At 44.1% G+C, this 42,033-nt stretch carries 30 protein-coding genes (1 of these 30 cut by a window edge); 8 read left to right on the forward strand and 22 right to left on the reverse strand.

The genetic code is table 11. The annotated features are described in order from the left end of the window. On the forward strand, positions 1 to 53 hold the 3' portion of the coding sequence (locus H4O21_RS07055; protein ID WP_182808131.1) for a phosphate/phosphite/phosphonate ABC transporter substrate-binding protein. The gene continues 760 nt to the left of window position 1, outside the view; the window shows 53 of its 813 coding nt (coding positions 761–813); the start codon falls outside the window, past its left edge; the stop codon is at positions 51 to 53. A 124-nt stretch (positions 54 to 177) separates the two neighbouring features. Beyond that, positions 178 to 1,809 carry a sensor histidine kinase gene (locus H4O21_RS07060; RefSeq protein ID WP_182808132.1) on the forward strand — a complete coding sequence of 544 codons (1,632 nt, stop codon included), beginning with the start codon at positions 178 to 180 and terminating at the stop codon, positions 1,807 to 1,809. Positions 1,810 to 2,068: 259 nt separating this feature from the next. Here the strand turns inward: H4O21_RS07060 and H4O21_RS07065 are convergent, their stop codons facing one another. Then, a complete protein-coding gene (locus H4O21_RS07065) occupies positions 2,069 to 2,536 on the reverse strand; it encodes an acyl-CoA thioesterase (RefSeq protein ID WP_182808133.1) in 468 nt (155 codons plus the stop codon). A 134-nt stretch (positions 2,537 to 2,670) separates the two neighbouring features. On the opposite strand from H4O21_RS07065, the gene H4O21_RS07070 reads away from it, so the two are divergent. After that, entirely contained in the window at positions 2,671 to 3,615 is a 945-nt protein-coding gene (locus H4O21_RS07070) for a LysR family transcriptional regulator (protein WP_182808134.1), read from the forward strand. Here the strand turns inward: H4O21_RS07070 and H4O21_RS07075 are convergent. Continuing rightward, positions 3,591 to 4,472 carry a LysR family transcriptional regulator gene (locus H4O21_RS07075; RefSeq protein WP_182808135.1) on the reverse strand — a complete coding sequence of 294 codons (882 nt, stop codon included), beginning with the start codon at positions 4,470 to 4,472 and terminating at the stop codon, positions 3,591 to 3,593. The two genes, H4O21_RS07070 and H4O21_RS07075, sit on opposite strands and share 25 nt — an antisense overlap. 275 nt (positions 4,473 to 4,747) lie before the next feature. Here H4O21_RS07075 and hppD point away from each other — a divergent pair, with 275 nt between their 5' ends. Next, positions 4,748 to 5,782, forward strand: a complete 1,035-nt coding sequence (gene hppD / locus H4O21_RS07080) for a 4-hydroxyphenylpyruvate dioxygenase (protein ID WP_182808136.1) — start codon at positions 4,748 to 4,750, stop codon at positions 5,780 to 5,782. Between the two features lie 177 nt (positions 5,783 to 5,959). On the opposite strand, the gene H4O21_RS07085 is transcribed toward hppD, so the two are convergent. The 11 genes from H4O21_RS07085 to H4O21_RS07135 all read right to left on the reverse strand — a co-directional run bounded on the left by H4O21_RS07085 (position 5,960) and on the right by H4O21_RS07135 (position 28,140). Further along, on the reverse strand, positions 5,960 to 6,946 hold the full coding sequence (locus H4O21_RS07085; RefSeq protein WP_182808137.1) for a diguanylate cyclase: 987 nt from the start codon (positions 6,944 to 6,946) through the stop codon (positions 5,960 to 5,962). Beyond that, positions 6,946 to 10,350 (reverse strand): response regulator, encoded by a 3,405-nt coding sequence (locus tag H4O21_RS07090; protein ID WP_182808138.1) that lies wholly within the window; start codon positions 10,348 to 10,350, stop codon positions 6,946 to 6,948. The genes H4O21_RS07085 and H4O21_RS07090 overlap by 1 nt, the downstream gene beginning before the upstream one ends. A 166-nt stretch (positions 10,351 to 10,516) precedes the next feature. Then, on the reverse strand, positions 10,517 to 11,272 hold the full coding sequence (locus tag H4O21_RS07095) for a substrate-binding periplasmic protein (RefSeq protein ID WP_182808139.1): 756 nt from the start codon (positions 11,270 to 11,272) through the stop codon (positions 10,517 to 10,519). A 471-nt stretch (positions 11,273 to 11,743) separates the two neighbouring features. Next, complete coding sequence (locus H4O21_RS07100; RefSeq protein ID WP_182808140.1) at positions 11,744 to 12,706, reverse strand: FHA domain-containing protein; 963 nt, start codon at positions 12,704 to 12,706, stop codon at positions 11,744 to 11,746. A gap of 206 nt (positions 12,707 to 12,912) precedes the next feature. Beyond that, positions 12,913 to 13,833 (reverse strand): GGDEF domain-containing protein, encoded by a 921-nt coding sequence (locus H4O21_RS26155; RefSeq protein WP_182808141.1) that lies wholly within the window; start codon positions 13,831 to 13,833, stop codon positions 12,913 to 12,915. A gap of 428 nt (positions 13,834 to 14,261) precedes the next feature. Then, on the reverse strand, positions 14,262 to 16,262 hold the full coding sequence (locus H4O21_RS07110; protein ID WP_182808142.1) for a YcaO-like family protein: 2,001 nt from the start codon (positions 16,260 to 16,262) through the stop codon (positions 14,262 to 14,264). Positions 16,263 to 16,346: 84 nt separating this feature from the next. Next, positions 16,347 to 17,099, reverse strand: coding sequence for a hypothetical protein (locus tag H4O21_RS07115; protein ID WP_182808143.1), 753 nt, complete (start codon positions 17,097 to 17,099; stop codon positions 16,347 to 16,349). A gap of 2 nt (positions 17,100 to 17,101) precedes the next feature. Beyond that, positions 17,102 to 21,223 carry a TOMM system kinase/cyclase fusion protein gene (locus H4O21_RS07120; RefSeq protein ID WP_182808144.1) on the reverse strand — a complete coding sequence of 1,374 codons (4,122 nt, stop codon included), beginning with the start codon at positions 21,221 to 21,223 and terminating at the stop codon, positions 17,102 to 17,104. A gap of 464 nt (positions 21,224 to 21,687) precedes the next feature. Then, entirely contained in the window at positions 21,688 to 24,837 is a 3,150-nt protein-coding gene (locus H4O21_RS07125) for a hybrid sensor histidine kinase/response regulator (protein ID WP_182808145.1), read from the reverse strand. Positions 24,838 to 25,032: 195 nt separating this feature from the next. Beyond that, positions 25,033 to 26,163, reverse strand: a complete 1,131-nt coding sequence (locus tag H4O21_RS07130; RefSeq protein WP_182808146.1) for a GGDEF domain-containing protein — start codon at positions 26,161 to 26,163, stop codon at positions 25,033 to 25,035. Positions 26,164 to 26,673: 510 nt separating this feature from the next. Then, the gene (locus H4O21_RS07135) at positions 26,674 to 28,140 is read right to left on the reverse strand and encodes a DUF3360 family protein (RefSeq protein ID WP_182808147.1); all 1,467 of its coding nucleotides are present in this window, start codon (positions 28,138 to 28,140) and stop codon (positions 26,674 to 26,676) included. 301 nt (positions 28,141 to 28,441) lie between these two features. Between H4O21_RS07135 and H4O21_RS07140 the strand changes: the two genes are divergently transcribed. Further along, positions 28,442 to 29,020, forward strand: a complete 579-nt coding sequence (locus tag H4O21_RS07140; RefSeq protein WP_182808148.1) for a Crp/Fnr family transcriptional regulator — start codon at positions 28,442 to 28,444, stop codon at positions 29,018 to 29,020. Positions 29,021 to 29,226: 206 nt separating this feature from the next. Here H4O21_RS07140 and H4O21_RS07145 read toward each other — a convergent pair whose 3' ends face one another. The 5 genes from H4O21_RS07145 to H4O21_RS07165 form a co-directional block, all read right to left on the reverse strand. Further along, on the reverse strand, positions 29,227 to 29,925 hold the full coding sequence (locus H4O21_RS07145) for an ABC transporter ATP-binding protein (RefSeq protein WP_182808149.1): 699 nt from the start codon (positions 29,923 to 29,925) through the stop codon (positions 29,227 to 29,229). Then, the gene (gene livG, locus H4O21_RS07150; protein WP_255487188.1) at positions 29,925 to 30,656 is read right to left on the reverse strand and encodes a high-affinity branched-chain amino acid ABC transporter ATP-binding protein LivG; all 732 of its coding nucleotides are present in this window, start codon (positions 30,654 to 30,656) and stop codon (positions 29,925 to 29,927) included. The genes H4O21_RS07145 and livG overlap by 1 nt, the downstream gene beginning before the upstream one ends. A 25-nt stretch (positions 30,657 to 30,681) precedes the next feature. Beyond that, a complete protein-coding gene (locus H4O21_RS07155) occupies positions 30,682 to 31,941 on the reverse strand; it encodes a high-affinity branched-chain amino acid ABC transporter permease LivM (RefSeq protein ID WP_182808150.1) in 1,260 nt (419 codons plus the stop codon). Continuing rightward, positions 31,941 to 32,867, reverse strand: a complete 927-nt coding sequence (gene livH, locus H4O21_RS07160) for a high-affinity branched-chain amino acid ABC transporter permease LivH (RefSeq protein ID WP_182808151.1) — start codon at positions 32,865 to 32,867, stop codon at positions 31,941 to 31,943. The genes H4O21_RS07155 and livH overlap by 1 nt, the downstream gene beginning before the upstream one ends. A 122-nt stretch (positions 32,868 to 32,989) precedes the next feature. Beyond that, positions 32,990 to 34,105, reverse strand: coding sequence for a branched-chain amino acid ABC transporter substrate-binding protein (locus tag H4O21_RS07165; RefSeq protein WP_182808152.1), 1,116 nt, complete (start codon positions 34,103 to 34,105; stop codon positions 32,990 to 32,992). 460 nt (positions 34,106 to 34,565) lie between these two features. Here H4O21_RS07165 and H4O21_RS07170 point away from each other — a divergent pair, with 460 nt between their 5' ends. Together H4O21_RS07170 and H4O21_RS07175 are read left to right on the forward strand one after the other, a co-directional pair. Further along, positions 34,566 to 34,934, forward strand: coding sequence for a DUF3135 domain-containing protein (locus H4O21_RS07170; protein ID WP_182808153.1), 369 nt, complete (start codon positions 34,566 to 34,568; stop codon positions 34,932 to 34,934). A gap of 299 nt (positions 34,935 to 35,233) precedes the next feature. Continuing rightward, positions 35,234 to 36,445, forward strand: coding sequence for an ammonium transporter (locus H4O21_RS07175; RefSeq protein WP_182808154.1), 1,212 nt, complete (start codon positions 35,234 to 35,236; stop codon positions 36,443 to 36,445). A gap of 180 nt (positions 36,446 to 36,625) precedes the next feature. Here the strand turns inward: H4O21_RS07175 and H4O21_RS07180 are convergent, their stop codons facing one another. Then, on the reverse strand, positions 36,626 to 37,249 hold the full coding sequence (locus H4O21_RS07180) for a TetR/AcrR family transcriptional regulator (RefSeq protein WP_182808155.1): 624 nt from the start codon (positions 37,247 to 37,249) through the stop codon (positions 36,626 to 36,628). Between the two features lie 201 nt (positions 37,250 to 37,450). On the opposite strand from H4O21_RS07180, the gene H4O21_RS07185 reads away from it, so the two are divergent. Continuing rightward, positions 37,451 to 38,482: an MBL fold metallo-hydrolase gene (locus tag H4O21_RS07185; RefSeq protein ID WP_220495548.1), complete on the forward strand. Its 1,032-nt coding sequence runs from the start codon at positions 37,451 to 37,453 to the stop codon at positions 38,480 to 38,482. A 184-nt stretch (positions 38,483 to 38,666) separates the two neighbouring features. On the opposite strand, the gene ggt is transcribed toward H4O21_RS07185, so the two are convergent. The 3 genes from ggt to H4O21_RS07200 form a co-directional block, all read right to left on the reverse strand. Continuing rightward, positions 38,667 to 40,421, reverse strand: coding sequence for a gamma-glutamyltransferase (ggt, locus tag H4O21_RS07190; protein WP_182808157.1), 1,755 nt, complete (start codon positions 40,419 to 40,421; stop codon positions 38,667 to 38,669). 356 nt (positions 40,422 to 40,777) lie between these two features. After that, positions 40,778 to 41,431 (reverse strand): transglutaminase-like domain-containing protein, encoded by a 654-nt coding sequence (locus H4O21_RS07195; RefSeq protein ID WP_182808158.1) that lies wholly within the window; start codon positions 41,429 to 41,431, stop codon positions 40,778 to 40,780. After that, positions 41,428 to 41,952, reverse strand: coding sequence for an aminotransferase class III-fold pyridoxal phosphate-dependent enzyme (locus H4O21_RS07200; protein ID WP_368737529.1), 525 nt, complete (start codon positions 41,950 to 41,952; stop codon positions 41,428 to 41,430). Before H4O21_RS07200 ends, H4O21_RS07195 begins: the two co-directional genes overlap by 4 nt. Positions 41,953 to 42,033: the final 81 nt, after the last annotated feature.

Raw genomic sequence — 42,033 nt, forward strand, 5'->3', positions numbered from 1 at the left:
GGAATGACGTTCGTGAGCTGGATATTCGCTTGCTGGATCACATGCTGCAATGACTTATCTGTTTTCATATCCGGGAGTAACCTGTATGAGCCTGACGTTACCTGTTGTCTGCCTGATATATGATGGTATGGGAGTTCTGATGATCTCTCTGCATACAGCAATTACAGACGGAATTGTATGTCATTAAAGCTGAAAACTATTCTTGGGGTTGCTCTGATTGAAGCTTTGTTACTGGCTGTATTGATAGGTCTCACGATGGATTATCTGAGATCGACTAACTATGACGGTCTCTATAAACGGGCTTCTACTACTGCCACCCTGTTTGCTTCGACAACCAAAGATGCTGTGTTGTCTTTTGATCTGGCGTCACTGGAATCTTTTACTTCTGAATTGATACAGAGCCCGGATATTCTTTATGTCAGAATTCTTTCTGCTGAAGGCGATATGTTTGCTCAGGCGGGTGAACAGGCGTATCTGGAGAGAATTTTCTCAGAAGATAAAGATGTCTCCCTTGTGGAAGATGGTGTATTTGATATTCAGGCCAGTATCCGTGAAGGAGGGGAATTGTATGGGATCGTTCAGCTTGGGCTGGATACTGCCGGTTTGAACAGACAGATTGACCAGGCCTGGCAATGGAGTGCAGTTATTGCTATGGGTGAGATGGTACTGGTTGCATTGTTTTCCTTCATTCTGGGATCGTATCTTACCAGCCAGCTGGGCAAGCTTCATCAGGCCGTCAATGAGATTTCAAAAGGTAAAACCGGAGTTGAAGTGAAAGTGTCCGGCAATGATGAGATTGCTGATGTTGCGAAAGCCTTCAATAAGATGTCAGATCGGTTAAAACAGGCGTCTGACCACAGAGATCAATATGAACAGGAGCTGCACAGACTTAATCATTCACTTGAAGAAAAAGTGCATGACAGAACAAGGCAGTTAAGCCTGAATCTTCAGCAATTAAAACAAACCAATGCCGAGCTTAAACAAACTCAGACACATCTGGTGCAATCAGAAAAAATGGCATCTATAGGTACTCTGGCTGCTGGCGTTGCCCATGAAATTAATAATCCGGTTGGTTTTGTCATGAGTAATGTGAGTACGCTGGTGCAATATATTGATGTTTATGATGGTGCTGTGGATCGTCTGGAAAAGATACAACAGGCAGAGGATCTGTCTGCTAAAGAGGCTTTGCTACAGGAACTGGAAATCTGGTTAACGCAACAGGATATTAGGTTTATCAGGGAAGATACTGCCAGCTTACTGGCTGATACGCAGGAAGGTACAGAAAGGATTAAAGATATTGTGGCAGGTCTTAAAGAGTTTTCTCATGTGGATCAGGATAAAACGTTTAAACCTGCGAATTTGAACGCTGCAATAGAACAGACTCTGAAAGTGGCTGTGAAATACAGTGCAGAAGTTATCACCAAACTGGAATCAATCCCTGACGTTTTATGTGATATTGGTCAGATCAGGCAGGTATTACTGAATCTGATTATTAATGCAGGTCATGCCGTAGGTGACGATGGCAAAATTCTGATACGTACCGGTGTACAAGAGAATATGGTATTTGTTTCTATCACGGATAATGGTTGTGGCATTAAACCATCCTTGCAGAAAAAAATTTTTGATCCTTTTTTTACGACGAAGGAACCAGGTAAGGGAACAGGGCTAGGGCTGGCAATTGCTTACGGTATTATGGAAGAACATAAAGGAACGATTGAATTACAGAGTCAGCCTGGCAAAGGAACCCGCTTTATATTGAGGCTCCCCAAGTCTGAAGTCTCTGATAAGACAATCCCATCAGAAGATTAAGGACTACTCTGTTGTATTGGTTCAGAGGCCGTTTGGGGACTATTCATAACTCTGAGTAAGAAACGGTAGATAAAACTGTGTAACTGCCATTTTTTATCAATCGGTTCTGTGTATTATGATCAATCAAACGGCATAAAAAAACCCTGTTCGAAAACCGAGCAGGGTAAACAACAACAATTGCCGGGGTTGCTGTCTTAACAGAACGCATTGGCGATCTGTGGACCAGAAACTGAACAGGTTCCTGCAATAAACATGATATTTAACGGATTACAGTCCGGGGCTGTTCAAAATCCAGTAAACAGACCTGACGAATTTTTTCAGGAAGTGTTACGACTCTCCGCTCTTTACTGTCAAACCAGCCGAAAACGGCACGGTGTGTTGCTGCCAGGTCGCCATTCTGGCGGTAAATACGATTAACTACCTGAATCGATTTTTCAGATCCGGTAGGATCACCAGGCTCAACAGTGACAATCACCTCTTCCCCCATGAAAAGCTCGCGGAAGTACTCTGTTTCTTCTTTAAACAGCACCGGACCCAGTCCTTGTTCTTCCAGCCACTTCTGGTCCATACCAATTTGCTGCATAAACCCGACGCGGGCATGGGCACAAAAATCAGCATAAGCACTGTGACGCATATGCTTATTCGCATCGCAGTCAGACCAGCGAACCTCAAAAGTCTTCTGAAAAAGCGCATTATCAAATGGCTGAGCCGTTTTTTGCTGAGACATATCTCTCTCCACTTGTTGCAGTTCCTGTATTTTGCTTAATTTTTAACCATAAGTTAAATTCATTATATAAATTAACCCTATGACTCAGAGTCATTCTTAAACTTCAGGCTCTTTATGTCTGAAAAGAGAGACGTATGGATATCACCCATCTGAAACAATCTGACCTGAATGCTCTGGTGACACTGAAAGTTCTGCTGGATGAAAAACATGTTACGCATACTGCAGATAAACTCAATCTGACTCAGTCAGCTGTCAGCCGGACTCTGGCTCGACTCAGAACAATGTTTGATGACCCTTTGCTGGTTAAGTCTGGTAAACATCTGGCTCTGACCACGAAGGCTGAACGCATTCAGCCACAGTTGAATCAGATACTGGAAAACATCAGTGAATTGTTATTGCCAGAAGCATTCAGCGCTTCAACCCATAAAGGCAACATACGTATAGCAACGACAGATTATGGCAGCCACAGTATCCTGCCTCGTCTGGTTCCACTGTTGAATGATGCCGCTCCCGGGATTACGCTGACAGCAGTAGACTGGCGTTCAAATCTGCTGACTGAACTGGAAGAAAATAAAGTTGATCTAATTATTGGCGGTGCCGCAGAACCTCCTGCTGATATCTATCAGCGAGTTGTCGCACATGATCATTTTCTGGCTCTGGTCAGACTGGGTCATCCTTGTGACAGAGTACTGACACTGGATGATTATCTGCAGCTGAACCACGTTATGATCAGCCCGACAGGTAGTGGCAACAGTGAAATCGATACTGTTCTTGCCCGGCAGGGATTAACCCGTAATGTCGCTGTCAGAGTGCCTCACTTTTTTGCTGCTCTGGAAATTATTGCCCGTACTGATTTTATGATTCTGCTGCCAGCTAATTTTATTCGTCGCTATGTTGATCCGGAAAAGTTTGCCATTCTGGAGGTGCCTTTTTCCTTACCTGATTTTGAAATTGCTATGTTCTGGCATGCAAGAATGCACCATGATCCCCTGCATAAATGGTTTCGGGATTTTGTTTATCAGAGTATTTACAGTCACCCCAGGTTTCTGGAGCGTCAGCCAAAACGCTCTAATAACTGATCGGATAACCACTGACCGGCGCGTCCCAGAGGCCGGTCCCTTCTGCGAACCAGAACCGGCGTATATAAATGACGGGAACCTCCCTGATAATCCAGTTCCTTCAGTTGTCCCCCGTTCAATTGCTGGCATATTTTATCCAGTGGCATCCAGCCATAACCCAGGCCTATAGCGATGGCTTCCAGTTTAGCCCTGAAATCACTCAGATAAAAAACTCTTTCGCCACCAAAAGTTTGCCAGCCACCATAAGCCTTGTTATAGCTGGAATCATGGACCGTCAGTTCTACATGCTGCTGTAGCGTGTCCAGAGTGATATTACGCATGTCCGCCAGTTCATGTTCTGCCGATACCACAAGAACGGTTTCAACCGGGTGCAGGGCATGGACCAGCAGCTGGTTATCAGGTTCATATTCCAGTGCCAGCATTAACTCTGCATTATCCTGCTCAAAACGCTGCTGTACACCTCCCAGATATTCAACTCTTAACTGGATATGGGTTGGAATATTCAGCTCAACCATCTCTTTTAACACCCCAAGCATCTCTTCTCCGGGCATCATGCCATCAACGACTAATTCCAGTCGTGGCTCCCAGCCTGCTGAAAACTGGTCTACCAGAGCAGATACATGCCGGGCCTGATGGAGTAAACGTTCACCCTCTGCCAGAATACGTTCACCAACAGGAGTCAGCTCTGCCCGGTAAGCTGAACGATCAAATAAATCAGTCCCTAATCGCTGTTCCAGTTTCTGAATCTGATAACTGACAGCAGACTGAGTTTTATTCAGCTTTTCAGCCGCTTTTGCAAAACTACCCTCAGCAACGACAGCTGACAGTACCCGCAAGCTTTCAAGATCAATGGCCATCTGTTTCTCCTGTCACTTATCTTTTACGTGTCAGTGCTTATTGCACAGCTGAATCTCATATTGTATCAGTCTAATCATAATCTCTATCTAAAATATTGATCATGTTAATCACTTTATTCCGCTTTTTTTTGATCATTAAAGATCTTAACTTTAATAGCACATTGATCTGAATCATCAGATACAGATAGTCAGTTAAGACATAAGTAATAAGTGCAGTTTTAAAGCCCGCTGAGTGGCTTTGCTAAGCTTAAATAAAAAGAACAGAGGAGCTTGTTATGAGTCAGAATCCATTAGGCCTGCGTGGCATTGAGTTTACCGAGTTTGCCAGCCCGGATACGGATTTCATGCATGATGTTTTCGGTGCATTCGGCTTTTCAAAGCTCAAGCGTCATGCTGATAAAGATATTCTCTACTATAATCAGCGTGATATTCATTTCTTATTGAACAGAGAGAAGAAAGGCTTCTCAGCTGAGTTTGCTAAATCTCACGGACCGGCGATCTGCTCTATGGGCTGGCGCGTTGATAATGCAGAAGAGGCTCAGGCAGAAGCAGTACGTCGTGGGGCAACAGCTGCGGCTCCGGAAGATACAGATCTGCCTTATCCTGCTATTTACGGCATTGGTGACAGTCTGATTTATCTGATTGACCATTTTGGTGAGAAGGGAAGCATCTACGATAAAGATTTTATCGATCTGGAAGAGAAAAATATCGTTCCGGATCTGGGCTTTATCGAGATCGACCATCTGACTAATAATGTTTATAAGGGTACGATGCAGAAATGGGCCGACTTCTATAAAGACGTATTTGGCTTTGAGGAAGTGCGCTATTTTGATATTAAGGGTCAGAAAACAGCGTTACTGTCTTATGCCCTGCGTTCTCCGGATGGTAGCTTCTGCATCCCTATCAATGAAGGTAAAGACGACAATAATAATCAGATTGATGAATATCTGAATGAGTACAATGGTCCGGGTGTTCAGCATATCGCTTTCCGTAGCGATGATTTGCTGGAGTCTCTGGATAAACTGGACCGCTCAGTAATTGATACTCTTGATATTCATGATGATTACTATGAATCAGTCTTTGAGCGCGTACCGGGAGTGACTGAAGACCCGGCTCGAATCAAGGATCATCAGGTGCTGGTCGATGGTGATGAGCAGGGGTACTTATTGCAAATTTTCACTAAAAACCTGTTTGGCCCTATTTTCATCGAACTGATTCAGCGTAAAGAGAATCTGGGTTTCGGAGAAGGTAATTTCCAGGCTTTGTTTGAGTCCATTGAGCGAGATCAGGAGCGCCGCGGAGTCATCTGATCCGTCAATTATGGCTTGATAGCCAGAAATACTCTCTTCAGGTCTTTGCTTCCCCCTGGCAAAGGCCTGTTTTATTGATGAAAAAGAATATACTGTATTCTGCCAGCCAAAAAATACCGCTGACTTTCCTTTGAATGTCAGCGGTATTTTTATATATAAGTTCCTGCTATGGGTTCTTTATGCCGAGCCAGACGCAATCTGTTGTTTAATGGATTCTCTGAGTACTGGCACTACGCACCGGCAGAAGCCATTACGTCCTTCTTTCTTCACTTTATACAGCATCTCATCAGCCGCTTTCATTAATACTGACGAATCCAGATCAGTCTCAACATTTTTATCTACGGCATCCTGATGAACCAGGGTGGCAGCTCCAATACTGAGAGTAACCTGCTCTGCAACAGTGGAATGCATATGCTCAAGACAGAGGTATTCCACATTTCTCAGAATCCGACGGATAACAGACACCGTGTTCTGAGCATCACTGTCAAATAACACAACAACAAATTCATCTCCGCCATATCTGGCAACAAAATCACCAGGGCGAGTCAGAGCATCACTAATACCTGAAGCGACTGCGGTCAGACACTTATCGCCTGCCGTATGACCATAATTATCGTTATATTCTTTAAAATGATCGACATCCAGCATAATCAGGGAAAGAGGCTTTTCTATTGCCAGCGACTGGCTCCACTCTTTTTCCAGCACTTCATCCAGTTTCTTTCTGTTTGCTACACGGGTCAACGGATCCTGAGCAACCAGCTGTTCCAGGATATCTGTTTTTCGTTTCAGCTCAACGTGGGTATTAACCCGTGCTTTTACAACTCTGGCGTTAAAAGGCTTAGTAATATAGTCTACTGCTCCAAGACGAAATGCCCTGGTTTCATCCAGAGGGCTGCTGAGAGCAGAGACAAAAATCACCGGAATACCTGATGTCTCTTCTTCACTTTTCAGATGCTTACAGACGGTATAACCACTGACATCCGGCATAACAACATCCAGCAGAATCAGATCAGGTTTAATTTTTCTCGCCATTCTCAGAGCCTGAGCTCCATAGCGAGTAGCAGCAACCTGATAATCCTGTTCAAGTAAAGATACCAGAATATCAATATTCTCCGGGGCATCATCTACTATGAGAATACGTGGTTTTTTTTCATTCAGAGTCATCAGATAACATCCCTATGGGATTCTGAGCATTTCTTTCGGAGCTGATTCAATACAACTTGTGCCTGCTCAGCATCATATTCCACAATAGCCTTTTTAAGTGCAAAGACCAGAGCATTCTGAGGTATAGCGGCTTCTAATTTTCCTGCCAGTTCCCGACTGGCAGTAATATCAGATTCCAGTACAATCTCCAGTTCATCTAGCAAAATATATGCCGATTCAGGCGGGAGTGCTTCATTTTCAATATTACCAGATGGTGGTGGATACATATCGGATAGTTCAGAAATAGAACTCAGAACCTGAGTTAACGCTGAATTCAACGAATCAGATAATGCTTTGTACGCCGCTATATCTCCATGATTCAGATACTGCTCGCTTTCATCTGCTTTCTTATACAGATCAGCAGCACCAATGTTCCCAGCCCCGCCTTTCAAACTATGCAGCAGATAACGCAGTTGCCCTGCGTCCTTGTTCTGTATTGCCTCTTCAGCCTTTTCAGCAAATGTTTTATGGTGGCTATAAAAAGTCATTAACACTTTCAGGTAAACATCAGAGTTATTTGCCACCCGGTCCAGCCCTTCAGATAACGTCAGGCCTGGCATACTTTCAGGTAAAGCTGATGGTACTTGTTTTCTACTTCCGCCTTGTGTCAGATCTGGCCTATCTTCCATTTTTTTCACCGCTGAATCCTTCTGATCTGCATCTGATTGCCGCTTGAGTCCCAGGCAATCAGCCATTGTCCGGTATAATATTGCCGGTTCTATCGGTTTACCGACATGACCGTTCATCCCCTCTTGTAAACACCGCTCTTTTTCCCCATCAAGTACATGAGCTGTCATCGCAATAACGGGAATATTCTGCCCATAGTGACCTGAGGCTCTGATATTACGAATAGCGGTATAACCGTCCATAACAGGCATCTGTAAATCCAGTAGTAAAATATCAAACTGGCAGTCGTCTTTGCCGGAGTCCGAGCACAGGTTAATAGCCTCCACGGCTTCCTGGCCATTGATGGCTTCAATAACCGTCGCTCCCTGAGCCTGAAGCAGTTCGCAAACAATCTGTCGATTAACCGGATTGTCTTCCGCCAGTAATACTCTGAGCCCCGGTAAAAATTCAGCTCCCGGATCTGTCTGAATGACAGACTGGCGAGTGCCAGAAGTCCAGGTATTATAATCAGGACGCGGTGAGGGTTTTCTGCTTTCTACGGCTGCAGGTGGCACCGCATTATTGCTACCTGAAACACGTTCTTCGTTAGAAGATAAAATGCTTCCAGCTTGAGCCGGGTCTCTGTTATGTCCCAGCTCAGAGTACAAGCTGGCTTCGTATTCGAGACTGGACAGATCGGTTTCTTTTGCTGGTTTGACAGACAGCATACCGGGAGACGTTTGCTGAGTGACTGATAGAATGGTATTAATTAGTACCGAAGGTGTAACCGGCTTAATAAGAAAGCCATCAATTCCTGATTGTAACGCTTTTTCTCTGACTTCTTCACGACCATATGCCGTTACAATAAAAATAGCAGGGCGAGCCCAGTCTGGATACGTATCCCGAATGCGTGCCGCAGTAGTGATACCATCCAGGCCTGGCATTTTCCAATCCATCAGAACCAGTTCATAAGGATCAGCATTCATGGAGTATCCCACTTTTTCTATTGCTTCATAGCCATCTCTTGCAATATCAACGATAGCACCGGCAGCCGCTAAGTGGTTGCGTAAAATGTTACGGGTCGTATTGTGATCATCAACCAGAAGAACTTTCATCGCATCCAGTTCATTATTTGAGAGTACATTCTGGTTCTCAATTTCGTCAGGCAAACCGAATGGCAACGTAAAGCTGAAGATGCTTCCCGCTCCCGGAGCACTGCTGACCTCAATATCCCCTCCCATCAGGTCAACCAGGTGTTTGCAGATAACCAGCCCCAATCCGGTCCCACCGTAACGGCGTGTAATAGAATCATCCGCTTGAGAAAATGGCTGAAACAATCTGGCTCTTTGCTCTGATGACATCCCTATACCGGTATCTTCTACGTAGAAACGAAGCAGAATAATCTGATCTTCTTCACTACGTTCAATCTGCTCAACTCCGGCTAAGACATGGCCTGTTTCAGTAAATTTGACAGCGTTAGAACACAGATTCAGCAGTATCTGTCCCAGGCGCAAAGGATCTCCAATAAGGCTGACGGGCACTTCCGTAGATACACTGAAGACAAATTCCAGTCCTTTCTCATCACAGCTACCGGATACCAGTACCGCAATATTATCCAGTACTTCATTCATATCGAATGATGTATGCTCAATCGTCATATGCCCGGATTCCATTTTTGAGAAATCAAGTACATCATTAATAATTCTGAGCAATGCACTGGCCGATTGATCAATTTTTTGCAAGTAATCCTGCTGTCTTTCTGTCAGTTCTGTCCTTAAAGCCAGTCCCGTTAAACCAATAATGGCGTTCATTGGTGTGCGTATTTCATGACTCATAGCAGCGACAAACTGAGTCTTGGCTTTTTGAGCCGCTTCACTGATCTCTTTTTCTCTGAGTTCTAACTCTTTTCTTCTGAGATCATTCAATAAGGAACGATCTCTCTTTACCATACGGTTGAAAGCCTGCTCCAGAGTTCTGAGTTCATTATCAGCATGCTCACATACGGTCAGAGTCTGGCTTTCTGACGTATCAAGTCGTACATGTTCAACTTCCTCTGTCAGGCGAGAGAGCGGTCTTTCCAGAATTTTGCGAATGAAATATAAAAATACCAGCCATAGAGCAGCGGTTTTAATAATGGAGTTAACCAGGATAAGAAAAAAGCCATACTGAACCCGCTCAAAAACCACAGCATCACTGGAATAGATAATGACTGACCCGAGAGGAACCAGACGACTGTCTCCCGGTGACAGATAAGAAACAGGAAAGCTATACCAGAAAGTATCAGAGATGAGACGACTCGTCCCTCCATCAGCATATCCCCACTTACCATCAAGGGCATTATTATCGGAAACTAAGTAATCGGACAGAGGAGTCGTATGGGAAGTGATTCTCCGCTCTGAAACATCTGAAGCATCAGTGCCTTTATCGGGAGCACGATAGGTTGTGATACCTTCTTCACGAACGATATTACCGGAATCGTCCACAATCTGGATGCCCACAACAGTGCTCACCTGCATAATGCCATGAGTAATAGATTGCAATAAAGGAATGTTATAGGACCAGAGCGCCCGTTCCAGGCCGGGTCTGAACGTTTCACTGACAGAAGCAACGTCTCTCTTTACATCTTCTTTTGCTCTTTGATATTCAAAGCTCAGTTGCACAATCGTAACGACCAGAGTAATCAGGAAATAAAACCCGAAAACATGCCGGAAGAGTGAGCTGGCAAGACTTTTCCGGTGCAGCAGATCTTTCCATCCCATTGCTTATCCTATCCTGATTCAGCAGAGGCTCAAATACATATTAAAAGGCAGTGAGGTTATGATTCAGAGTCTGCCTGTTTCCTGTTATTTTCTCCATCTCTGAACAGAAAACATTCTGTTACAGAAAAAATATATTTTTCTATGGCGGAGGTTGTGACAAAAGTAATTATCTCAATCCATTTAACGGATACCTCATATGGTATCTGTCATATATTGGTTTTAAATCTCCACTCTGATGTAATTTAATAATTCCCCGATTGTATGCAGACATAATTTTTAACCCCCTCTTCCCCGGCGGGGACACCATAAAGTACTGGCTATAACCCACATTTCTGACAACATAATCATTATAGACATCAGGTCTGGATTGAAGTGTTGTATTCAGAACCTTCTCATCGTCGATAAAGTAGCTGACACGTCCGGATAACAGCATATTAAGAGCCTGCTCCCGGCTATCAACAATTTCCACCAGATTACTTTCACTATTCAGGCCAATTTGTTCTGGCTGATAAGAACTTGCTACCACGATCCCGGACTTGAGTGAATCAATTCCTTTCCAGTCTGGCAATTTTTCACGGTGAAACAAAGCCTGAATTCTGGTTGTCGCAATGGGGTAATCAGAACGAAGATAGCCTTTTCGTATAGCAACACCAGCCGACACACCACCTGCAAAATCTGCTCTTCTGGTATCAATCAAATACAAACTTCTTGCAAATGGCATATATTCCTGCTGTACATCAAGGCCCTGTTGAGCAAATGCCATACGGACAACCGTATTATAAATGCCTGATCCATCAAAATCCGTAAACCCCTTCCACTCTTCTGTTACCCATAGTACAGATGAGTCACCTCTGGCAATGGCACTGAAGAAACTAATACAGAAAAAAAAGATGATTTTTTTTACAGGAACTTCTGCGTTCATTCACAGCCTCATGATGGAGAACCAGATGCCAGAATATCGGCACAACTCAGAAGCACGACAAGTGGCAAAACAGATAAAGAAATTTACTTGAAAAGCTGCCTTTATTCTCTCTCTGGACAGGACAGCATTAAAATTTTGTGTTCAGGTAAACAAAACCTGGCAATAAATATGTGCAACTATACGATATTAAGTAAAATAAAAGTCGGAAAGCCGACTTTTATTTTACTTGATATATTATGGTTTTTAGATGTAAATAAATCAGAAGTTAGTCCGGTAAAATGCCTGAGCAATGTCTTTGTGTAAGTACTTCAACGTAAATACTTATTTCCTCTACGGCCAGCGCCTGGGAGGCAAGGGCATAAATATCGGAAACTTTTTTGTGCAGGTGCTTAATTAAAGAACCGTATTCATCCGTTAAAGACTTATGACTATCGAGACACTTTGTTCAGGCATAATCCTCTGCATAGTCAATCACGCTTTTGCCTGATCTTCACTATTCACAGTGATGCGGGACCCTCCGATAATCTCAATATCGCAGTAAGCGAATCGCATTTCACGGGTTCTTCGTTCAATAGGTTGGGGTAACGCCATAGCTTTAGGTAATACACTGACCAGCTGTTTTCTGAAGCGATAAACCTGAATATTGATATGATTTTCGCTTTGACCCAGCATACGACTCAGATCTTCCTTGTCAATCCAGCCCTGTTCTGCTTCTGATACACCTGCTGTTTTGTCTTCAAGACGTTTACGGGCCAGCAGCAATAGCAGGTAGTGGTGATTGCGTTGTCCCAAATCATACTCTGCATCTCCCATCCGGAATTTCATCGAAACATGTTCTTCATTCTGACTGACATCAAAGAAAATGCCTAAAGGATGTGAGCTAGGTAGCTCTATGGCTTCCAGATGCTGGGTTTCTTCTGTCGCACGAGCTTCAATAAAACGCCATGTCTGCTCATTCGTTCCAACCAGGTCGCCTGATTTAAGAACAGAGATACCAACTGAGCTTTCACATACCCAATGACCATTCGGCGACATATAAAGAGTTACTTCCGGATTCTCTTCATCAGGCAGCACAGCCAGACTTTCCAGTTCAATCGTCTTAAGTCCTGGTGTTACAGGCACCAGTAAACTTTTTGGTGGACTGATATCATCCAGACACCAGTTATCACCATGAATATTGCCAAAACAAATCAGATCACCTTTATGTAATCGATGTTTGCTGCCTTTCAGAACCAGCTGACCATTCACAAAGGTCCCGTTACTACTGGAATCTTGCAGCAACCATTCTTCGCCATCCCAGAAAATGGTTGCATGCATACGAGAAGCATCCGCATTAATCAACACCGTATGTGATGAACTCGGATGACGACCAAATATATGCTGGATGAGTAAGGTGACTTGCTCATCCGTTGCTTTATTAATTAATTTACCCATAATCAATCCATCTGAAAACTTGTTGACAGCGAAATCGTATTAAATATGCAATTGCTAATGAATTACGAACAATTACGAAAGCATTTAATTTATTCTTATCCTGCCATTTATCATAACTCAGAACAGGCGCGTAAAAAGTTCATTTGAGCGATATTTTACACGCTTACCATCTGGATTACCTGCTTTTACAGCTAATCCGGATTCTGTTATCTGCCTTCTCTGATTTGCAGTAACGCATTGTCCGCCCTTTCAAATAGAGAGTACAGGCTATCTCCAGGCTGGTAACTGCTATAACCGATACTACAGTTAATGCCATACTGGACAAGGGAGCTATTGTTAGCCACAGCTAATCTTATTCTGGAAGACAAAAGGTGAGGCAGATCTTCTCCTTCTGCATGCACTAAAACTGTAAACTCATCACCACCAAAACGAAATGCCTCTGCGGTTTTATTACAACAACTGCGTAACACATCCGCAAAGCAGCTCAACACCAAATCACCAGTCTGATGACCGTGTTTGTCATTAATTCGCTTGAAATCATCCAGGTCCAGTATCAACAAAGAAAATCTTTTGCCTATACCTTTGCTTTGATATCTTGCCATCAGCTGCTGAAAGGCGTTTTCAAAACTATTTCGATTGGGTAACCCGGTCAGACTATCTGTCAGTGCCAATTGTTTCATCTCCTGGAATGCAACAGCATTTTTAAGAGGAAAAGTAAGCATCTGAGTAAGTTGATTCACCAGGCGTTTTTTAACCGGAGATAAAACCCATTCAAATTCCAGCATCAGGCAGCCATAAATATGCTCATCGTCTATTAATTCAATCTCCATGCTGAATATGCCCGGTACTCCTCGCTGATTTGTAAGTATATGCTTACTATTGCGAAAGCTTACATTACAGATGGGGAAATGCCTTTTCATTTCCAGTTCAAACTGAACCAGCACCGATTCAGGAGACAATGTCGTGCTCAAGCAGCGCATCATATTCAGGCAAGCAGCCTCAGAAGATTCTTTCCGATAGCCGGTATTCGGAAGAAGATCGGCATCATTTTTATCTGCGCATCTGCTCAGACTTACTACCCTATCATGGCATAGCAGACTATTTTCCATATCAGAGTTCTCTTTCACGTGCAGGCCTGGATAAGCTCTTTTCAAAACTGAAAGTGCTCCAGACAAATTTTTATATGTTTTATATGTTGATACCCCGGTCCCCGGCAAACTAGCCAAAGCAGACATGAGATAGTTCGCAACCACGGGAAAAGTCTAGGCAGGCAAAAGAGGTAATGATATTACTCTATATTACATAATCTAACATGGTATACACCACTGACTCTGCAATTACATGGGGTTATGAAAACACTGAGTGGATAACAATATCATTACAACTATTCAGAAATCATCCATAAAAATGAGACTGTTTCTCATTTCTATGGATGCCAGTATAAAGAGTGCAGGCAAAGCTTATTTTATAAGCAGATCAACATGAGTGCTTATTTCCTACCAGACCTGTGACCGTAGAAAAAAATGTATAAATCTCAAATTTTTTTATAAAGTTATTAAATTGTAATACTAAAAGGATTCAGTTCATTCTCTAAAAGTCTGGACTTTTTCCAGTTAAGTTTGACGGGAACATCATAAAGTCGCCCTGGCGCAGTTCTTCTCCAGAAATGCCTCAGGCCTGGCGCGATCATCTTGACTACAGGAAATTTTATGTCCTGAGGAGTCAAATCACAGGCTATCAATTCAACGCCACATAATTTCAGAGATTCGACAATGTATTGAACTATATTATCCTCACTATTCTGCAAAACATCGCTATATATTTTTTCTGCGTTAATTTGCTGGTCTTCGACCCCGAATAAATAGGCATGCTTGTCAATGCTTTCATTATCCAACCATTCATAGAACTTCTGATCACTTGTCTTTGAGCGTGCAGTGCTGACGATTGGGAGTAACTGGTTAAGCTCTATAATACTTCTCTCTATGGCTGTTTTATAATCAATATGAGCGCCAAAGCCATATAATATTTCTTTGCCTGTGCTTAAATTATAAGAAACGGAAACAAATACAGGTATTCCGATGTCTGTCGTAATATCTATTGTATAAATGGCTCGCTCTTGTTCAGTATAATAATTTACTATCTTATTGATGTAATCATTGTTTAGCAGACTTAAATTTACGCGAGGCCTGATAAGCATATTATACCACCAGATTGCAGCTGCATCTCGCTCAATAAGCTCTAAAGTACCTTGAATAACTGCTTCAGAGTAACTGTTGCCAGCAGAACAACCATTTGAGTCTGGATAAGCGTATGGATATGCATCTGATTCATATTGATATCTTGCATATACAACTTGTCCTGGCGCAAGACATATTTCTCTATGTGTCAAAGAGTATACTTCATGCCAGCAATACTCTGATTTATCATTAAAAGCTGCTGGTATAAGCTGATGGAAAGCAATACCTGAAATATCTTGCCCATTTCCTTTTTTATACTGGCTTTCGCTAAATAGTAAACATTGATCGGGACGAATACACCTGATGTCTGAATTTTCAAGACTGCCTTTATAGTGGTACATCTGTCCTTGATGAACCATTGAGTACCTCTCTACAGCCTCTGCTAAAGCTCCTGTTATTGCTTGCTCTTTACTTTTGCCTTTTCCGCCATTAGAAGAACGCAAATAGTTCTTTAACCAGAACCGGTCTCCTCCTGAAAAGGCGAGGTTTCTTCCAGAGGAGTAATTATGGACCAGGTCGCTATCTAATTTTTTATATGGCAGAACTTTAGGTATTATTCCCGCATAAGGATTAACCAGTGTCATTAGCCTTTCAATAGTTTTACTTAAAGGTACGGCACGATAACCATATTCAGGATAGATTTTTTCAGATTCTATTTTTTTAAATATATCTGCTTTGGTAAAATCAGGCTGGCATTTTTCACATCCAAAAAAAGAGGCTGGTTGATACAATTCCTGCTCTGACTTTTCAAGATTGAAGATGTATAATAGACCTTTTTTTGAAGTTTTAATGCTTTCTTTCAGGTTTGTTATTTCTGACTGGCTTATTGATCCCTGAGCTTTGCTTATACATCTTGACTTGTTACTGTGGACAATATTAAGTATAGGCCGATGTGCAAGTACTCGTCTGCGGAAACAGTCGATGCAGATAGTATCAGATTCAGAGAAATATAATAAAATATTTTCACTATAGCATGCGACAGATTTTACATGGCCGGATAATAATGTATCAAAGTAAGAAAAAGATATATCAGTTTCATTATCCAGGTTATAGCTTTTCAGGTCATCATCTGAAGCTATTTGTATTAGCTTTGCTGATAATAGTTTTGTTAAGCAGCTCATAATATTTTGAGCAGAAAACTGACTGGATGCTTCCTGTACCAGCATAGGGTAGCTATATTTATTCTGCGAGATCATTTTTATCAAAGATACAGCACAATCATTTTCAATCAGTACATCTTCTTCGAATGAAGATACAGCTACCCCGTAGCCTGTTACAAGGTAGTAGCTCTTCTTTTTATTCAGAGAAATAAATTCCATAAAAAAAGGGGAAAACCCCTCCCCCTTATCAGATACGACATCTGCACTATACCCTGCAGATGTCGCATATTGTAAATAGATAAATTATGACGTAAAGATAACCATTTGATTATCTTCATCATCACCAAGGTGGACTCGAGTCAGAATATCAAATGAAGCGCATGTATATGGCATCTCCAGATGCACGCTTTCTTCGTCGACTTTACCAGGAATATGGAAATCACCGCTGGCCTGTCCCTGGAAGTTTTTATCTTTAACCTGAACTCGCCCGGAGCTACGGGCGCCATCCAGTTCTTCTTCCCAGGTTATCTGGTTAGCACTGTTTTCGATCTTAACCGTTGCTTTGCGACCATCAATATCTGTACTGAATGTTAAAATTGGCCAGACAATATTCGGGTTCAGGGCCAGTTTTGCCGTTTTTGGAATTCTCATTCCGCAACCTACCCAGCGAACCAGAGCAACAACTTCATGGTTGCTGTCAGAGGATAAAGTATGAACTTCGTCAATCTCATGATCCAGAGAATCATCAGTCAGTACAATGCTACGAACACGACCTGATTCGACTTCTGTTACTTCATAGATAACCACCCCTGAAGTCAGAAAGTTACGAGTGTAATCTGTTGGAGTAACAGACCAGCTGCCAGACTCTGCATCATAAGATTCATTTGCAAAAAATGATCTAACTTTCGGTGATTCATTAAGATTCACCATCAGCTGAAACCATGTTCTGGTAATATTTTCAATGTTAACAATATTACTGTAGCTATAAGCTTCTACTACTTTAACATTATCGGTATTTTCAATTTTCAGCAAATCAGAAAATTTACTTTGTCCCATATTCACGACTCCATGATTTGTTTGCTTTTTTCCAACCAGATATTACCATCAGATAATTTTATTACATCTGAAAGCTCGCGTAGACGAGTTCTAAGCCCGATTACGTAGTTGCAGTCTAAACCGGATATTTCATCCAGAATATTACAGATCGTTACAACCTCCAGATATTGACTACCTGTCCTTTCTGCATATTCAAGAGAAAGGTTAAAATACTCCAGAGCGTCCGATAAATTACCAGAATCAGCATACTCCGCACGCCCTAACTCTCTCAGAGTAATTGCGACAACACAGATATCCCCTGAATCAACAGATCTTGTATAAGAGTCATGCATAATCTTTCTGGACTCAGAGTATCTTCCAAGTCGTAGCAAACTATCCGCAACCGGAGGTTCATACCAGGCAAGAATACCTGTCTGGCCTGAGCTTATATCCTCTTCAATAACTCTTAATCCGTTATCAACTTCAGCAGAGTACCAGCCTTCGTTTGAGTCAAAGTAGCGCTGAATCCACTCGCCTTCGAAAACCTCGGGGTTTGTCTGTCTGGCATAAGCGCACCATTCTTTCATGCCTTTCCGATCATTCAAGAGAAAGTAATAGCATGTACCCCATGTGTAGCCTGTAATAATACTGGCTTTATTATCTGTTTTTAGAGCGTACTCTAAGCAAAGATCTCTATATTTTTTTCCTGAGATCAGATCGCCAGTCATTACATCTATTGACATCTGGTTCCCTGCAGCCATTAAATAGGGATCAAAACCAAAATCAACATTTAAGTCAGTATCTTTTTCTGGGTCATATAGCTCCATTACCTCTTTCAGAAGAACAGATGCTTTATCAAAATCGCCATCAAAGAAATATGCTTGTCCAAGCATAGTTGCCAGCATAATTCTATTTACACGATTATTCTGACTTATATCAGAATTAAAAATCGCTTCCCCTCGTTGCCGGGCTTCTCTTCTATTTCCCTGGTAATGACAAAATGCAAACAAAACCCATTCAGATTTATATCGCAGTTCAACTAATTCATCCTGTGAAATTTCAGATGATCCTTCATCAGCAATACGTTCCAGTATAGAAAGATTTTCATTGGCCAGCTCTTTTAGCTTTTCATATCCCCACCCATATTTTTTGGTATATGAAGGAATTATTGTGCTATTAAGAATAAGGATAAGCCTGTCAGCAGAGCGTCCCTGGTAATTATGAGTCGAGATCCAATCTTGTATTTGCGCATATGACTCTACAGCTTCCATATTTAAAGAAAGTTTTGCTAGCCCTTTAATATGCTTTGTTCCCCAGGTAACGGCTTTTGCAGCTTTTTCTTTACCTGATAAATAATAGTGGTTTGCGACTAACCAGGGCTGAGTCTCGGATACATCTGGAAATTCATTCTCATAAGCCAGTGCGATTCGATGATGATAGTTGGTTTTGCCAGTCCCTGTAATTGAATCATATGCAGCATCTCTGACTAATGCATGCTTGAAAATATAGCTATCACCATCCACTCGTCTTTGTTGAAGAACAAGGTCCATAGAGACAAGCTCGTTCAGGTCATTCTGAATCTGACTTTCTGTTCGATCAGAAGATGCTACAAGCAACAAATAGTCAAACTCTCTGCCAATTGCAGCTGCTAATTGTGCGGTTTCCTTTGAATATATTAAGGAATCCAGCTTCTGATGCAGAGAGTCTCTTAACGTTTCCGGTACCTCATCGAGTTTATCCGGGCTGATAAAGTTATAAACACCATTCAGTTTATCTACCAGCCCCTTCTGATTAAGCATATCAACAAGTTCTTCAATAAACAGAGGAATACCATCTGTTCTCTGCTCGAGGATATCCTGAACCTGTTCACTGACAGGTTCATCATTAAATAAATTACAAATGAATGCTCTTGTTGACTCTTTCTGTAATTTATCAACTTTGACAGAGTCAAAACCAATAAGAGCCATATTTTCTGGTAAAGGTTTTCGGGAGGTGCAGACAAGGGAGTCATCACAATCTTTAAGTTTTATACCTAATGATGTTAAAAACTCCAGGCTCGTTGGGTCTGCCCAGTGTATGTCCTCAAAAATCAATAAATGGTGATCTTTCAGGCTATTACTTTTGTCCAGAAGCATGGCGGCCAGAAGAGTAAATAATAGTTCTCTCTGTGCATCCGGGGCTAAAGCTGAAGGCTCCATTTCATCAACCAGGGGCAGATTCAGCCAGGTAAATAAGATCGGTAATGCTGAAGCCGAATTTATTTCTGAAATATTACTAACAGCTTTAATCAGAACTTCTGCAGCCTGATCTGGTGGTAATGTATCTAATGTGTATTTGTAGCGGAGTAAGTTAAGCACTGGATACAGTGCATTATTCTTATGCTCAGGTAAACATTGAGTAACAAGATGCTGATAGCTTTTCGCTCTTTCACGCAATTCAAATACCAGCCTGGATTTACCTATTCCAGCTTCACCATATACATGGCTCAAATTGGCTTCAGAGCTATGTCTGCGGCATAAAATACCTGTTAATTGCCTTAACTCTGACTCTCTGCCGATAAACGCCAGATTTCTTCGGGTACTGCGCAAAAAGCCAAAAGCTTCAACCTGGCGTTCTCCAATCAGAGACCATGTAGGTATATTCTGTGCGTTTACACCGATAGTTTGAGTCTCTCTGGGTTCAAACTCAATATAAGCATCCAGCGTTTTTCGCGTGCTATCCGAACATAGCACCTGATCAGCCATAGCTAGCCGCGATAACTCTAATGCTGTATTTGGAGTATCACCCTCAGGTGTTGTGTCGGCATAAGTTGTAACCAGTCCCGTATGTATACCAACTCTGATCTCAGAGTGAACTTTCTGGCTATGTCTGAGCAAAGAGTTTCTTTTACTCATATCGCTCATCATATCCAGAGCTGCACGAGCGCATAAACGGGTGTCATTATCGCTAACCGTTGGGTAGCCAAAATAAAACAGCATGGTATCGCCTAAGGTTCCGACATGATAGGCCCCATAGCGAATAGCTGTATCAACACACAGGTTTTTCTGATCATGGTGCAGAGTATCGATAATATCTGCATCCTGATCATCCTGAGACACCTTACGGACCTTCAAACAGACAGCCATTGCTGTAAGCTGCTTGCGCTCTGTCAGCCCCGTGGAGGTATGGATATTTTCATTAATCTGAGTAAAGTCACTATCAAAATCATCTATAGAATCACTTTGCTCTGAGCCAAAATCATTAGCCAGATCTCCAACAAGATTGGAGAAGTTCATTTGTTTTAGTTCAGCAAATAACTCAGATGCTGTAACGGTCCTTTCATGAGTTTTTTTATGGAGCGCGCGGCGTAGAATTGAAGAAACAGGATGTGCTGCAATTGCAGCGGGAATAGGGACATTAGACTGACTGAGTTGTTTATGGAATACAGAAGCCAGGTTACCGCCCGAGACCGCAGGCTTACCAGTCAGGCATTCAATGAAAACCAGGCCCCACACATAAATATCTGTTTTTACAGTGGGTGGTTCGCCTCTTAGCTGTTCCGGTGCACTGTATGATGGAGTTCCAAGCGTTTCCTGAGATAACGTAATACTTTTGTAATCGAGTTGTCGTGCTTCATCCACCAGAGTGCCAATACCGAAGTCGAGCACTTTAACATGAGTCTTAACGCCAGTGCGGGATAGCATAATATTTGCAGGTTTGACATCTCTGTGAATCACACCCATTTCATGGGCATGAGCCAGTGCGTCCAGTACCTGAGACATGATATCTGCTGTTTCAACAGCGCTCAGATATCCCAGGTCAGAGATTGTTTCCTTAAGGGTTTTTCCATCAATATATTCAAAGACAGCATATAGCAAATTATTATTACAGCAGCCTTTATCCAGCAAGCGGACAATGTTAGGGTGTTGCAAACGACTACACAACTGTGTTTCTCTTTCAAAACGCTCTATATATCGCTTTTTTTTATCTTCTGCAAAATCAGTTTTCAGGGACAAAAATTTAATCGCAACAATCTGGCCTGTATTAACATGCTTTGCACGGTATACTGAACCAAACCCGCCTTCACCTATTTTTTGTTCTAATTTATATGTTGGCGAGTCAAAATGCGTAATAATTGCATCATGACTTACAGAAACAGTCGCCATAGTGTTGTTCCTTTATTATTTACTGATCAGCAGTTCATCTGTTGGTGATCAGAGATTATAGAGCACTACCAGAATTATTTTTTGCTCTGTACTAAGCTTTAGCAAATTGCGTCAAAACTATCTGATTAAGGCAACCATCTGAATATGAGCGAATTATTGCATAGTGAAATCAGATTTAGCCGGATCACGACTAATCCCTGTTACAATGACACAACTGAAAGCTAAAATTGTATCTACTGCGTCTCTCTGAGTCCGTAAAGAGTGTGTAAGATTACAATCGGGCAAGCTTAATCAGAGCTCATCGTGGTATCGACGATACCTCAGCCAAAGACAAGAGACAATGATAATTTTATTTTCATATAACTAACATCAGCTATGAGATAAAAACTAACACCAGTGCCTGACAAATGCACGGAAACAGGGGGGTGTGTTTGCAATCCAGAAACTCGCTTTAAGGAAGTAACTCACTCTTTTATAAGTAATATCAACTGCCTGAGAAGTTTGTCGGCCTCAAGAAAATCATACTGATTCAAAGCTGCACTGAGTCGAGCCAGGGTTGGGTGATAACCTATGCACTCTCGCAATTCAGAAACGGTATTGCGACAGCGAACGATATCTGTTTCCAGACAATCCTGTACGGCTGTGGCTAACTGCAGAGCTTTTTTTCTTCTGGATGAATCCAGTTCTTTTGTTTCATCCGGCGTTTCGTTTTCAAAAACCAGGTGATCCAGTCCCTGCATTAAATGATAAAACTCATCCTGAAATTCAGGCTGTGCGAAGGTATAGTCTTCTCTGTTGTTTAATTTCAGGCTGGTTTCAAGCTTCTCTATCAGGCTGCACAGATGTTCCGCTCCTATATTGGCAGAGCCTCCTTTTAATCTATGGTAATAAGCTGAAAGCTCCTTAATATTATTGTTACTGAACATATCTTCTGCGTGCTCGATAAATTCACTATGAGCTTTTCGGTATGTGTTCAGTACTTTTCGATAAATTTCCTGCTGTCCACCCACTCGGGACAGCCCCTTTCTGATATTCAGCCCATGTACATCCGGAAAATGATGTATCGCAGTGAATAGCCCTGGCTCATCGTCAGCAGGTGTATCCTTAGAGTACCCGGTAGACTGGTGAACTCGTGCGCTTTCAGACTCATGACTGACATTAACAACAGCGCCATCCTGATTCAGCAAATCAGTCTGACCTGTTGCGATCGCCAGCCATTTATTCAGGCAACGAAATAGCTCTCCGGGATTAACAGGTTTCCCCAGATGGTCATTCATACCGGCTTTCAGGCATTCCAGCTTCTCTTCTTCCAGTACATGAGCTGTCATGGCAACAACAGGCAGAGTCTCAGCATCTATTCCGGACTCTCGTATCATTCGAGTAGCTTTGTAACCGTCCATTACAGGCATCTGTAAATCCATCAGAATCATATCAAAACCGGGAGTATCCGGGTCCGCAACCAGATCAACGGCTTCTTGTCCATTTTCTGCAAATGCAACGGAGCAACCAGCTTGTTCAAGTATTTCTGCCAGCATCTCCTGATTAACAGGGTTATCTTCAACCAGCAGAATTTCCGTTCCGGTTAAAGCGGGGTTCAACCGGGTATTTAACACCGGCGGTGTTATATCCGGGGTGGAAAGATCCGCAAGCTGACGATTGATAACAGATACCAGGCGCTTCCGTGTCAGAGGCTTATTCAGAAAACCATCAACGCCTGCCATTAAGGCCTGCTCTTTCAATGCATACTGGCTGGATTCAGAGCATAACAATAAACAATGGATATCTTCAGTGTCAGGCAGTTGGCGTATACAGTCGATTGTTGCTATCCCGTCCAGATCTTTCATATTCTGATTTACAATAATCAGCTGCCATGAATCATCCTGTGTCATTGAGGACAGATACTTCAAAGCTGTTTCACCACTATTCACCCAGTCAAATTCCGCGGGCAGGTCTCTGAGTAACTGGCATATAGCCGTTCTGGACAAGTCGTGATCATCAACCAGTAAAATTCTCATGCCATGCAGAAGCCCGTTTAACAGGCACTGCTGACGCCCATCTGAAAGATCTTCTTCCAGCCGGACATTAAAATTAAATGAACTCCCTTTGCCGGGTTCACTGATTACAGAGATATCTCCCCCCATGAGTGTCACTAGTTCCTTACAGATAGCCAGCCCCAATCCTGTCCCTCCGTAGCGCCGGGTAATCGAGTCATCGGCCTGGGAGAAAGACTGAAATAACCGATTGATCTGCTCGCCTGTCATACCAATACCCGTATCTTCTACCGCGCAAAAAAGACGAATACCATTTTCCTGACACCGTGCCACTTTGACACTGACCATAATGTAACCATGGTCGGTAAATTTTATAGCATTCGCAATGAGGTTCAGTAATATCTGTTCCAGTCGAAGAGGGTCACCAATCAGATGCTCAGGTACATCAGGCGGAAGATTAAAAATCAGTTCAAGATTCTTATCGTCACATGCTGCAGCAATTACAGCTGTCACATTTTCCAGCAGATCAGATAGCAGAAATGATGTTTTTTCTATCGGCATCTTTCCAGACTCAATTTTCGAGTAGTCAAGAATGTCGTTAATAATCCGTAGCAGAGCATTGGCTGAGTGGTCAATTTTCCCCAGATAGTCTTTCTGCTTTCCGGTCAGGTCTGTTTTCAGAGTAAGCTCTGTAAAACCAATAATTGCATTCATGGGGGTGCGTATTTCATGGCTCATTGCAGCCAGGAACTGGTTTCTGGCTTTGCTGGATGCTTCAGCAATAGCCTCCTGCTGATCGGCTTCTTTTGACCGATAGAAGTCGCAGGCCTGACGGTAGTTCCGGGCCATCATTTCATTTAACGCCTGGTTCAGGTGATGGAACTCCGGGCATAAACGGAGCTGATCATCAGATTGGAGCTGTAGTAATAAATCAGGTTCATTCAGTTGTGATGGAGTGTGTCTGGCCGGAGTAAAGGTCAGATCACGTACCTGTATTGCCAGATGTTTCAGAGGTGCAGAAATATAGTTGCGTAAAAAAAGATATAGTACTAATGCAATTAACAGACTCTTGAACAGAATCGTCAGCACAGCATTCTGCCAGAACCCCATATGTTCCAGAATATGCAGCCGGTCCGTGATCAGCAATACATAAAAATCACTTTGTTGCAGATTAAACTGGAATATCACTGGATCTCCAGCCAGCAGGCTATGCTGATGAAGGGGGGCAGATTGTTGAATAGTAACAGACTGGTGAGTTAAAGATATTCTGGTATTAGTATCATCTGTATGGAGGTGAAAGTTATTGCCGGGCTTGAAATGGCTGAAAAAAAACGCATCACCCCTTTTAAGCTGTATTCCGATTATATCCGGAGAAATCAGTATCTGGTCGGCTATTTCCTGAAGTTTATCTTTATCATCAGCAATAAGCGCACGATGCAGCGGTTGTTCAAACACCCTGAACAAGACCTGAGATTCATCTTCAATATGCTGTTTCTGGCTGAAATACTCTGCCAGCAATTGACTTCCCCCCAGTACAACAACCAGTACTAAATACCAGAGAAATACAGTCCTGAAGAAAGGATCTGTATTGTAAATGCGATGGAGAAAACCTGTTCGCTTCATATTTCTCTCTGAATTTATTTGAGCTGAAAGTCGCTGAGCATATCCATATTCCAACACCTGAGAGTACAGGAAAGCTCCTGATGTCTGTCTGCTTGAGTAAATACTCTGGTATATCAGGATAAAAAGAGGAATATCAATTACTTTTTATTACCAGAAAAACAATAATCTTTCACCTGGCAATTTCACCCGGCAATTTTAATCGGCGGTAACAGAGGTATCCAGCAAGCTGAATATTTCTGATCGATTCCTGTCACGACTTTTTGCCTTATACAGTGCACTATCTGCTTTTCTGTACAAAGATGATTCATCGTCTTCAGAATAATTAGCAATCCCCATGCTGACAGTCACGTGCTCTGAGACAGGAGAGTCCGGATGAGTAATGGCCTCCTCCATCAGGGCTTCACGAATCATCTCTGCTAACTGACTTGCCTGCTTACTATTGCTACCGGGCAGTATCAGAGCAAACTCTTCTCCACCAATACGAGCGACGGTATCAACGGCTCTCTGAGACTGGGAGGCCAGTACTGCAGCCACTTTTTTCAGACACAGATCCCCTTTCGGATGTCCCAGGCTATCGTTATATTGCTTGAAGTGGTCAATATCCAGAATGATCAGAGACAAAGGCGTATGGAATCGATCCGCATTTTTTAAATTATCTCTCAGGGTTTCATTAAAACCCTTACGATTTATTAACCCGGTCAGGGTATCGGTATAGCTCATTTCTCTGAGTTCTGATATAAGCAGGTCGTTTTCAATCTGCTTTTGTAGCAGCTGGTTATACAGCCTGCGTAGCGTGCAAGTCATTAATAAAATCAGAATCGGAAATTTAACCAGAGAGATCAGTTGATCAATCAGTACCAGCCTATCATCATTAAGTAAAAACCAGGCATACCCGCTTATCAGTATACCGATTGCCAGTAACAACAGGGAGTAACGGCTGTACCATCCGATTAGCACACTGAAAAAACCGATCAGCACGACTTTTTCTGCAGCCTGACGATTATCCCAAAGATCAAAAATGCTCCAGGCCAGTGCCAGCCAGAACATCGCTATCATTGTTGACGCCAGCATCCAGAATAAGGTTTGACGTTTTTGATTTCTATACCCCTGCATCAGCATACCTGCACCGGTCAGCAGCAAAACAGGCGGCAAGAAATGAAAAACAGACAGGCCGATGGCTTCTTTCTCGTACCGTAACAGAAAACTCAGGACAATAGCCAGAATCAGAGTGCCGGAAGCCAGTATCCAGATATTACCATGAGTGATTGTCTGTTTTTGCATCTCAGAGATTGATGAAATCTCAGAATGGGGACCTGCATCAGACATTTATTAAATCCCTGAAAGTTAATTAAAGAAAACCAGTATAAGGTTGTATAAAGCTAAAAAGACTCAGGCCAGAAAAAGCAGTAGGTGCGGTCTGTCCAGACTTGCTTTCAGAGCATAACTTATCTGTATAAATTGTAATATCATCCGGATAAGATCGGAATGCAATGATTCCACTTCATAGCTTTAACAAGATATCAGCACAGGCTATATGCAGAGCCTTGATATGATTCCGTATAGACGGATAACAGGCTTCAATACTAAGTGTAGTGCCGTAGGTTTGATAACGCAGCAGGAATATCCTTTCTGAATCGGGATAGTGATACTTTTTGGCAGGGAAATACTGTCTGACCCGCTACAGATTGAATAAAAGAGACAGAAAACAGAGCCTGAATGCTTCCTCAGAACTCTGTATCATTGAACGGGTAAGGTAAGTAAAGCCTGAACCTGTCAGGCTTTGCTTACGTATCATCCGCTGTGCTGCATATTCTATGTAGCAGGGATGTTATTGTTTTAACGGAAAGATTCAACCAGAGCAGGAATGCCCGGCAGCATACCCACTGCAGCCATGACTACACACATCACCACAAAGGTAATGGCAGGGATAATCCAGCGATCTGTATGGCGTAACTCCTGACTTCTTTCTTTATCACCGATCAGTCCCAGGTTATCAAGTAGCATAGTAAATGACCAGCCAAACACCGGGTTCACAAAAGCTGAGGCAAACATCACAATACCGGCTGATTGAGAGGTTTTAGAATCTCTGGTCATCTGCATGCCTGCTTCCAGCAGGGGCAGGAATACGCCAACAAGAAGTGCTACACGCAGTACCGGTGGCCATACTGCCAGATCCATAGGATAACCCCATAGTGCAGCAACCACACAGAAGATCCCTGTCAGGACTGCACCAGCAGGAATAGGTCGTTTTGCAATAGCTGCCGGGATCATATAAGTGCCCCATGACGAAGACAGGTTACCACCGCCCAGACCACTGCCAACCATTTGGCGTACCGATGCTACTGCCATTGTATCGTCAACATTCATCAGTACCTTATAGGCCTTCTCCGGGTAGTTCAGTTCCTGAAATACTCTGTGCCCCATAAAATCGGGTGACCACATCGCAACGGCGAGTACAGCAAAAGGTGCGACAGCAATAAAGTGGCTCAGATCTGGCATTCCCATCATCCAGCCAGTCTCTTCCCCCCACCAGTATGCAGGGTTCAGATTAGGGATGCCCGGCTCCGTCACAAATTCAAAAGGTGCTCCCATGACCAGAGCAATTAGCAAAGCAAGGCCAGATCCAAGAGGAATAGACAGCCAGCGCATCTGCCAGCGCGCCAGTAAAGCATAAATGAGAACGGTAGACAGAATAACTGCGAAGGCAACATACCCCATGCCTATACCTTCAGCCCAGGTAAACAGCGCTTTTACCTGGCTGATCATCCCTACTGCACCAAGGTAGATCAGCAATCCCCCTCTGACTCCTTCTCCGGTAAGCACCATCAGCTTGCTACCACCCCGGGTTACACTCAGGAATAGTCCGAATATCCCCACCATAATTCCTAATGCCATAGGGTGCCCTCCTGACGCCACTATCAGTGGAATCATAGGAATCATAGGGCCATGTGTACCAGCAAGATTAGCATTCGGGTTGAAAATACCTGAGAACAGGATGACAAACAGCAGAGCAGCGATCAGCATCTCAAAGCGCACATTTTCGATCACAAACTCACTGGATAATCCCATCGGAGCAGCAAAAGCGCCTACAACAGCCGCTACCATGACAATTTTGCCAATGGTTGCAGCGAGTGCCGGTACAAAATCTTCCATCTCAAAGTGATAGTCCCGGAAAGGCAGATTAATACCCCACCTTTTCGGATTCATAATGGTCAGCTCATGCTCCAGATACTCTGTTCTGGAACTGAAGCTCTTACCCGGCCGCCGCTGAGAACGATAGCAGCCATTATTTTGTTGCGTCATACGAAATCTACTTTTTATGTTTATCGGGAAACGTCAGACGATGTCTTAATTGTTATCAGACCATCCAGAAGGTAGGTCTGCGCAATACTAATTCATGTGACCGATCAGTCGCTATCAGACGTATGTATTTGATACAAAAGTAGAATTTCTAATTATCTTGTAAAGGAATTGCTAAGAAATGATTGTCTTCGGGCGCTGCAAGTGTAAAGCTCATCAGGATCTTTACTGTTTGATCAGGGGACAATGTTTCCATGAGTCATTACACTAAAAGAACTTATCCATCTCTTTGCAGGGTATATTTTTGTTTTACGATGATCTGAATCTGCCACCTCCCGAAGACTCTGGGTTCTCTCTGGCAACAGCACCTGTAGCCAGGCTTGATGCTCAACAAACCCTGGTCCGGCAAGGAGAGGTCAGCCACAGCATATACTGGCTGGATAAAGGGCTGATCAGAGCCGTTTTTATGGATGATAATGGAAAAGAATTTACAAAAGAGTTTTTCTGGGAAGGTGATATTATTCTGCAACCGCGTAGCTTACTGACAGGAGAACCTTTGCCCTACAGTATGATCTCTCTGGAAGCCTGCCAATACCGACAGATCAGTACGCAGCGTTATTCTGAACTCATTCGAACCTCACCAGAATGGCTGCATTACCATCAGACACTTCTGGCTATTCATCTGATAAACAAAGAAAAAAAGGAAGAGTTTTTACTGCTGAACAGTCCGGAGCAAAGGGTCATTCGCTTTGGTCAGAGTTTTCCCTGGCTGATACGACGTGTTCCTGATTATGTTGTTGCTTCCTATCTCGGTATGACTGCTATCAGTTACAGTAGAATCAAAAAACGTTTGCTTGCGGAGCGTAATCAGAATGAATCCTGAATTTTATCTGTATTATGGTGAGCCATTATGTATCGGTGTTTGCCATAGTCGGGATATCTGACATTCTGTCAGGCCTGGTTTTTGTTGTTAAGGTACCCGTGAAAAACGCAAAAGCTCCCGAATGTAAAACATTCAGGAGCTTTTGTTTGCTGAAGATTTCTGGCGATTGAAGTTACAGAAACCTTCTGCAACCGGTTATATCCGGATTAACCACCCAGATAAGCCTTGCGAACATCTTCATTGACCAGCAGGTTCTGACCGGTATCTTCCAGAACAATCTTACCATGCTCCAGTACATAACCGCGATCAGCCAGGCGCAGTGCCTGGTTTGCATTCTGCTCAACCAGGAAGATGGTTGTCCCTTCGCCACGCAGCATTTCAATGATCTCAAAAATCTGATTAATGATGATAGGTGCCAGTCCCAGAGAAGGTTCATCCAGAATCAGTAGTTCCGGGTTACTCATCAGAGCACGGCCAATGGCCAGCATCTGCTGTTCACCGCCAGACATGGTACCTGCACGCTGAGAAAAACGTTCCTTCAGACGAGGAAATAGCTCAAGTACATGCTCCATGCGCTCATCATAGTTGGTGTTATTAAAGAAACCACCCATAGCCAGATTTTCTTCTACGGTCATAGCAGAGAAAACCCGGCGCCCTTCTGGCACAACAGCCAGACCGGAACGCATAATCTTAGCCGTTTCCGTCTGAGTGATATCTTCGTTTTTCCAGGTGATGGTTCCTGAACTGGCACGAGGGTCGCCGCACACTGTCATCAGCAGTGTTGATTTACCCGCACCGTTTGCACCAATCAGAGTAACGATTTCCCCTTTCTCAACGTTCAGGGAAACACCTTTCAGTGCTTCAATCGGTCCGTAGTGGGTGTGAACTTTTTCCAGTGCCAGCATTACTCTTCTCCCAGATAAGCCTTGATCACTTCAGGGTTTGCCTGAATCTCTGCAGGGGTACCAGAAGCCAGAGGCTCACCCTGGTTCACTACGTAGATCTGATCAGAAATACCCATTACCAGTCCCATATCGTGCTCAATCAGCAGGATAGAGATTCCCTGCTCATCTTTCAGATGCACAATCAGCTCATCCAGATCTTTGGTTTCGTTCGGGTTCAGACCGGCTGCAGGCTCATCAAGCATCAGCAGCTTAGGCTCTGTCACCATGCAACGAGCAATTTCCAGACGACGCTGCTGACCGTACGCCAGGTTACCGGCTTCACGATTAGCAAAATCCAGCAGGCCAACTTTTTCCAGCCAGTGGGCGGCACGGTCCATCAGTTCCTGCTCTTTCTTTTTAAAGTCAGAGGTCATAAAGAAACCCTTCAGCAGGTTGTGCTCAGCATGCATATGCTGAGCCACCAGCAGGTTCTCAATTACCGTCATCTCTTTAAACAGACGCACGTTCTGGAAGGTACGCACCATACCTTCCTGAGCGATTTTAAAGCCTGGTTTACCACGCATCTCCTTACCCTGGAACATCACAGAACCAGCTGTAGGAATGTAGAAACCACTGACACAGTTAAAAACGGTGGTTTTACCAGCACCATTTGGGCCGATAACCGATACGATCTGCTTTTCACCCACTTCCAGGTTGACGCCATTTACCGCCAGCAGACCACCAAAGCGCATCGTAAGATCTTTTACGGTTAACAGATTAGTCACGTTTCAGCTCCAGGTGAGGGCGTTTCATCGGCAGCAGACCCTGAGGGCGCCAGATCATCATCAGTACCATCATCAGACCAAACAGCAGCATACGGTACTCATCAAACTCACGGGCCATTTCCGGCAGGATTGTCATTGCACATGCTGCCAGTACCACACCCAGCTGAGAACCCATGCCACCCAGTACTACAATCGCCAGAATGATAGCTGATTCAATAAAGGTGAAGGATTCCGGACTAATAAAGCCCTGACGTGCTGCAAAGAAAGAACCGGCAAAACCAGCGAAGGATGCACCAATGGTGAACGCACCCAGCTTAATGTTGGTTGGGTTCAGACCCAGCGAGCGACAGGCGATATCATCTTCACGCAACGCTTCCCATGCACGACCAATCGGCATGCGCACCAGGCGGCGAATCACGTAGATGGTCAGCAGAACCAGTAGCAGTGCCATCAGGTACAGGAAAATAACCTTATATTCACTGCTATAACTGATACCAAAGAACTCATGGAACGTTGTTGCGCCTTCTTCAGAGGGCCGACGGCTGAATTCCAGGCCAAACAGAGTTGGCTTAGGAATACGGGCGATACCATTAGGTCCACCGGTCAGTTCTGTCCAGTTGTTCAGCAGGATACGAATAATCTCACCGAAGCCCAGCGTCACAATCGCCAGATAGTCACCCCGGAGCCTCAGTACCGGGAAGCCCAGCAGATAACCAAACAGGGCGGCCAGTGCGCCTGCAATCGGCAGCGCCATCCAGAAGGACATATCAAAGTACAGGTTGAGCAACGCGTAGCTATAAGCACCTACGGCGTAGAAACCCACATAACCCAGATCCAGCAGGCCTGCCAGGCCCACGACCACGTTCAGACCCAAGCCCAGCATTACGTAGATCAGCGTCAGGGTAGCGATATCCACCGCCCCACGGGAAGACAGGAACGGGAACAGCAGCAGAGCACCCACAGCCCAGAAAGCCAGCACACGCTGTTGTTTTTCGGTACGCATAAAGGCTGGCAGCTCATGAGCCTGACCATCACCTTTCATTTTAGTGGTCACTTTGCTCACTTCCGCACGGAAGTATTGCAGCAGGAACACTAAACCCGCACCGATCAACAGACCGATAATTTTATGAGACTCAGATACTTCCAGTGTCGGCACAACCCCTTCTACCGAGAAGGAGATACCCAGTACCATAAAGCCCAGTATCAGGGTTACACCTGCTGCCAGAGCAGCTGAAGAGAAACGAGATTGCATCAGATTTTCTCCACTTCAGGTTTGCCCAGAATACCCTGCGGCATAAACAGCAGGATCAGAATCAGCAGAGAGAAGGCGACAACATCTTTGTATTCAGCGGTAAAGTAGCCTGCGGTCAGACTCTCAGAGACACCCAGCAGTAAACCACCCAGCATAGCCCCAGGAATACTGCCAATACCACCCAGTACTGCTGCAGTGAAGGCTTTCAGACCAGCAATAAAGCCTACGTACGGGTTAACTACACCGTAATACATACCCAGCAGAGTACCTGCTACAGCGGCCAGAGAAGCACCGATGATAAAGGTCGTCGCAATAACATTATTAGAGTTGATACCCAGCAGGTTAGTCATGCCAATATCCTGTGCAGATGCACGGCAGGCACGTCCCATACGGGAACGGGAGATAAACAGAGTTAAACCAGCCATACAGATGATCGTGGTTACGATAATAATCACCTGCATATAGGAAATCAGAATATGGCTGCCGTCAGGATCACCTAACAGGAAGCCCCCCTGGATCAGGCTTGGCATCGCAATATCGCGTGAGCCCTGAGCCAGACGGATGTAATTCTGCAGGAAGATAGACATACCAATGGCAGAAATCAGTGCAATCAAACGCTTACTGCTTCGAAGGGGCTTATAGGCCACTTTCTCAATGGTAAAGCCATAGGCGCTGGCGATCATGATACTGACCATCATGGCAAGGCCTACCATGATGAACACATTGTCAAAGCCCAGCATAGTTAAACCGGCCAGAACAATAAACGAGATATAGGTACCTATCATATATACTTCGCCATGCGCGAAGTTGATCATACCGATGATGCCGTAAACCATAGTGTAGCCAATAGCAATCAAGGCATAGGTACTGCCAATGGTCAGCCCATTAGCGATCTGCTGGATAAAGTAATAAATAGAATCGGACATTATATGACACCTTGCGAGCAACGTTAAACTTACGGCCTGCTTATGGCAGGCCGTAAGTGAACGTTCACAGTGTACTTTGTAAGTGAACTGCTCAGTTCATTAATTATTCTTGTATAGTTTGCTTACTTAGCTTCGGACTTAGTGCCGTCCTGGTGCCAGTTATAAACTACAAAATTGAACGAAGTCAGGTCACCCTTTTCGTCGAACTTAACGTTGCCAATAGGAGTGGAGAAAGCCGTTTTGTGCATGTACTCAGCAACTTCTTCTGAGTCAGTACTGCCTGTTGCTTTCATACTGTCAGCCATAACCTGAACAGCAGAGTACGCAGGCATTACGAAAGGACCCGTTGGATCCTGATTTTTGTCTTTAAATGCCTGAACCAGAGAAGCGTTTTTAGGGTCTTTTTCGAAGCTTGGTGGCAGAGTTACCAGCAGACCTTCAGACGCAGGACCTGCAATAGATGAAATATCTTTGTTACCTACACCTTCAGGCCCCATGAACTGAGACTGCAGACCCAGCTCTTTAGACTGACGCAGAATCAGACCCAGCTCAGGGTGGTAACCACCGTAGTATACGAAATCAACGTTGTTTTTCTTCAGTTTGGCAACCAGAGCAGAGAAATCTTTGTCACCTGCCGTGATACCTTCAAACATCACAACATTGTAACCCGCTTTTTCAACAGTGCTCTTCACTGCTGTAGCGATACCTTCACCGTACTGCTGCTTGTCGTGGATAACCGCAATATTCTTTGGCTTAACTTTTTCTGCGATGAAACGACCCGCTACCGGGCCTTGCAGACTGTCCAGACCAATCGTACGGAAGATCATCTGATAACCCTGCAGAGTGATATCAGGGTTGGTGGAGGCTGCTGTAACCATCACAATGCCTTCGTCTTCATAGATATCAGACGCTGGCTGAGTCGAACTTGAGCACAGGTGACCTACAACAAACTTGATGCCATCGTTAACAATCTTGTTTGCTACTGCTACCGCCTGCTTAGGATCACAAGCGTCATCGTATTTAACGCCAACCAGTTTTTCACCGTTAACGCCACCTGCTTTATTAATTTGCTCAATAGCCATTTCAGCACCGATGAACTGCATATCACCGTATTGAGCTACAGGGCCTGATACAGGGCCTGCCAGAGCGATTTTAATCTCTGCCTGTGCGATAGAAGTGCCCATCAGCGCAGCAGATACACCCAAACCGATTAAAGATTTTTTCACCATGCTCTTCATTTATTTTTTCCTGTTTTTTATTGTTGATTCGTCGATCGGCCGAATAAACAGGGATTTTGCCTCAGCCGATTAATGCCAGTATATCGGGTATCGTTTTATGTGTTCGTTCCGATATCAGACCTTCGAATAAGATTATTCACTTATCTGCTTAGTTTTGTCTAGGTTTGTATCGGTACAAATTTAAAGCGAGCGTTAAATTTAAGCGTGAATGGAACTAGGAATGTCAATTAAATAGGTTTTTTGAATAACAAAAAGCTATATTTTTTAGTATTTTTTTCTGATTAAGGGTCTCTTCGAGGGTTTTAACCCCATTTGTAACGTTTGCTTTACAAAAAAAAAATTTAGCATTTTTTTTGATTTCAGGCACTTAGCGAAGTAACGGCTTTGTATTTTTTTTATGCAAAGTGTCAATTTTTGGTCTAAATATCTAAGACAGAAGCTAATTCAGTCGAGGTACGTTATGGCAAGCCAGCTACCCTCATTTGATGCGCTAATGGAACTGGCCCGGAATAACCCCGAAAAACTGGAAGAAATTCGTCAACAGATGTCGGCAGAGATACTGGCCGATGCAACCCCTTCGGTCAGAGCTAAACTGGAAGGGTTGAACTTTCGTATTAATATGGAGCGGCAAAGATGTAAAAACCCTTTGCAGAGTTGTATGAGAATCACTGCGTTGATGCATGATTCATTTGATCGAATGAGAGAAGAGCTGGATATTCTGGTTGCTCCTCAGCATCCGCAGCTCAGAGTGATTAATCAATCCCCTGTCAATAATCCGGACCTCCAGGGGAGAAATGTCGTCCCTTTTAAAAGGGCAAACAGTTTCTGACCTTTCCCCTTTGGCATAGCAAGCCCTTTTCTGCAGACAGCTAGCCGCTGTCTTCCCTTTCTTCTGTGTTATAGAAATGCTGGCATGATTAATGCTTTTATTATGTCGCCTGATCACTAAGGGTGCAGCAATGCACTTTTTTCATGCGAATAAAAAACTATAAATATCAACCATATAAAGCTAACAACGCCTGTTAACGCGCTTAAAAGAAGCAATGATGTTTTCTTTTCAGCGCACTAATTGTGCAAAATAAAATAATAGCGCACCTAAAAGGTGCAAATAAAAAACAGGAGATACCTGTGGAAACTATAAACAGTGCTGTAGAAACGCTGATGCAAGGAGCAAATACGCTTTTTATTCTTATCGGAGCTATCCTGGTTCTGGCCATGCATGCCGGTTTCGCTTTCCTTGAAGTTGGTACCGTCCGCCATAAAAACCAGGTCAATGCCCTGGTAAAAATTATGACTGATTTCGGCTTTTCCACTCTGGCCTACTTTTTTATCGGCTACTGGATTGCCTACGATATCACCTTTTTCAGCAGTGCCAGTGTCCTGGCAGAAGGCAGTGGTTACGCTCTGGTGAAGTTCTTTTTCCTGCTGACATTTGCAGCGGCAATTCCGGCTATTGTCTCTGGCGGTGTTGCTGAGCGAGCTCGCTTCTACCCTATGCTGGTTGCATCAGCACTGATCGTAGGTCTGGTTTACCCGCTGTTTGAAGGGATGAGCTGGAACGGAAATTATGGCTTCCAGGATTTCATGGAAGCGTTTTTTGGTGCGCCATTCCATGATTTTGCAGGTTCTGTGGTTGTACACGGTGTTGGCGGCTGGATTGCATTAGCCGCTATCCTGATTCTGGGAGCACGTATGGGGCGTTACCGTAACGGTCGTGTTGTTGCCTTTGCTCCATCAAACATTCCATTTCTGGCATTAGGTTCATGGATTCTGACCGTAGGCTGGTTTGGATTTAATGTCATGTCAGCTCAGACACTTGACGGGATCAGTGGACTGGTTGCGGTAAACTCTTTGATGGCAATGGTTGGCGGCATTATCACTTCTCTGTTACTGGGCAAAAACGATCCGGGCTTTATTCACAATGGTCCTCTGGCAGGTCTGGTCGCTGTCTGTGCAGGTTCAGATATTATGCACCCCATTGGTGCGCTGATTACCGGTGGTATTGCAGGTGCCCTGTTTGTGTATATGTTCACTCTGGCGCAGAACAAATGGCCTCGTCTGGATGATGTATTGGGTGTATGGCCGCTGCATGGCCTGTGTGGTGCCTGGGGTGGCATTGCTGCTGGTATTTTCGGTCTTGAAGCACTGGGTGGTCTGGGTGGCGTGACTCTTGCTTCTCAGATAGCAGGCACTGTTGTTGGTATTGTTATTGCGACCCTGGGCGGTTTTATCGTCTATGGGCTGGTAAACAAAGTATCAGGCATCAGACTGGGTGAGGAAGACGAGTTTAATGGTGCGGATTTGAGTATCCACAAAATTGGTGCAACCAACGAGGACTAATCAATTTTTACCATAATATGACGAATGGTTATTCGTCGGGCTGTACAGAGTAAATAACTCCAGTAGCCCGAATATTTTCCCTTGTTCTTTATGAGAACCTTTGTACTTGTGAGCATTGCCCGTAGTTATACTGCTTTATCTTCCGTTTGCTACGGGCCTTTTTCCTGCTCTGAACCTCCGTCATAACTCACTTTCACAGGCATAGCAGGCAAGGAACATTTTCACTGCATCCTGACGGATCATCTGACTAAGTCCCGTATCAGGGACGGCCTGTCCCATCAGAATTTGTGGCCAGAATGCATGACCCTTAATCAATCCGATAAATTGAGTGGCCAGATAAGGAGCCTCTCTGTTATCTGTTATCCGTTTTTCCTGCTGTGCAGACACAATCCAGTTCTCCAGGCCACTTTTCTGTACATTCGCCTCAGCCATTGCTCTGGCAGACAGTTCCGGAGACTGAATACATTCAGCAATCATCACTCGAGCCAATCGCAAAAATGATTGTTTTGCCAGCATATTCAGTTCTCTGGCTGCAAACTCATCCAGCTGCCGGGCCAGAGATGCATCTGAAACATATTCAATGGCTGTCATCAGAGCGCTCTGCTCAAACATCTGTCTGGCAATGGCCTGAAACAGTAACTCTTTGCTGGAAAAGTGGTTATACAGGGTCCTTTTGGACACTTCAGCTCTGGCTGAAATAGCATCCATACTGGTTTGTCGATAGCCATGTTCAACAAACAGATCAATTGATGCGTCCAGTATGGCCCGACGCTTACGCTCTTTCAGTGTTATTTTTTCACTCATACGTCCCCCTGTAATGATCTGATTATTATAAAGGATTACCCAATGACAAACGCATTGGACCTGCAAAAACTTCAAAAAATGTAAACTTTATAGTTTACTTTTTTTATTGAGAAGATAAACTACACCGAAAAGTTTACCTTTTAAGGTATCTCGAATATGTTCAGAAAAATAGGAATAATCCTGGTCGGAGTAGTTTTTGTTATGACATTTATCAGCTGTACCAGTGCACCTGTAAAAGATTACGCCATATCTCAACAATTTCGGGAAGGTAAGTTCCATAATCTGAAACCGATGCCAGTTAACGATTCAGGTACTATGATGCGGATTCTATGGCGTTATATCACAGAGAAACGGCAGGAGCCTGTCCCTGTATCTCCTGTCCCGGTGCACGCACTGACTACACAACAACTCCATCAGGAAAATAATGGTCTGGATGCACTTTACCGACTAGGACACTCCAGCCTGCTGCTGAATCTGAACAAAACCTTCTGGTTAATTGACCCTGTTTTTGGCGATAGAGCTTCACCTTTCAACTGGATAGGTCCGGCTCGTTTTCATAAGGCTCCATTAACCCCGGATCAATTACCTGAGATAACTGGCGTGATTATTTCGCATGACCATTATGATCATCTGGACCAATTCACTGTTCAGCACCTGAAAGATAAAGTGAAGCACTTTATTGTCCCGCTGGGCGTCGGCCAGCATCTGATGAAGTGGGGAGTTAATGAGCAGAAAATTACTGAGCTGGACTGGTGGCAACAGACACTGATTAACGGGGTTTCTGTGACCGCTACGCCGTCTCAGCATTTCTCAGGGCGAGGATTATCTGATGGAAATTCAACGCTGTGGGCTTCATGGGTGATTCGCTCAGAACAATCCTCACTTTTTTATAGTGGAGATTCAGGGTATTTCGATGGCTTTCAGGAGATCGGGCAGAAATTCGGACCGTTTGATCTGACCATTATGGAAAATGGGGCTTACGACAAAATGTGGGCGAATGTCCATATGCATCCGGAAGAGACCTTGCAGGCGCATCAGGATGTCCAGGGGAAAAACTTACTTCCTGTACACAACAGTACCTTCGATCTGGCATTTCATGATTGGCACGAACCACTGAATCGACTGCAAATATTGAGTGAGCAGGCTTCTGTCACTATGGTAACCCCGGAAATCGGACAACGGATGAATATCTCAGAATCAGCGCAGTATCAATCTCGCTGGTGGAATAGATAATTACTTACTTCTGATAACCGCCGGTTCAGTCAGGCTTTGTTTCAGGGCTGATAATCAAGCCGCTCCGGTGTATGGATATACCGCAACCAGGATCACAAACAGATCTGTCAATAGACTGAGTCGATAGAATAAAAAAGCAGCCCATAAAGAGCTGCCTTTTAGCACTACGTATTATTTCAGGGCATCAGTCACCCATCGCGATACCTTCGCGACGAGGATCGGCACCGCCTTCCAGCTTGCCATCCTTAAAATGAATCGCATGCAGACCAGAATTCAGATCACGGATATTCACTTTAAAGCCCATCTTTTCTAATGGGGCTTTAAATTTCTCGGCATCTGTTCCCTGTTCCAGGTCATAAGTACCAAAACGATTGATCAGGTGAGGCTGATTAATCGCTTTCTGAACAGGCATGCCCCAATCCAGATGGGCAATCAGTGTGGATGCGACATAACCAATAATACGGGAACCGCCAGGTGAACCTACTGCCATGTAAGGCTGATCATTCTTCATAACAATTGTAGGTGCCATAGATGAACGAGGACGTTTACCCGGTTCCAGACGGTTCGCAATCGGATAACCATCTTTATAAGCAGAGAAAGAGAAATCTGTCAGCTCATTATTCAGCAGAAAACCATTACTCATAACACGAGAACCGAAGCCGTTCTCAATGGTGCTGGTCATGGAGACAATATTGCCATCCTTATCAACAATCACCAGATGAGTGGTGGATGGCAGCTCGATCGACTCATCATCAGCCATCGCAACGGCTTTTTCCCAGCGAGGTTCACCGGCGCTGACTTCTTCCAGTGCTTTCCCCGGAGTAATCAGCTTAGCTCTGTTTTTCAGATAGTCAGCATCCAGCAGTCCTTCAGGCATCGGCACGAAGTCGCTGTCAGCCATATAACGACCCCGGTCAGCAAATGCCAGGCGAGATGCATCACCAATCACCTGCCAGGCCTCTGCGCTATCCGGTCCCATTGCTTTCAGATCAAAATGACTGGATATCCCCAGGATCTGGCCCACAGTCAGAGCGCCTGAACTCGGAGGCCCCATGCCACAAATATCATACTGTCGGTAAGGTGCACAGGTTGCCGGGCGCTCTTTAATCCGGTAATTAGACAAATCCTGTCGGGTTAATAAACCAGGGTTATCCTGGATACTGCTTACTTTATTGACAATATCCCGACCGATACGTCCTTCATAGAAAGCTGCAGCGCCTTCTCTGGCCAGTACCGACAGCGTTTCAGCGTACTCGGGGTTTTTCAGCTGATAACCTTCTTTAAGAGGGTTGCCATCAGCATCAAAGAAGTAGGCTTTAGTGTCCGGATAGCGGCTCAGGCGTTTCTGATCCTTCTCGATAGCCCCTGCCAGACGAGCAGATACTTCAAAACCGTCTTCTGCCATAGCTCGGGCTGGCTCCAGCAGACTAGCCCACGTTTGTGTACCATAGCGGGCATGCATCTCAGCCATCAGTTTAACTGTCCCCGGCGTACCGACCGAGCGACCGCCTACCACGGCATCATAGAACTTCAGAGGTTTACCATTTTCATCCTGGAACAGTTCAGGTGTAGCGGACATCGGAGCAGTTTCACGGCCATCAAATGTTGTCAGTTTTTTACTGGCGGCATCGTAATACACCAGGAAAGCACCGCCCCCCAGACCTGAAGACTGAGGTTCGACCAGACCAAGCATAGCTTGTACTGCTACCATGGCATCCATTGCTGAGCCTCCGGCTTTCAGCACATCGTAGCCTGCCTTAACCGCATGAGGGTTAGCCGCTGCAACCATATAGTTATTAGCGATAACACTGGATTTAGCCGTAAAACCACTTGCCGCTTCAGGGTCAATAGCATCCGTAGTCTGTGCTGCCTGCAGATTCATTGACAACAGAGCAGAAGCCACAAGAAGAACAGATTTTTTAACTGTTTTTTGTAACATGGGGCTGATCCTTTATTTTTCTTATCAGATCGATTAACTATCAGAATAATTCCGTCTTATCAGAGCCTTATCTATCAGATCAGAAAAATAAAGTCCTCTAAAACGCCAGCAATCCATACGGACTGCTCTGAAGATAGTAGATCGTCTGCCATCTGAGAAATATATCCATCCGTGCCAGTCTGACCTTCTTTCGCGCCATCGCAAACATTTTAATTACGCAACATGATCAGATGCCTGGTGCTCAGACACCAGAGAGCTCAGATATCATATTTCTATATCTGGACTCCCTGGGAGCGTTAATAATTAAAGCCCGCCCCCTGTTATTTTGATCCTCAACAGTAATGACTACCCGGAATCTACCAGACCAGCAGTTCTGTATCAGGCAGTTCAGCCAGTACCTGATCCCAGCTTTTATCAGCCCCCAGAGCCTGAACAACCACAGGTAAAGGCTCTGCCCATATTTCTGGCAGATCAGCTTCACCAGCAACCCTGATTGGATAAGCCAGCGCTTCATGTGGCGGGGTAAATTCAGCCCTGACCTCTACTTTTCCCTGGCTCGGCAAGCGGTTTCCTCTGGGATCAATACGGTACCAGCCATACTCTTCCAGCCAGACAGCATTCAACCCGTGCAGACTAAAGGGACCATCGTCACCATCTTCGTCACCAATGGTGAGTCTCTGATAACACAGGCCTGCCGGAATGCCATTTGCTCTTAATAAAGCCGCCAGCAAATGACTTTTAGCGTAACAATAGCCTGTGCCATGAGCCAGAACATCTGAAGCTTTACAGGTCACCGGGTTCATCTGGTAATCCACGCTGTGATAAATTTCATCCCGGACAAATTCAAAACAACAGCGGGCGATCTCTGTTTTATCCGCTTTACTGGTTCTGTTAATGACGATCTGGTGTAACTCCTGAGCTTTCAGTAAAACTTCGGGATTCTGCCAGTTAATAAACTCGCTTTCTGCCAGATATAACAATGGATCAGCGGTTCTTAGTACAGAGTTCATCCATTAATCTCCTTGTTAACACCCGATGTAGTTGTGGTTTTCAGGATATCAGTCAGTAAAAGAATCATCTGATCAATGCTTGCCTGATCGATATTAAGAGCAGGCATAAAGCGTAATGCGTTATCTGTCGGAGCATTCAGCAGTAAGCCATGCTTTAACGCCTGACTTACCAGATCAGGTGCATGCAAAGCTCCGGTATCCAGAGCCAGTAGCAAACCTTTGCCCCGAACACGGCCCAGATTAAATTGCCGGGATAACACTTCCAGCTGTTGTTTCAGATAACGTCCTGCCTGCTGGACCTGCGACATAAATTCAGGCTGCAGCACCTGTTCCAGAACAGCAGAAGCGACGGCACACATTAAAGGGTTGCCATTATAAGTTCCACCCTGATCACCATAATCAAAACAGCTGATAGCGTCCTGAGATAACAGAGCTGAGACAGGTACCCCGCCGCCCAGTCCCTTACCCAGAGTCATAATATGAGGGATAATTCCATATTGCTGAAAAGCAAACGTAACTATTCAGCTGCCCGGTCAAAGATATCTGGCAGCTGCCCACAAAATAACAGGGTTAAGGCATTACTTGCTGATACCGATTGTTTA

It is taken from the genome of Oceanospirillum sediminis (assembly GCF_014164585.1).
Classification (GTDB): domain Bacteria; phylum Pseudomonadota; class Gammaproteobacteria; order Pseudomonadales; family Halomonadaceae; genus Oceanospirillum; species Oceanospirillum sediminis.

Excerpts from the sequence above, each read along its gene's own strand:
- H4O21_RS07070 (WP_182808134.1), top strand. The coding sequence starts at position 2,671 with ATGGATATCACCCATCTGAAACAATCTGACCTGAATGCTCTGGTGACA.
- H4O21_RS07115 (WP_182808143.1), bottom strand. The coding sequence starts at position 17,099 with ATGGGACAAAGTAAATTTTCTGATTTGCTGAAAATTGAAAATACCGAT.
- H4O21_RS07075 (WP_182808135.1), bottom strand. The coding sequence starts at position 4,472 with ATGGCCATTGATCTTGAAAGCTTGCGGGTACTGTCAGCTGTCGTTGCT.
- H4O21_RS07100 (WP_182808140.1), bottom strand. The coding sequence starts at position 12,706 with ATGGGTAAATTAATTAATAAAGCAACGGATGAGCAAGTCACCTTACTC.
- H4O21_RS07180 (WP_182808155.1), bottom strand. The coding sequence starts at position 37,249 with ATGAGTGAAAAAATAACACTGAAAGAGCGTAAGCGTCGGGCCATACTG.
- H4O21_RS07085 (WP_182808137.1), bottom strand. The coding sequence starts at position 6,946 with ATGACTCTGAATGAAAAAAAACCACGTATTCTCATAGTAGATGATGCC.
- H4O21_RS07060 (WP_182808132.1), top strand. The coding sequence starts at position 178 with ATGTCATTAAAGCTGAAAACTATTCTTGGGGTTGCTCTGATTGAAGCT.
- H4O21_RS07125 (WP_182808145.1), bottom strand. The coding sequence starts at position 24,837 with ATGAAGCGAACAGGTTTTCTCCATCGCATTTACAATACAGATCCTTTC.
- livG (WP_255487188.1), bottom strand. The coding sequence starts at position 30,656 with ATGCGCTTTGGTGGTCTGCTGGCGGTAAATGGCGTCAACCTGGAAGTG.
- ggt (WP_182808157.1), bottom strand. The coding sequence starts at position 40,421 with ATGTTACAAAAAACAGTTAAAAAATCTGTTCTTCTTGTGGCTTCTGCT.
- H4O21_RS07195 (WP_182808158.1), bottom strand. The coding sequence starts at position 41,431 with ATGAACTCTGTACTAAGAACCGCTGATCCATTGTTATATCTGGCAGAA.
- H4O21_RS07135 (WP_182808147.1), bottom strand. The coding sequence starts at position 28,140 with ATGACGCAACAAAATAATGGCTGCTATCGTTCTCAGCGGCGGCCGGGT.
- H4O21_RS07145 (WP_182808149.1), bottom strand. The coding sequence starts at position 29,925 with ATGCTGGCACTGGAAAAAGTTCACACCCACTACGGACCGATTGAAGCA.
- H4O21_RS07120 (WP_182808144.1), bottom strand. The coding sequence starts at position 21,223 with ATGGCGACTGTTTCTGTAAGTCATGATGCAATTATTACGCATTTTGAC.
- H4O21_RS07110 (WP_182808142.1), bottom strand. The coding sequence starts at position 16,262 with ATGGAATTTATTTCTCTGAATAAAAAGAAGAGCTACTACCTTGTAACA.
- H4O21_RS07095 (WP_182808139.1), bottom strand. The coding sequence starts at position 11,272 with ATGAACGCAGAAGTTCCTGTAAAAAAAATCATCTTTTTTTTCTGTATT.
- H4O21_RS07130 (WP_182808146.1), bottom strand. The coding sequence starts at position 26,163 with ATGTCTGATGCAGGTCCCCATTCTGAGATTTCATCAATCTCTGAGATG.
- hppD (WP_182808136.1), top strand. The coding sequence starts at position 4,748 with ATGAGTCAGAATCCATTAGGCCTGCGTGGCATTGAGTTTACCGAGTTT.
- H4O21_RS07090 (WP_182808138.1), bottom strand. The coding sequence starts at position 10,350 with ATGGGATGGAAAGATCTGCTGCACCGGAAAAGTCTTGCCAGCTCACTC.
- H4O21_RS07185 (WP_220495548.1), top strand. The coding sequence starts at position 37,451 with ATGACATTTATCAGCTGTACCAGTGCACCTGTAAAAGATTACGCCATA.
- H4O21_RS07155 (WP_182808150.1), bottom strand. The coding sequence starts at position 31,941 with ATGCAATCTCGTTTCTCTTCAGCTGCTCTGGCAGCAGGTGTAACCCTG.
- H4O21_RS07165 (WP_182808152.1), bottom strand. The coding sequence starts at position 34,105 with ATGAAGAGCATGGTGAAAAAATCTTTAATCGGTTTGGGTGTATCTGCT.
- H4O21_RS07065 (WP_182808133.1), bottom strand. The coding sequence starts at position 2,536 with ATGTCTCAGCAAAAAACGGCTCAGCCATTTGATAATGCGCTTTTTCAG.
- livH (WP_182808151.1), bottom strand. The coding sequence starts at position 32,867 with ATGTCCGATTCTATTTATTACTTTATCCAGCAGATCGCTAATGGGCTG.
- H4O21_RS07170 (WP_182808153.1), top strand. The coding sequence starts at position 34,566 with ATGGCAAGCCAGCTACCCTCATTTGATGCGCTAATGGAACTGGCCCGG.